Consider the following 57671-nt stretch of genomic DNA (forward strand, 5'->3'; position numbering starts at 1 on the left):
GCGGCTGGTCCGCTTGGTGGGTGCGGTCGTGCCGTTGACGGCCGGTGGAGATGCGGTGGGGGCGCAGCAGTCGCACCCGTGCTCATCCTGTGCCGGGGCTGGGGTGATCAGGGAAAGGCTGATGCTGGTGGCGGGGGTCTGCGCGGACTGTAGAGGGCTGCAGCAGGGGTCGTCGAGGACGGGTGCTGGGCCGATGTCGAGGGTGTGGGTTGTGGTTCGCGGGGTTGTCGCTGTGACGCCGGGAAGGGCGGTGATGCGGGCGGAGCGGATGGCGTTGAGGATGACGAATATTTCGGTGGTTTCGTGGATCAGGACCACGGTGGCCAGGCCCAGGACGCCGAAGGCGGCCAGCGGTATCAGGACGGCGATGATGGCCAGCGAGAACGCGATGTTCTGCACCATGATCCGGCGGGCGTGGCGCGAGTGGGCCAGCACCTGGGGTAGGTGCCGAAGGTCCTCGCCCATCAGGGCGACGTCGGCGGTTTCGATGGCGACGTCGGTGCCCATGGCGCCCATGGCGATGCCGATGTCGGCGGTGGCCAGCGCGGGGGCGTCGTTGATGCCGTCGCCGACCATGGCGATGGGTCGGCCCGTGGAGAGGGTCGGCAGCAGGGCTGCCTTGTCTTCGGGTAGCAGCTCGGAGTGCACGGTGGTGATGCCGGCGTCGGCGGCCACCGTGTCCGCGGTGCGGGTGTTGTCGCCGGTGAGCATGGCCACCGTGATGCCCATTCGCTTCAACAGACGGACGGCTTCGGCGGCTTCGGGGCGAAGTTCATCGCGCACGGCGATGGCGGCGACCGGCTGGTCGTCGCGGGCGAGCACCACCACGGTGGCGCCGGCGGCCTGCAACCGCTCCACGTCAGCGGCGAGTGGTCCGGGGGCGACCCAGGAGGGTTTCCCCAGGCGCAGCCGGTGGCCGTCGAGGTCACCGTGCAGGCCGTGGCCAGCCAGTGCGGTCACATCGCTGGCGGCCGGCGAGTCGCCGGCGGCGGTCAGGATCGCTTGAGCCAGTGGGTGTTCGCTGCGCATCTCCAGGGCCGCTGCCCACCGCAGGGCGTCGGCGTCGCTGAGGTCGTCGGTGGTGATCACCTCGACGACGCGGGGCTGGTTGCGGGTGAGCGTGCCGGTCTTGTCGAGGGCGACGACGGTGATGCGGCCAAGTTCTTCCACCGCCGCGCCACCCTTGATCAGGGCGCCGTGGCGGGTGGCGGCCCCGATGGCCGCGACCACGGTCAACGGGACCGCGATCGCCAGTGCGCACGGTGAGGCGGCCACGAGCACCACCAGTGCCCGTTCCAGCCACAGCATCGGATCACCCAACACCGCGCCCACCGCGGCGATCACCGCGGCCAACGCCATGATCGCCGGCACCAGCGGACGGGCGATCCGATCCGCCATTCGTTGCCCGGCGCCCTTGCGTTCCTGGGCTTGCTCGACGATGTGCACGATCCGCGCCAGGGAACTGTCGGCGGCCGGGGCGGTGACCTCGACCTCTATCGCTCCGCCGCCGTTGATGGCACCGGCGAACACGTCGCTGCCGGGCCCGGCTTCCACGGGCACCGATTCGCCGGTGATCGCCGACAGGTCCAGGCTCGTCTGACCGGCTCGGATGGTGCCATCGGTGGCGGCGCGTTCACCGGGACGGATCACCATGACGTCACCGATGACGAGATCCTGGGGGGCAACGGTCGTCTCGATGCCGTCCCGCAGCACCGAGGCCTTCGGCGGCACCAGCGACAACAGGGAGCGCAGCCCGCGACGGGTCCGGCTGACGGCGTAGTGCTCCAAGCCCTCGGCGATCGAGAACAGGATGCCCAGCAAGGCGGCCTCGGCGAACTGACCCAACGCGACTGCGCCGATCGCGGCGATCGTCATCAACGTGCCGACCCCGATACGGCCATGCCGCAGATTACGCACCGCATCGGGCACGAACGTGATCGCGCCGGCAGCGACTGCAGCCAGCTCGACGGCGTGTGCGATGCCCTCGTAGCCGACCCGCCCGGCAATCCAGCTCACAGCGAGCAGCACCGCGGCCAGCGCCGCGAACTGCAATTCCCGTATTTGCCAAAGCCTTTCGGGACCCGCGTCGGGTTCGACGTCGTTGCGTGGCCCGCAGCACGCATCAGACACGATTGGCTTCCTTAGCGCTAGTTGCGGCCACGCTCGGCAAAACAGCTGCGGTTAACTCGCGTCCGCGCTCGGTCAGCTGATACATGACCAACTTGCCCTGACGGCGCGACGACACCAGCGCCGCGTTCTTGAGCTGGCGCAGATGGTGGGACACCAAGCCTTGCGGCTGTCCGACCACCCAGGCCATATCGCACACGCACAATTCGTCGCCGGCCGCCAGGGCGGCCGCAATGGACAACCGGGTCGCATCGCTGAGGCCGCGCGCCGCCGCGGCGGCGGCCTGGACGGTGGCGCTGTCGGGCACCGTGGCGCGAATGGACTCCGCGTGGGGCAGGTTCAGGCAGAGCAGATCGCAGGTATCCACCGGTTCACTCATATCCATATACTAAAGTACGTCGATATGAACATGAAAGGTCTCGGAGCGATCCTGACCAACACCCGCGTTCTGCTGACCGTCTTCGTTATCGCGTTAGCAACGATCGGGACCGCGGTGTTCCTCTCGGTCCGAGGAACCGACTCGGCGCCTCCGATTCAACTTGATGGGGCAGCCGGACAGACGGTCCGAGACAACAGTCACCGGCTCAACTCGGTACCCGACAGCGACGCCTACTTCGTGGAATTCCTCGATTTCGAGTGCGAGGGCTGTCGCGCGGTGTATCCCGCCATTGAGCAGCTGCGCGCCGAGTACGGCGATCGGGTGAACTTCGTGCTGCGCTACTTCCCGCTGCGCTCGCACTTCAACGCCGAGCGCGCCGCACGCGCGGTCGAGGCCGCCGCCCAACAAGGCCAACTCGAACCCATGTACCGGAAAATGTATGAGACACAAGCAGAATGGGGCGAGCAGCAGACTCCCGCCGACGACGTATTCCGCGGCTTCGCCCAGCAACTCGGCCTGGACATGAGCGCATTCGACGACACCTACAACGACCCGGCCACCCTGGAACGCATCCAGCTCGACATCGCCGACGGCACCGCATTAGGCGTGCAAGGAACCCCGACCTTCTTCCTCAACGGCGAACGCATCCAGCCGCGCAGTTATGAAGACCTCTCCACAGCGCTTGACCAGGCTTTGGTGCGCGGATAGACGTCTGTCTCGTATCTACTGAACGGCATCGGTTGCCTCACGTGGCAAGGGCGTGGAAAGAAGACCCTTAAGAATATTCGGCCTGGTTTATCAGATCCCTGGCTCGCTTTCATCGCAACCTGGCAGACCTGCAGCGCGTGACCCATGGTTTCACCGTCTGGCCCGCCCGCCACACGGGTCGGCCGCCAGACAATGGCTGCTCGTCCCTACATCTTTCCCGCACAGCAGGGGCACGGTTCCTTCATGTTGGCGCAGCAAGGGCATGCGTCCATCGGCATCGCCATCATCGTCTCGCCGCAGCACCACATCAGTGGCCTGGCGCCACCGGCGGTGTACGTGACCGCCATGGGGTACTCGCTGGTGACGTCAAAGTAGATCTTGCCGGTGGCCGTCTGCCCTTGAGTCAAGGTGGCCGGGGAAATTCCCCGCGGGCTGGCCATCTGCCACAGCGCTGGGTAGCGGGCGCCTACAGAGGTTGCGGCGAAGTTGGGGATTACCGGTGTCGAAGTGCCCAAGATCGCCGTCACCGTCGCGGTCGCTTCCCACAGCTGGCCGGCCACCGGGAAGTCAGGCACATCACCGCTTTTCTTCAGATCCGCGACCGACCAACTCTGAATGCCACCACCGTCCGCTACCTGCTGATGCGCTCCAAAGCGGTGCAAACAGTGCTCCGCCGCCGACGCCGCCCCAGCCGAGCCCAGTCCCGCCATCGGCGCCATCACAGCCAATACCGCCATCAAACAGAACTTGAGCACATCTACTCCCTACCGTGGGGCCCGGCAAAGTAATCGCCTCGCGTCTACAACCTACGTACCGAGATAGTAGATGATGTCAGAAGCCGATCGACATGGCCTTGCCCTGGGCTCCTATGACGACGGTTGACACCCGCCGCTGAATCGGAAGAGGTCGCCACGCGGTCAAGCACCATCGCCACTTGCCGGTCAACCGTCTGCAACTCTTCCCGCCGCGCCCGAAATCAGGAGCACCTTCGCTATCTGTAATCAGCAAATGCTTCGCCGCCGACACCCAGCTCATCACTGGCGTCGTTAGTGGGCGGCGTCGCGTCGGGCCGGGTCGGTCCGGCGTCGAAGGCGGCCATTTCAACGTAAGGCCGGTTACTGTCAGCGCAACCGGAAACAAGTTTTTGACCGGAGGTATTGACGTGGCAGTGCGAGGGGAGCGAATCCTGGCTGCAGCGCTGGCAGCAGCGGGAAGTCGGCGATTCCGGAACCGGATCGCCGGGCAAGCCGCCCGCTACTGGTCGGCGCCCACAGGATCGGCCTGGGAAGCGAACTCGCACTGGCGCAACGGAATCGGCGATCAAGCCTGGCTGGAGGTTGGTGACGACCATTGGAAGATCTATGAGACCTTCGCCCGAGCCCTTAATTCGCCCAGCCCGAACACGGTGATGGAGTGGGGCGCCGGCGGCGGGGCCAACGCCGTGGCTTTCGCCCCCCATGCGCAGCGCTTCATCGCCGCCGACATCTCCGAAGAAAACCTCGACGAATGCGTCCGACAAGTCCGCGCAACTTGCACGACACCCGTCGAGACACGGCGCATCGACCTCACCTGCCCCGAACAAGCCACCGTCGGATTGGCGGGCAGCAGCGACGTCTTCCTGTGTCTATACGTGATCGAATTAACGACCGACACCGACGCGGTACGGGCCATCCTTGAAATCGCCCGCACCGTGTTGGCTCCCGAAGGCATGGCGTTGGTCCAGATCAAGTACCACACCAGCGATCGTCGGACCCGCGGCTTCGCCGGGACGGCCTACGACCGAAACCTCGCATCGACCACCACCTTCACCATTGAAGAGTTTTGGAACCTGGCGGCAGAGTGCGGACTCACCCCAAGGCTAATCACTTTGGTGCCGGAAAACCGTCTCGACAGCCGCTACGCCTACTACGCCCTCACAAATCCAGCCGCCGTGCAACCCGCGCCGCCTGACGAGCACCTGCTCGACGTCAAGTACACAGAGTTCGCCGCCACATTCAACGCTGACGTCGCCGACGCAGAGAGGCGCGCGGCGCGCGGCAACTACATAAGCCGCCGTGAGGGCGAACAACCGTCGACGACTGACGGTTAAACGGCTTGCCGCTGATTGGTGTAGTAACCGACTCTCCCTGCGTGGACGGCGCGGTGGCATCGTGGGCAGTTCGGATCATTCCGAGCAGCCAGCCCCTAGTTGCTCGCGAATTTGGCTGTGGTGGTGGACGATAGCGCGCGGCTCGTCCTACGTTTGCGTCTATGAGCGGAAGTGAGAAGTTACGGGCGCGCAAGCGTGCGGTGGAAGCGCAGCGCAGGGCGAACGAGAAACGCGCGAGCCTTGAACGTGCCAATGTAGACGATGCCGCCTCGGTTCGTGTGCTGCTCCAGCGGCTGGGCGCCGTTGACGCTTGGGAGAGTGCGCGCCTCGATCAAGTGAATGAAAACGTGCGCACGGACGCAGCCCGCAAGCGTGTGAGTCATTTCGTCAACCTGCAAACGGTTACTGGGCGGATGAGGGACCGCGGTCAGACGATCGCGTCGATCGCTACTCTCGCTGAGGTCGAGGTTCGCGACCTCCAAAATGTCCTTCGCAGAGCGCGTGCTGACGAGGGCGGCGCGCAGCGTGCAACGGAGTCTCGAAACGCCGCGGCCCTCCGCGCAAACGGCGCAAGTCTGGGGAGCCATAGCGCAGTTGGCGTTGACCATCATCAACCGATCGCAGCGGACAACTACCCGACATCAGATCCGAACCGGTGCGTCCGTTGCGACGCGGTCATGCTAGATCCCGAAGTCACTTCCCGGCGGGGGCGTCCGCGTCGCTATTGCTCTGACACGTGCCGCAGAGACGCCTCGGCCGCGCGTACAGCAGCACAGCGGCACGGAGAACCGATTCGCATCGTCGAGGTTCCTCGTGCTGCCGTCCGAAGTGCATCGGGTACACAGCAACACGGTGCCACCGCTCCGGTAATTCGTTCCGCATGCGACGCGGTAGAATTCGCGCTCCGAAACGCGGATGCCATGAAGATATTATTGTCGAGTGTGGCTGAGCGGGCACGGCGTAAAGAGTTGGACCGCAGCACATTTGAGGCCGCCCGAGAACTCGCCAAAGTGGTCTATCCAAATAGGAATTAACGCGTACCCTGGCTCGGCGCTACCCCGTCAGATGCGACGCATGTCGTGTTCCGCCTTCACTTGATGGGGCATTGCTGGCCATGCAAACAGGCGGCGGCATCAATTCCAGCGTGACTGATCCTGACATATGAGAGTTCGGCTGGAATCAAACGTTCTGGACATGACGCGGCTGCCAGTGTCCTGTTTGCTTGAAATTGCAGATCAGCCCACTGAACTGGGAGTATCCGCTAAACGAATGTGTGCTCAGCTGTGGCGAAGTGTCTGTGCGAAGCGGTACTTTATGGGTCATGGAGCGTCTAGATCTGCAGCCGGCCACCGCGTGGGGCGGAATTGCGGCAGCTGGCGTGGCCGGTTCAGACGCCGCGTCTGTTGAACCGGCCGGTCCAATCGCTAGCGGCAGTCTGTCCATCATCGACGCCGCAGCCGGCCTCGCAGACTTCACTTCTGTCGCTGCCCAGCAGGGTCACGCGGCGGGGCTCCTTCTGCGGGTTGAAGCATTAAGCACTGCAGCGGCCGCAGCAGTGAATTCCCTTGTTGTCGTTGATGAACTGAACGCGACACAGCTTCGTTCCGTGGTGGAGTGACTGTGAGCAAGCTGGCGTTCTACCTCGCGGTCGTTAGCACCGTCGTTGCCATCATGTCACTCGCTGTGAGTCTCAAGATCTTCCCAAGTGGGCAGTCTGAACACGCGATAAGGCCGTCGACCTCGTCCACGTCTGCTGCGGAGCCCTCAGAAAAGCGCGACGCAGCAATTGAGGCGTGTGTTGGCCTGAGGAACTTCAAGAGCGGTGTTGGGATTGCGCGTGGCGCCTTCATCGATCGCGTCGACCGGGCCAATGACTGGGAGTCATCACAAAGCCTGGGGGTGCAGGGCTACTACTTCAGCGCGGTGGGTGCGGAGTTGAACTATATGGCCACCCGGCTAGGTCCAGGCGTACCACGAGAAATTGTTGATGCGCTCGCTGATGTCCGGCGGTCGATCGTGGCTGTGGTCGACGCAGATTTGCGCCGTGAACCCGCATCCGTTTCCAACGACATGGTTGATCAGTACTCGAGTGCCCTGCGGGCCGCTGAAAGTGCCTGCGAAGAAACGGGGGCCGGCTAATGGCCGCTCCACCACCCGCTCGTAGCTATTCACGCTTCATCGTGGCGCCCGATGTATGGCCGGTCACCCGCGAGCAATCTGAAGGACGGGCTGCTGCTCAACGTCGTCTGGCGATGGCGACTGCGGCTGCAGTAGATGCTCACCGGGTCGCCTTGCACGGCTTGCAGGTTGTCGGTGTGGCGCAGTCAAATGGTTTCGAAGCAATGCACGCTGCCTACAGGCGTATTCAGGTTCGGGCCGACGATAAGGCCGACGCGGATAAGGCTGCCGCTGATCTGATGCAGAGTGTTGCGGCGATCCAGATGAGTGCTGAGCTGATGATTGACACGATTGATGCTGAGGCACATCAACAACTGGTACACGTGCCGAGCAGAAGTCCCACCGCTATCAACATCATCACCAGTGCTGCTGCGCGGGCGCGAGGAATCGCAGTAGGGGCAGCCGATGAGATCCGCGCTCTAACTGTGCAATTCGTCCAGGGATTTACGCCTCTGCCGGAGGGACCCCCGAATGGCGATCCGTTTAGTACCGGCGATGACGATCGGTCGACCGATAAGCGATCCGACGAATCGCCTGAGCGTCCACCCGAGGTGGCAGTGGAGACCGGTGATACGCAGCCTCGTCTTTCGGTGCCAGACCCGTCTGATGCCGAATCCAGGTCTGGTAACACTGCGCCGCGGGTCAGCACCGGGCCTACCCCTGGTCCTTCATCGCTGTCACCGCACCCCCCGGCGCAGAGCGCCAGTCCTGCGTCCGTAGCCGCGGTTGGTGACATCGGAAGCAGTGGGGTAGGCCTCGCCGGACCAGGACGTTCCTCATCCATCGGCTCGTTGGCCGCGTTCGGAAGTTCAGCATCTCCGCTATCGGGATCGGGCACTGGAGGAATGTCGCAGTCGGGTTTGGTACGGCCGGCAGTATCTGCATCGCCGTCTCCTGCTGTCGCGCTGCAAGGGGTCATGCCTGCAAGTGGTCCTGCGCCGCTGTCATCGGTCACCGGCGCTCAGACGACTAGCTTCCCTGCTGTCGTAGCCACTGCGACGCCGGCGCAGCCGGCGGCATCTCCGAGTGGAATCTGGCATCCGTTAATAGGAGCGACCACGGGTGCCGTGCCAGCGTCTATTGCCGGGCCGCAGGTAGTGTCGAGTACTAATCCCTATCCAGCGGTTTCAGCACCCTTGCTGCCCCCGGGGCCGCTGGGTCCGCCGCCTTCAGTTCCGGCCGCAATTCCACCGGCCGCCGGTGCTGTCCCATTGATTGGCGGCGCTCACACCTCAATGGCGCCTGCCGGCGCATCGGTCGCGACGGCAGCGTTGACAACTCCCGCCGCGACGCTGCCGTCCCGGGTAGCGGCCGCGGCGGCCCGGGACTTGGAACGGCGGCGCAACGAGTCGAGTGATCTACAGACGGTTAAATGGTTGGCGTGGGAACTGTTGTACGCCACCGAATCCTGCCGAACCTTCGCACTGTGGGCCGTCGGCCTGATGTATTCAGCGGCTGGCGATCGGCATGTTGTGGCGCTGACACATCACGGTGCGGGTTACGTCCCCGCGGGGATTGTGGTCCCTAAGGGCGTGCGGATGCTCTGGTCTGACCAAGCTATTGGAGAGGGCTTTCGTAGCCGATGGATCGGAAATCTCGATCCGGCTGCGACACTGATCGCCTTCGCAGAAGTCAAGGCCGCGGAGCCGGCTGGCTGGCGCTTAGCCGCTGCAGCGACCACCTGGTCGGACGTAACAGCGCTCATGACTGCCGCGCAACGCTGGGGCACTGAATGGGCCACCTGCTCCGGTATGTCCATGCCCGCCTCAATCGGAAAACGTGACGCTATCGCCAACGCGAATACTCCGCACCGATTGGAGCGGGAGTACCCCGACCTTTTCGAGCGTGTAGCGCAACTTCGTGCCAGAGGGCTTACCCAGCGAGCCGCCAAACTGGTCACGGAAGCAATCGTTTCCGACGCGCGCCTTGCGATCGTCGCCGACGGTGGCCCCCGAATTCCGCCGAACTTCGACTCGGTGTGGCCGGCTGCAGCTGACGGCAGAGTAGACGCTTCGGATCGCGCCCGTTTCGCCGAAGCGGTTCAGCAGCAATGGTTCAGCATCGGAATGGTGCAGCCGGGTTGGGAAGATGAACGCACTGACACCGTCTGTGCAGAGTACAGGGGGCAATGGCTTATTTGCCGGGCGCTTGAGGTGGTCCTGGGGTGGATAGCTGACGACAACTGCGGGGCAATGCAGGCGGACCTGCCGCTGGAAGACATGATCTACGCCGCAGCACATGCCTACCTCGACAGTCGGGGAACCGGCTGGATCACTGCAATTTTCGACGCTGCAGGCGGTTCATCCTGATAATGGATTCGCTCCCTCAGGAGGTAGATGGTGAAGCTTGGCGCGCCGAGCTCGCGCGGCAGCATACGTATCTGGCGAACGTCGTCGATCAAGCATGTGCCTGGACGCGCGAGTTCCACGTGCAAACTGGGGTTGAGCTGTGTGGCAACTACACCTCACTAAAGAGTTATCCCCTGCTGGACTACGCGAACAGGCTGAGACAGCTCAGCTCAGCACTAAAAAGAGTGTGCGCAATTGCTTCGCTACAGCCTCCGCCGCCGACCTGGGACCGCACGACCCTGCATGCGCCCCCGGCTATAGCGGTGCCCGGGCGAGACCCAGATTGGCGACGGGCCGATTACTCGGAAGGCGGTCGGTACCTGCTGATGCTTCAGCCCACTTCGCCACCCGGATACCCGGCTACCGCTCGTGAACAGTGGAGCGCTGCCCTTCGCCTTGCGAGCCCAAGCATCATCGAACGCGAAATCGGTGTGCCGCAACTAGTTGCCTACGGTTTGATGGCTCGATCGGAGTTCGACAAAGCATATCGAGTGGTGCACAGAGCGTTTCTCGACAGTGCGGCCGCCACGTTTGGTCGTGCGTGGGCTACCGGATCTTCCGAGGATGGAACTCGTTCAATGACCGTGCTGGTGAGTTGGATGAAGGCACTGACCGACCATGGGTGCTCCTTGGGTGATTGTGATTCCGTGCTTCGCGACATCGAGGTCGTAGACCCGCAAGCTGTCGCGGATTGCAGAGCAGTCCAGGAAGTTTGGTGCCCTCCCACGCCCTGACCTGCTCCGCCGGCTGATACAAGACCGACGCAAATGCCAGAGTGGCGCCTGCGGCAGTCTTTGGCCTCACGGTGCTTCACTGCTCTCGGGCATGTAACCGGTGACCTCATACTCTTGGACCAATCGTGAAGATCATTGCAATGCAGGACCTCCTAGAGAACTTCGACGAAGTGCTCTTGAGCGTCGAACGAGGGGATTCATTCGAAATCCGGGCGGAGGATGGTCACGCCATCGCCCTGCTGCTGCCGATTCAGGATGAGCTCTAGGACCCAGCCACCCCACCGAGGCGAGCTGCCACATGTCGACGCTTCGCCGGTGTTGACGCATCATCAGACCGGATGAAACGGTATGCGATCAACTATCTGGGCACCTGTTTCCCTGCACCACAGCGCACGGTCAAGACGCTGCCGCCGTGCGACCCTCGCCAGCCTTCGCGTCGGCATTCAAAACTTTCTGCTGACTCCGGTCGAAGTTCGCGTTCTCGCTGATCTGCGTAAGCGAGAGACGCGAGGGTTGCGAGGCTCGCTGAGCCACAACATCTTTGTACGGCGGATAGATTGTCCACAGCAGTACGTTCCTGCGGTTGCGCGCGCCATCATCTTCGATCACCCATCCGAGGTTGCGTAGAGCGGGTGCGTGCCTACGCAGCAGCCCAGAAACGTCGCGACCGTTCTTCGGCCAGTCCCTCGGTCGTTGCCAGTCGTCGTTGACCGGTGTGAGCAGCATCAGCAAATCACTGCCGGATTGACCAACAGCAGGTTCTAATGTCCGCGAGCGAAGCTGTTCGATAAACGGGTCGACGGACAAACTATCCTCAGACAACTGATTGGCGCGCGACATGTACCGGCGTACGCCATTAGTCGACAAGATCTCGTCCACGGCCGCCAGCGTGCGACAGAAGTCCGCCATCCTGGGCGAGTCCTCAACTGTGATGGTCTCCAACCGATGGTGAACGGAGGCAGCCAAGTCAAGTAGTCCGCCAAAAATACCTGGTAGAGCTGCTTCCCACCGCTGTCGCATCTCGGCCTCTGACTGTCGCATTCTGGGGTCGATGCGTCGCAGCTCGACGATCGCTAGCCGCTCTGCCAGATCGGGTCGGATGGCGCCGACGTCGATTCCGTTGATAATCACGCATCGACGAAACTTGATGACAGCCAGATCGGCATCGGTATATAGAGACCGTTTCACCATGGCGTCGCCTGTCGCAGCGCGGCATAACGAGTCCGACAGCCACGGCGGGATGGCCGACAGGTTGTCCAGAGCAACGACCCACGATCCAGAAGCGGCAACCGCCCATGAGTCCGCGTCCCGCGGCGCCTGACGAAAGGGGGCGGGCGAAGGATCGATGAGTTCGACCAAGCTCCGTGTCGATGTCGTTTTAGCGCTACCTTGCTCGCCAAACAGGGCTAGTACCGGATGCGGGACGTCGCACTGAACCAAAGCAGCTACTAGGAACGCGAGAAGAACTGGGCGGTCCTCAACGGCGACATTGACGAACTCCCAGAGCTTCGTCACATCCCCGCGGGGGCTTGGTGCCGGCATCGCCCCCGTCAGCTTCGTATTTCGGAGGAACCGCACCGGCGCAGTGGGAGCCATCGACCACCTTCCGTCGCAGACTTTGATTACTTGACCGTTTGGATCTCCAGTGTCGATGTAGATCGTCCCGTGGTGGTCGGCAACGCGTAGGTTCAACTTGTCGGGTGCCTGCGTGGCCGCCAGACCTTCCAAAATCAGTGTGGCGTCGGTAAGTGCTTGGCCCCCGGCGACCGCACCGGTCTCGGTGAAGTAGCGAGCGGCGAGATCTGCCCGTAGGCCAGCCCTCCCACCACGCAGGAGTATCGCGAGGTGGGGTCGACTGCGTTCGGCGCCAAATGGTTCGCCGTCCTTGGAGACTCCGAGAACATAGCGTTCCCGGGCCATATCGACTAAGCGTGCCGCGACTGACTTCTTGTCCCCCTCCCCCCTGCCGCTCAAGGGATTTCCTGCCCGTGGTGCTGTCGATTATGGGCATGCTGCGCTATTCTCATGAGGAACTTCCGTGTGGCGTGATCGGGTGGTTCGAACGAAGGCCTCGGCTAGTCCCCGAGGTCTTTTTCGTGCGCAGGCACTAAGCGGCGTCGCCGCCTCCGCGGCGGGTTGCGCTCTCTCGCTCCGATATCCAGCGCAATACCTCGGCCCTCCGATAAACGACTCGGCGTCCCAAGGTGAAACTCGCCGGCCCAATATTCGAATGCCGCCAGTACCTCAGCGTCCCCATCGGAACTCCAGTGATGTCCGAAACTTCCTTCGCTCCTAGCAAATCCATCAAATTACTCCTCAGCTATGGTCGGTTCGCCTGAGCCAACAGTGACTGGTGACTTGACGGTCTGTCCACGACCACAGCCACATTCACTTGAAGAAAAGCCTTTCAATGACTCGGGGGTCGTGACGTCTTCGGCGGGCTCATAGTCCGGCCTCCGGACAACGAAGCGGATGAGGGGAGCGGAATACTGCGGTACTTTCAGCGTATGACGACTCGGAACGAGCGAGCGGGAATTGACGACCGCTGGCACAAACGAGTCAAGGCGCCGGACGGCGCGATGCGTACGGAGCGGTCTGCGGTATACGGCAAGGTCTCGCGCTGGCGTGTCAGATGGGTCGACAGCACAGGCGCTGAACGGACCAAGAGTTTCCAACGCAAGCCGGATGCGCAGGCATACCTCAACGGCCTGACCGCCGACCTTCAGCGCGGTGAGTATGTCGATCCGAGGAAGAGTGCGGAGACGTTCGGGTCGGTGGCGGAGCAATGGTTCGCCACCAAACAGCACCGAAAGCCGAAAACCGTTGCAGGATATCGCTCGTTGCTCGACACCGTAGTCTTGCCGAAGTGGGATGGTGTTCCGCTGAAAAGGCTTGACTACGAGTCCTATTCGACGTGGCTGGGGTCGCTGTCGGTCGATGGTGGGCAACGTGGAGCCGGTTTGTCGGCAAGTCGGATCACCCAAGCGCATCAGCTGGTAGGTGCTGTCCTGAAATACGCCCAACGGACTGGCAAGGTGGCGAAGAACGTCGCGTTGGAGATCAAGCGGGACGAGGATCTTCCCGAGCAAGCCGAGCGTGAGCGGCGCTACCTGAGCCATGCCGAGTTGTTGGTGCTGGCCAAGGCTGCGGATCGGTTCGAGACGCTGACGCTGGTCCTGGGGTACTGCGGGCTGCGGTTCGGCGAAGCCGTTGCGTTGAGACGCAGGCATGTGGGGGATCGGGTGCTGACGGTGCGCTCGTCGGCAACCGCGGTCACTGGTAAGGGCATCGTGGAGTCGACGACCAAGACGAAGCGGGATCGCCACGTGCCCGTGCCCGAACCTGTCTGGAAGAAACTCAAGGCTGAGTTGCCTGCCGATCCGAACGCGCTGGTGTTTCCTAGTCGGAAGGGCGGGTTCCTGCCACTCGGTGAGTACCGCTGGGCATTCGACAACGCGTGTGAAGACGTCGGCATCGAAGGGCTGGTACCTCACGGCCTCAGGCACACCACGGCGTCACTGGCGATCAGTGCAGGCGCTAACGTCAAGGTCGTGCAGAGACTCCTGGGGCATGCAACGGCGGCCATGACGCTCGACCGTTATGGGCACCTACTCAACGACGATTTGAGCGGTGTGGCAGACGCGCTGGGTAAGGCTATAGACAGCACTGCGGTATCACTGCGGTATTCAGGACGTCAGAGGAAGGCTGATACGGCCTAAAGTACGCTCTGAGCTGCAAAGCCCCCATAGCCCAATTGGCAGAGGCAGCGGACTTAAAATCCGTTGAGACTGCGTCCACCGCGGCCGTCACTCGACATTGTCCGCAGTGGACGCAGTCTCAACGGGTTTCGGGGCGGGCGATGCCGGCGACGACATCGGCGATCGACGCGCGGACGGCGTCCTCACCCACCGGATCCAACGCCATGGCCCCCTGCAGGAACGGCCGGAACAGGTACCAGCCCAGCTGCAGTGCGCTGATGTTGGCGGCCGCCAGCCGCGCCTCGGCGTCGGTGTCGAAGTTGGGTCGGATCTCGTCGAGCAGTCGGGCCAGGGTGGGAAAGCTGGACTGCAACTCGCCCACCGGATAGCCGTCCAGGATCGCGCGTGCCACCACTTTCGCGTGGCGGATCAACGCCTCCTCGACCTCGGCGCCCGACGCCTGCGATTCGATCTGAGCGGTGATCCGCCCGGCGAGATGGTCCAGCACGGCACCGACAAGGTTGTCCTTGGCGCCGAAGTGGCGGAACACCAGACCGTGGTTGACCTTCGAGCGGGCCGCGACCTCGCGGATCGACGTCGCGGCCGGACCCTTCTCGGCGAACAGGTCGGAGGCGGCCTCCAGGACCGCCGCGGCGACCTCGTCGCGCCCGAACGGAGTTGAGGTGCGCTGCCCCGTCGACTTCGTAGCCACCCGACTACGGTAACCCGCGCGCCGTTAGATGTGTTGAGGCGATCGGCCGGCGATTAGTATCGCTGATGTGGCCGAGCAACTCGACGCCGGGCAGTTGCGCGCTCTGGCAGCGGTGGTCGAGTTCGGCAGCTTCGACGCCGCGGCCGAGTACCTGCACGTCACCCCGTCGGCGATCAGCCAGCGCATCAAAGCCCTCGAACAACGCGTCGGCCAGGTGCTGGTGCTGCGGGAAAAGCCCTGTGTGGCAACGACAGCCGGCGTTCCCTTGATCAGGCTGGCGGCCCAGACCGCATTGCTGGAAGCGGAAACCCTCGCCGAGATGCGAGGCGGATCGCCCGAGCGGCCCCGCGTCGCGGTGGCTGTCAACGCCGACTCGATGGCCACCTGGTTCACCGAAGTGTTCGCCCGCCTGCCCGACGTGCTGTTCGACGTGCGCATCGAAGATCAGGACCATTCCGCGCGGCTGCTGCGTGAAGGTGTGGTGATGGGTGCGGTGACCACCGAGCGGATCCCGGTCAGCGGGTGCCGGGTGCGACCGCTCGGGGTGATGCGCTACCTGCCGGTCGCGGCACCGCACTACCTGCAGCGCCACCTGCCCGACGGCCTGACCGCAGACGCGGCCACCGCGGCGCCGTCACTGTCCTGGAATCGCGCCGACGCTCTGCAAGATCAGCTGCTGCGCAGCGTCTTTCGCCGCTCCATTCGGCGGCCGATCCATTACATTCCCACTGCCGAGGGGTTCGGCGCCGCGGTGCGGGCCGGGTTGGGTTGGGGCATGTATCCCGAACAGCTCGTCGACGCGTCGTTCGTGCCGATCACCGATGCCCACCTCGACGTACCGCTGTACTGGCAGTCCTGGAAGCTCGACAGCGACACGGTCGCGCAGGTCACCGATGCCGTCACCGCCGCCGCGGCGGGGCTGCGTCGGCGCCGGTGAGCACGCCAGGCAGAATTGTGCGGGTGCACGCCAAGGTCAGGGTTCGGGTGCTCGGTGTGGGCATGGGACCGCAGCACGTCACCGGCGAAGTCGCCGAGGCGCTCGGCACCGTCGACTACGTGCTGGCCGCGGAGAAAACCGCCGACGACCAACTGCTCGCCCTGCGCCGCGCGATCGTTGCCGCGCACCCCGGTCCCACCGGTCCGGCGGAGGTGATCGCAGTGCCCGACCCCGAGCGCGACCGCTCCGCCGGGTTGTCCGCCGGCGGCTACGACGCCGCCGTGGCGGACTGGCACGACGCGCGCGCCGCCCAGTACGCCGCGGTGCTCACCGAGCGCGGCGGGACGGCGGCGTTCCTGGTGTGGGGCGACCCGTCGCTGTACGACTCGACGATCCGGATCCTGGACAAGATCCGCGCCCTGGGGGTCGACGCCGACTACGACGTCCTGCCAGGCATCAGCGCCCCCCAGCTGCTCGCCGCGCGGCACCGCATGGTGTTGCACGACGTGGGACGGCCGGTGCACATCACCACCGGCCGGCGGCTGCAGGACGCCGTGACCGAAGGCCAGGACAACATCCTGGCCATGCTCAACCCGCCGCCCGATCGGCTCGACTTCACCGGTCTCGAGGACTGGACGATGTGGTGGGGCGCCAACCTCGGGGCCCCCGGTGAGCAGCTGCTGACCGGTCGGCTCGCCGACGTGCTTCCGGCGCTCGCACCGGCGCGGGACGCGGCCCGCCGGGTCGACGGCTGGGTGATGGACGTGTTTCTCGTGCGGCGCACCTGATGGCGGGCCTGCTGGTCGCCGGCACCACCAGTGACGCGGGCAAGACCGCGGTCACCACCGGGTTGTGCCGCGCCCTGGCCCGTCGCGGCGTCAGCGTGGCGCCCTACAAGGCGCAGAACATGTCGAACAACTCCATGGTGTGCACGGGTCCCGACGGAGCCGGCGTGGAGATCGGCCGCGCCCAGTGGGTGCAGGCGCTGGCCGCGCAGGCCACACCCGAAGCCGCGATGAACCCCGTGCTGCTCAAACCCGGCAGCGACCAGCGCAGCCACGTGGTGCTGATGGGCCGGCCATGGGGTGAGGTGGCGTCGTCGGACTGGCTCGAGGGACGGCGGGCTCTGGCGGCGGCCGCGCACGCCGCGTTCGACGACCTGGCCGCCCGCTACGACGTCGTCATCGCCGAGGGTGCCGGCAGCCCGACCGAAATCAACCTGCGGGCAGGTGATTACGTCAACATGGGGCTGGCCCGCCACGCCGCGCTGCCCACCGTCGTGGTGGGCGACATCGATCGCGGCGGTGTGTTCGCCGCATTCCTGGGGACCGTGGCGCTTCTCTCGCCGCAGGATCAGGAGCTGATCGCCGGGTTCGTGGTGAACAAGTTCCGCGGTGACGTCGCGCTGCTGGCGCCCGGCCTGCGTGACCTCGAGCGGGTGACCGGACGGCGCGTGTACGGCACGCTGCCCTGGCACCCCGACGTCTGGTTGGACTCCGAGGATGCGCTCGACCTGCAGGGCCGGCGTGCGGCGCAGTCGGCGGCCCGCCGCGTGGCGGTCGTGCGGCTGCCGCGGATCAGCAATTTCACCGACGTCGACGCACTCGGGCTCGAGCCCGACCTCGACGTCGTGTTCGCCTCGCATCCCGCGGCGGTGGCCGACGCCGATCTCGTCGTCCTGCCCGGCACCCGATCCACGATCGCCGACCTCGCCTGGCTGCGTTCGCGTGGTCTGGACCGGGCGGTGACCGAACATGCGGCCGCAGGCAAACCGCTGCTGGGCATCTGCGGCGGGTTCCAGATGCTGGGTCGGGTCATCCGTGACCCCGAAGGCGTCGAAGGCGCGCCCGCCGAGGTCGACGGACTCGGTCTGCTCGATGTCGAGACGAACTTCGTCGCCGAGAAAGCTCTTCGGCTGCCCACCGGGCAGTGGTCGGGCGTCCCGGCCGCCGGATACGAGATCCACCACGGCCGTATCACCCGCGGCCCCGACGCCGACGAGTTCCTGGGTGGGGCGCGCACGGGCCGGGTGTTCGGCACGATGTGGCACGGCGCGTTCGAAGGTGACGCGCTGCGCGGGGCGTTCCTGCGCGAGACGCTCGGCGTCCAGGTCTCCGGGGCATCGTTCCCGCGGGCCCGCGAACACCGCCTCGAGCTGCTCGGCGATCTCGTCGAAACACACGTCGACGTCGAAGCCCTGCTCGGCGTCATGGAGCGGGGCGCCCCCGCGGGGATGCCGTTCCTGCCGCCGGGGGCGCCGTGAGAGTTCTGCTGCTCGGCGGCACCGCCGAGGCCCGGGCGCTGGCGGCGCAGCTGTGCGGCGCCGGGATCGAGGTCACGACGTCGCTGGCCGGCCGGGTCGCCGATCCGCGGCTTCCGGTGGGGGAGGTGCGGATCGGAGGCTTCGGCGGGATCGAGGGATTACGCACTGCGGCAGCCGAATTCGATGCCGTCATCGACGCCACCCATCCGTTCGCCAAGAACATCTCGGCGAATGCCGCGGCCGCCTGCACCGGCGGTGCGACCCGTCGGCCCCTGCTGCGCCTGGAACGCCCCGGCTGGGCCGACCGGTCCCGCGACAGCTGGCACTGGGTGGACACCCACGAGGACGCCGCCGCGGTCGCCGCGACACTCGGTCGCCGCCCGTTCCTGACCGTCGGACGTCAGGAGATGTTCCGCTTCTTCGCCGACCTCGGCGGGCACGCCGTGCTCGCGCGCGTCGTTCAGGCTCCCGACCAGCCGTTGCCCGAGCGCTGGAACCTGATCACCAGCCGGGGTCCCTACGCGCTGCCCGGCGAACTCGCGCTGATGGCCGGGCATCGCGCCGACGTGCTGATCACCAAAGACTCCGGCGGTGAATACACCTGGCCGAAGATGGCCGCCGCCGAACAACTCGGCGTGCCGGTCGTCCTGGTCCGGCGCCCCGCCCGCTCGCCCGACGTCCCCACCGTGCAGGACGTCGCCGCCGCGCTGGCCTGGGTACACACGATCTCTACGATGTCCGGGTGAAGATCCTGGTCACCGGCGGTGCCCGGTCGGGCAAGTCGCGCCACGCCGAAGGGCTGCTGAGCGGCGCCGATGCCGTCACCTACGTCGCCCCGGGCCGTCGGGCCGACGGCACCGACCCCGACTGGGACGCCCGGGTGGCCGAGCACCGGGCCCGGCGGCCGTCGCACTGGCGCACTGTGGAGACCAGCGACATCAGCGCTGCGGTGGCGGGGTCGACCGCACCCGTGCTGGTGGATTGCCTGAGCACGTGGCTGGTGGCGGTCCTGGACGAGGCCGGGCTCTGGGACGCCGCCGCGGCGTCGGTGCAGGCCGAGGTCGACGCCCGTCTGGACGTGCTGTGCAGCACCCTCGACAACGTCGCCGACGTGGTGCTGGTGACCAACGAGGTCGGCCTCGGCGTCGTCCCGGCGCACCGCTCCGGTGTGCTGTTCCGCGACCTGCTCGGCACCGTCAATCAGCGGGTGGCGGCGCGGTGCGACGAGGTGCATCTCGTCATCGCCGGTCGGGTTCTGACGTTGTGACCGGCGGGACGGCGACGTCGGCCTGCCAGCGGGCGCGCCGCTCCGCGTCGCTCTGCTCCCACCACGGCGGCGAGCCCCGTTCGCCGAGGGCGACTTTGGCCGCCTGCACACCCGCGCGTGCCACCGGCTCGGCGTCGGTGCCGCGGGTGCGGCGGACTTCCCGGCGCCATGCCATCAGGATCCGGGTGAGCTCGGCACGGCGCGGCTCCGGGATGGCCGGATCGGTCGCGCGCCAGCGGCGCCCGTCGATCACGACGTAGTGCCCGTCGGCGCTGTGCTCGGTCACGACCGGTAGCGCTCCTCGTGCAGCACCGCCGCCAGCGACGACCGGGACCGCCAGCCATAGCGCTCCAGGTCCGGGGTGTCGGGCAGCTCGGCGACCGTGCCGAGGCACAGCCACGCCACCGGCCGCACGTGGTCGGGCATGCCGACCAGCTCGCGCAGGAAGTCCTCCCGGTAGAACGACACCCACCCCACTCCCAGCCCCTCGGCGGTGGCCGCCAGCCACAGGTTCTGGATCGCACAGACCACCGAGTACAGCCCGGCGTCGGCAATGGCGTGCCGGCCCAGGACCTGCCGGCCGCCGCGGGTCGGGTCATAGCCGACGACGACGCCGAGGCCCGACTCACAGATGCCCTCGATCTTGATCCGGGCGAACACGTCGGCGCGTTCACCGGTCAGCCCGGCCGCGAACACCTCCCGCTCGTCGGCCACATGGTCCCGGAAAGCGTCGAGAGTCTGAGGTGAGCGGACGAGCACGAAATCCCACGGTTGCGACATCCCGACCGACGGTGCGGCGTGGGCGGCCAGCAGCACCCGCTCCAGCACCTCGGGGCGCACCGGCTCCCCGGTGAACTCCCGCCGGGTGTCGCGGCGGCGGTGGATGACGTCGTAGAGCGAATCCAAGGCGGTCATGAGCTTCGGCCCCTCACGCGGCACGTCGCGCTCATCGTCTGTCTGCTCTTCGCGCAAGCGCTCATCGTCGCCCACCCATTCGCTTGGCCGCGCGGTCCCGGGCCGGGTCGTAGAGGTGGCTCTCGCCGGCCTGCGGGTCGGGACGGTCCGCCAATGCGCGGCCGACCAGCACGACCGCTGCCTGGCGCAGATCAGCGGCCTCCACCGCGTCGGCGATGTCGGCGACGGTGCCGCGCAGCACCCGCTCGGCCGGCTGCGAGGCCCGGTACACCACGACGACCGGACAGTCCGCCCCGTAATGCGGTGCCAGTTCGGTCATCAACTCGCGAACACGGGTGATCGCCAGGTGTAGCACCAGCGTGGCCCGGGTCGCGGCGAACGCCGACAGCTGCTCGGTCTCCGGCATCGCCGTGGACCTCTGCTGTGTGCGGGTCAGCACCACCGACTGTGCGACCAGCGGCACCGTGAGCTCGCGTCCGACGCGGGCTGCGGCCGCCGCATAGGCCGGCACCCCGGGGGTGATCGCCCACGGCACGCCGGCGCCGTCCAAGCGGCGGGTCTGCTCGGAGACCGCCGAGTACACCGACGGATCACCGGACACCAGGCGCACGACGCGGTGGCCGGCCCGGTGCGCCTCGACCAGGCGAGCGACGATGGCGTCGAGGTCCATGTCCCCGGTGTCGACCAGCTCCGCGTCCGGTGAGCAGTGCGCCAGCACCTCGGCGTCGAGATAGCTCCCCGGGTACAGCACCACCTCGGCGTCGGCGAGCATGCGGGCTGCGCGCACGGTGAGCAGGTCGGCCGCGCCGGGTCCGGCGCCGACGAACTGCACCGCCCGGGGATCGTCGTTCATCGACCGAGAGTCTAGGGGTGCGCAGGTTGCACGCGCGTAGCGCTCAGGCGGTGCTCAGCGCCGGCGGACTGGCCGCGCTCGAATCGGGGTTGGCCAGAGGCAATCCCATGAATCGTCGGGCATTGTCGCCCATGAAGTCGTAGGTGCGGCGGACGTCCATGCCCTCGGCGTACTTCCAGAAGCCGCGCGGCTCGGCCAGCCCCTCGGGGTGAGGGTAGTCCGAACCGAACATCACCTTGTCCCAGCCGACGGTGTTGACGACGTCGGAGACGCAGCCCTCCCAGAACGGGCTGACCCAGATGTTGCGGCGGAACACGTCGAGGGGGTGCTCGGGGAAATTCTGCGGCATCTTCTTGACCAGTTCATCGAAGTCGTTGAACAGCGGGAAGATCCAGCTGCTGCCGTTCTCGACGCTGGCGATGCGCAGCTTCGGGAACCGCGTCAACGTGCCGTGACAGATCAGGCTGGTGATCATGTCGGCGATTTCACGGTGACCCAGGACCATCCAGCGGAACGCACTCATCGCCATGAAGTTCTGGGTGTGCGGCGGTTCCCACCGGCCGACGTACTCGTCGAGCGGAGGGTAGCTGGCGTGCAGCACGATCGGCAGCCCGGCTGCCTCGACATCACGCCAGAACGGGTCGAATTCGGGCAGCGCTGGCGACCGCCAGCCGTGCAACCCGTTGACCGGACCGGGCTTGACCAGCGCCACCTTGGCGCCGTGAGCCAGGATGAACTCCAGCTCACGCTGCGCGGCGTCGACCTCGGACAGGTTCAGGATCGGGGTGGAGAACAGCCGGCCCCGGTAGTTGTAGGTCCAGTGTTCGGCCATCCACTGGTTGAGCGCATGGATGATCGCCAGCGTCAACTCCGGGTCGTCCGCCGACGAATGCTCGACGAGGCTGGCCAGCGTGGGGTAGCTGATGGCCTCGCGCACGCCTTGGCGGTCGAGCTCGGCGATGCGGTCGGCCGGGCCGCGCGTTGCCGGGGGCGCCTCGATCGCCTGACCCTGCATCTCCCGCAGGGTCAGGCCGTCGGAGTTCTCCCCGGCGAAGAACTTCTCGTGTGCGCCGGGTGCAGCCACCCGTTCGAACGTCGGGTTGGGGATGAAGTCCGACACCCGGTTGTTGATGACGATGCGCGTGTGCTTGCCGAACTGCGCGAACTGCACCGCCCGTGAATACCGTTGTGGCAGAAACTTGGTCAACGCCTCCGGGGTTTCATACATGTGCTGGTCGGCGTCGAAGATCGGCGCGTCGCGAAACTGTGCCGGCGTGGAGGACATGCGACTACTGTAATGCCAACAGTAAGGATTGCGCCAGAGCGGCTCGGCTCAGCCGCTCAGGCTCTTGTCGAGTGTGTCGAGCGCCTGCAGGAATGCCGCGCCGGGCGTCGGTGCGTCATCGGACACGGCCATGTACACCCCGATGATCGCGCCGGCGGTCACCTGCAACTGTTCGTCGGGTTCAGGGCGGTTCAGCCGCTGGGCGATCGCCTGAGTGAGCAGCCGGATGGCTTTGACATGCTCGACCCACAATGCGCCCTTGGCCTCGGGCAGCGAGTACAGAAGTCGCTGGCGTGCGATCACGTAATCGAACTCGGGCCCGGCCATCGAGGTGAACACCTCGGCGGCCGCATGCCGGTAGGCGGCGACGGTCGACAGCTCCGCCGGCGCGGCCAGGAACGCCTCGATGATCGGCGCCAGCAGGTCGTCGGAGAACAGCACGGACTCCTTGGTGGGGAAGTAGCGGAAGAACGTCCGTGGCGAGACATCCGCAGCCTCCGCGATCTGGTCGACGGTGGTCTGCGCGTAACCGTTCGACTCGAAGAGCCGGAAAGCTTCGCGCCGGACCGTCTCCCGGGTGCGGAGCTTCTTGCGTTCGCGCAGCCCAGGCTCGTCGCCGGTGTTCACGTGCCGGCGACCTGGTTGCGGCCGAGGCTCTTCGCCAGGTACAGGGCTTTGTCGGCACGAGCCAGGGTGTCGGCCAGCGGCTCCGGACCGCGGTAGTCGGTGTAGCCGATGGAACAGGTCTGGCCCGCGGGCACACAACCGCGGATCCGGTCGAGGATCTCGCGGGACTGGTCGACGGTGGTCTGCGGGAGGGCGATGAGAAATTCCTCTCCGCCCCATCGGGCGAAGACGTCGGTGTGACGCAGCGACGACACGGCCACCGTGGTGAACGCCTGCAGCAGAGCATCACCGGCCTCGTGCCCGTGACTGTCGTTGTAGAGCTTGAAGTTGTCGAGGTCGACGACGGCGATGATCAACAGCGCACCGGCGTGCTGAGCGTCGTCGAGGATGGCGCGCATCCGGTCGTCCCACGCGCGCCTGTTCAGCACGCCCGTGAGTGGGTCGGTGTAGGCCGAATGCCTCAGCTCGTCATAAGTCTTGGCCAACGCCGTCATGTCGCGGAACTCGAACTGCACGATGCGCAGACCGCCCTGGTCGACAGCACGGGCGTTGAGCTCGATCGTGATGATCTCGCCGTCCAGCCGCCGCAGCGTCCCCCGATGCGCTCGGAGCTCGAGCTTGCCGGCCAAGATGTCGGTGACCATGATCTGCGCCGCGCCGCGATCCCCGGAGGGGATGAATTGATCCATGGGTCGGGACAGGACCTCGCTCACGTTCGGGGACCCGAACAGCAGCGCGGCCTCGGTGTTGGCGAACACGATGACGCCGTCGGCGTCGACCATGGTGACGGCGATCGGTGATTGCTCGATCAAGGCCCGCCAGTGGTGCTCAGCCTCGGCGTGCGCGGCCCTGGCGGCGGTCAACTCCGTGACGTCGGTGGACACCCCGCCCACCCCGAGGACCTCACCGGCTTCATCGATCAACGGGAACTTCGTCGATCGATAGGTGTGCACCGTCCCATCTGGATGGACGACCTCTTCGCTGAAGACCTGCGATTCCCGGGCGCCCATGATGCGGGCGTCGTTGCGGCGATAGTCATCAGCGGTCTGCTGGTCGAAAAGGTCGTGGTCGGTCAGGCCCAGCAACGACGAATGCGCGGGTGCGATCTGCTCCAGCGCCCGGTTGCTCATCACGAAGCGCCCCTCGATGTCTTTGGCGTAGATCAGTACGTCGGTGTGCTCGAGGACCCCGTTGAGCATCCGCTGTTGCTCCCGCAGCGCGGCGTCGGCCACCAGTCGGGCGCGGGCCTCGGCGGCGAACCGGCGGGCCTGCCGCCGCAGCTCGAGCTGGCTGACGACCTGACGCGCCAGCGCCGCCAGATGACGGCGCTGCCGCTCGGTCAGCGACAGCGGCTCGGGTCCGAATACGCACAGCGTGCCCAGCACGGTGCCGTCGGCGAGCACGAGGGGAGCCCCGGCGTAGAACCGGACATGGGGCGCGCCCACGACCATCGGGTGATCGGCGAACCGGGGATCGACGCGCGCGTCGTACACCTCGACCACCGAGGCGTCGCTGGGCTTGATGCGTTCGCAGAACGACAGCTCGCGAGACGTCTCGGTCAGGTCGAAGCCGTGGCGCGACTTGAACCATTGCCGGTCGGTGTCGACGAGGCTCACCGCCGACGCGGGCGCTCCGCACAGATCCGCGGCCAGCGCCGTCAGATCGTCGAATGCCGGTTCCGGCGGCGTGTCGAGGATCGTGAAGGACTCGAGCGTCAGCAAGCGCTCCGTCTCGTCGGCGACGGAGCGGTCATCAGCGGCCTGGGTGCTCAAGCCGAGTGCCTCTTCGGGCGAGCAACGTTGAATTCCGACAACCCCCGGCAGAAAATAGACTTACGCGCTGGTCAATGCTACACAGACCGGGTCCTCCATGACCCCGGCGCGCAGCAGTGGAGTGGTACCGCGGATCCGAGCGTGTTCTTCGCCGCAACCGACCCCGTGACGTCTCGCTATCGACCTCGAGGTCGTAGTGGCTGACGTCGGAAACACCGTTCACTGCCCAGGCTCGGACTGTGGCGGCGACCCGGGACGACTACAGTTGACAGCTGTCGAGACCAGACGGAAACCCAACGCCGAGCAGCGGCGGCGTCAACTGTGTGACGCCGCCATCGCCTTGCTGGCCGAAGAAGGTGGGCGCGGGCTGTCCCACCAGAAGGTGGACCGCCGCGCACAGGTACCCGACGGCACCACCTCGTTCTACTACCGCACCCGCTCAGCGTTGCTGCGCGGTGTCGCCGACCAGATCGTGTACTACGACATCGAATTCTTCACCGGCGCCTTCGCCGACGAGGCCGGCGCCGAAACCCTGTTGAGCATCCTCGCGGAGCAGATGTTGCTGCTGCGCGAGGAGCCGCATCTGGCGCGCACCCGTGCCCGGCTGGAGTTGACCATGCTGGCCCGACGCGACAGCGAGCTGGCGTCCGGCTTCCAGGATGTGTTCCAGAGCTACCGGGCGCTGGCCGAGCGGCTCGTCATCGGTCTGCAGTCCGGCGGGTCCCCGCCCGACCCGGAGCTGGTCGGCGAGCAGGCCGCCGTGCTGCTGACCTACCTGAGTGGGCTGGTGTTCGGCTTCGCCAACGGGGCGAGCGAACCGGCCACCCGCATCCACATCGAGTGTCAGCTCAGGTCGGTGATCACCGGGGTGGCCGTCGAGTGGGGAAACGCTCACGCGCCGATCAGCGACTCCACCGGTGTACGGGCGAAGTAGACGGCGAACCCGGCCGCGACGACCCACAGCAGCGGGCTGACGTCACGCGCGCGGCCCGTCGCCGTGCGCATCACGACCCAGGAGATGAACCCGACGCCGATGCCGTTGGCGATCGAGAAGCTGAACGGCATGACGGTGACGGTCAGCACCACCGGCAGCGCCACGGTGAACTCCGAGAGATCGATGTGGCGCAACTGCGCGGCCATCAGCACCCCGACGATCACCAGCGCCGCCGCCGCCACCTCGGTCGGGACGATCGACGCCAGCGGTGAGACGAACATCGCCGCCAGGAACAGCACGCCGGTCACCAGGTTGGCCAACCCGGTGCGGGCGCCCTCCTCTACGCCGGCACCGGACTCGATGAACACGGTGTTCGACGACGACGAGGTGGCGCCACCGACCACCGCCCCGGCACCCTCGACGAGCAGCGCGGAGCGCAGCCGCGGGAACGTGCCCCGCTCGTCGGCCAGCCCGGCCTCCCGGGACAGGCCGGTCAGGGTGCCCATCGCGTCGAAGAAGTTGGTGAACACCAGCGTGAACACCAGCATCACCGCCGACAGCACCCCGATGCGCGCGAAACTGTCCATGCTGAACGCCCCGACCAGTGACAGGTCGGGCAGCGCGAACGGCGACCCGGACAGCGTGGGCACCGACAGGCTCCACCCACCGGGCTTCTCGGTGGCCGGCCCCAGATGCCAGATCGCCTCGATGACGGCCGCCAGCACCGTGCCGCTTACCAGCCCGATGAGGATGCCGCCGCGCACTCTCCGCGCGACCAGGACAGCGGTGAACAGCAGCGTTACGACGAAGACCACCGTCGGGATCGTGCTGATGGAACCGAGCCCTTCGCTGCCGAGGCCGACCGGCGGCGACGGCAGCCCCGTCGAGCTGATGAAGCCGGCGTCGACGAGACCGATGAACAGGATGAACAGCCCGATGCCCGCGGTGATCGCCAGTTTGAGCTGCATCGGCACCGCGTCGAAGACCAAGCGCCGCAGACCCGTCACTGCCAGCAGCACGATGATCAGGCCGTTGATGACCACCAAGCCCATCGCTTCGGCCCACGTGACCGAGCCGACGACGGTGGTGGCCAGGAACGAGTTGATGCCCAGGCCGGCGGCGAACGCGAACGGCAACCGCGCGATGAGCCCGAACAGGATGGTCATCACACCCGCAGCCAGCGACGTCGTCGCCGACACCTGCGCGAAATCGAGTCGACTGCCGGTGACGTCGGCCGAGCCCGACAAGATGATCGGGTTCAGCACGATGATGTAGGCCATCGCGATGAACGTGACGACACCGCCGCGGACCTCGGTTCCGAGCGTGGATCCGCGCGCTGTGATCTCGAAGAAGCGATCCAGCGGTTTCACAGAGGCGGCCTAACCCCGCGGTGCGGGCGGTGGCGGGGGCACCGGCATGCACAGACCGGTGCTGGTGTCGAGGTATTTGCCCGGCACGCAGAACGGCGCGCAGCCGTAGATCACCCCGGTCTCACCGGGCGGGCACCCCGCGATCGACGTCGCCGGGGCGGCGTGAATCGCCAGCGGCACGGCGGCGGCCGCGACGGTGAGCGCAGTGGCTATCAGATAGCGCATGAGTTGTCCTCTCCTGCAGGTCATGTCGGAACGCCGGTGGCGACGCGGGGCGGGTTCTTCTCGGGCGGGCCGTCGAGCACGGAAGCCGCGATCCGGTCGCGGTGCTGCTCGGCACCGCCCAGCAGCACGGCGTCGGTGTAGGCACGCTTGTAGTAGAGGTGAGCCTGGTGCTCCCAGGTGAAGCCGATGCCGCCGTGCACCTGGATGGTGTCGGTGGCGATCCGGGTGAGTGCGTCCGAACAGGTGGCCGCGGCGATAACGACCGCGAGACCGGGATCGTCGCTGCCGTCGGTCAACGCCCAGATCGCATGGTAGGCGGTCGACTTGGCGTGTTCGAGAGCGATGAGGTCGTCCGCCAGGCGATGCTTGACCGTCTGGAACGAGCCGATCGGCCTGCCGAACTGCAAGCGGCTCTTCGCGTACTGGACAGTGAGGTCCAGCAGATGCGCGGCCGCGCCGACCTGCTCGACCGCCAGTAACGCCGAACCGACATGCAGGGCGTGGCCGATGACCCGCCCGGCCTCTTCGGGGCCGGCGACCAGTCGGGCGGGCGCGTCACGCAGCTCGACGTCGGCCTGCGGACGGGTGAGGTCCAGCGTGCTCCGCACGGTGCGCCGCACTCCGGCGGTGTCGGCATCCACCGCGAACAGACCGAGACCGTCGGGGCCGTTGGCCGCGACGAGCAGGATGTCCGCAGCACCGGCGTCGACGACACGCTCGACGGTGCCGGTCAGAGCCCACTCCTGGGGTGTGCGTGCGGCTTCGACCTGCACGGCCGCCGGATCGAACGCACCGGCGGTGTCGGTGACGGCGAACGCCGCGGTGCGCGAGCCGTCCGTCAGCGGCTCCAGCAGCGCGGTGTTCTCCGGGCTCTCCGACGCTGCGACCAGCGCCGGGATGGCGAGGTAGACCGTCCCGAACAGCGGGCCACAGGCGAGCGCCGCCCCCAACTGCTCGACAGCGACGGCCTGGTCGATCAACGAGCCGCCGACGCCGCCCCGCGATTCCGGCACCGACAGTCCCAGCACGCCCAGCTCAGAACCCAGCCGCGCCCACACCTTCGCGTCGAACGGCGGATCGGATTCCATCTGAGCGCGGACGGCGCTCTCGTCGATGTGTTCGGCGCAGAACGCGGCGACGGCGTCGCGCAGCTGCCCCTGCTCCTCGCTGAACGCGTACTCGGCGCTGCTCATGCCCGCAAGCTCCTCAGCTGTGCTTTTGGGCTGATCCGCAAGCTCCTCAGCTGTGCCTTTGGGCTGATCCGCAAGCTCCTCAGCTGTCTTGTCGGGCTGATCCGCAAGCTCCTCAGCTGTCTTGTCGGGCTGATCCGCAAGCTCCTCAGCTGTCTTGTCGGGCTGATCCGCAAGCTCCTCAGCCACGCGGCACCTCCTTCCACGGCATACCCGCGTCCGCCCGCAGGTCACCGGGCAGCCCCAGCACCCGCTCGGCGAGGATGTTGCGCATCACCTCGGACGTGCCTCCTTCGATGGTGTTGGCGCGGCTGCGCAGGAAGCGCTGCTGAATCGGGCCGCGCCAGTCCTCGGCGTCGGCGTCGCCGCTCGTCCCATAGCCGTCATAGAGGATGCCCTCGGGCCCGAGCAGATCCATGCAGAACTCGTAGATGTGCTGGTTCAACTCGGCGCCGACCAGCTTGCCGACCGACCCCTCGGGGCCGGGGCCGCCGACGCTGGCCGACACCCGGGAACGCTCCGAGGTCAGCCGTTGCGCCTCGGCGCGCAGCCACAGACTGGTCAGCCGGTCCCGCAGCACGGGTGTCTGCAGGTCCGGCCGGGAGGCCCACAACGCGACCGCGTCGCCGATCGTGCCGGCGCCGCGCCGGTTGCCGCTGCCGCCGAGCGCGCTGCGTTCGTTCATCAACGTCGTCATCGCCACCCGCCAGCCGTCCCCGACCCCGCCGAGGCGGAAGGTGTCGGGGATGCGGGCATCGGTGATGTAGACCTCGTTGAACTCGGCGTGGCCGGTCATCTGCCGCAACGGACGGGTCTGGACACCGGGACCGTGCATGTCGAGCACGAAGTACGTCAGTCCCTTGTGCTTGGGGACGTCCGGGTTGGTGCGGGCCAACAGCAGACCCCAGCGGGCGCGGTGCGCCAGGCTGGTCCACACCTTCTGGCCGTTGACCACCCACTCGTCGCCGTCCTGGACAGCCGAGGTGGCCAGGCCGGCCAGATCCGAGCCGGCACCGGGTTCGGAGAACAGCTGGCACCAGATGTCCTCGGTGGTGGCCAGCGGCCGCAGCAACTGATGCCGCACGTCGTCGGTCTGGGCGTGCTCGCGCACCGTGGGCGCGGCCATGCCGTAACCCATCGGATTCAGCGACAGCGGCACCGGGCCGCCGGCATTCTGCAGGATGCGGTCCGCCACCACTTGGAGGCCGCGCGATACACCCAGGCCGCCGAATCCGGCGGGAAAGTGCACCCACGACAGGCCGGCGTCGAAACAGGCGCCGAGAAACTCGGGGATCGAAACGGAACGGGGGTCGTGCTCGGCGACGACCCGCTCGGCGGCGTCGGCGACGAGATCAACGTCGGCTGCGGTGCCCATAGGAGCACCTTAGCCAGGTCGGAATGAAGTCGGCTGGGGTATCAGCCTGCGGTCAGCGCGAGGTGGTCCAGGTCGGCCCTGTGGCGACGCTGAAGCAGGAACCGGAGCCACCGAACATCGATTAACACAGCAGTCCTTTACGCGGTCTTGGTGAGGAGGGGGAGGAGTTGGCGCCGGGCAACCATCACGTCGGCGAAGTGGTTGAGCGCCTCGGGGACCGATCCGGAGGTGGTGAACTCGACATCGTGCTCACGTAGCACCTGCTCGACGGCGCGGCTGGCGACCAGTGACCACTCCAGGCCGGCGGCATCACACAGGTCGTCGATGCGGAACAGCAGTGAAACCGCTTCCCGGGTAAAGGAAGTGACGCCGCTGAGATCGAGGATGAACGGCTTCTCGGGAATGATGAAGCGTTCGGTGTGGTCGCCGGCGCATTCGACGTTGGTGTCGCGCAACTGGCCGGTGATCGTCACGACGGTGGCCAATTGGCGGCAGTGCGCCCGGATGCCGGCGCCGTCGCAGTCGAACGTCGGATTGCCGTACATTGCAGCCTCCCTCGATCCCGTGCTTGCTCGGCCGCTGTCGGCCCTTACACCAATGAAAGGTAGCCAGGCAATCTAAGGCCGCTGGGTGTAATGACTAAAACATCGCTAAGAACTGGGATCAGGCCCGGTCAGCAAACTCGCCGGTAACTTGACGCCGACGCTCAGTCCCGCCGCTGCTGTTGGGCACCGGTGTAATTGGCCCACGGGTTGTAGTCGGCCAGCAGCGGCTCTTGCGCGGGGCGCGCGTCCTCGTCGACATGCTGAAGATTGATCCGGATGCGGTACCAGATCGAGCTCGGCCCCCGCATCCCGTCGACGAGAACGTCTGCGGGCTCGAGCTTTTCGGCCACCTGAGGATATTTGTCCTGCCACTGGTGCAGCGCGGCCATCGCCTCGTCCTTGGTCTTGGTCCGGGCGATCTCGATCAGCGGCATGCTGGAAACGCGGGAACCCTTGGCTCCCTCGGTGGAGCGGCGCGCCCCCTTGGGCGCCTTCTCCGCCGGACCCAGCCGCTCGGCGAGTTCGAGCAGCGAATCGAGAGATCCGGCCGTGTCCGCCATGCCCTCCCACGGGTCACCGAGTTCGGCGACGCGCTCCGGCACGGTGGAGACCGTGAACGTCTCGGGCCGGCAGTCGGCGACCTCGTCCCAGAACAGCGGTGTGGACACCCGCGCGTCCGGGGTCGCCCGCACCGAGTAGGCCGAGGCCACCGTGCGGTCCTTGGCGTTCTGGTTGAAGTCGACGAAGACGCCGTGCCGCTCTTCCTTCCACCAGCGCGCCGTCGCCGATTCGGGCGCGCGGCGCTCGACCTCGCGGGCGACCGCTTCGGCGGCGGTTCGAACGATCTTGAACGGCCACCGGGGCTGGATGGCGGCATAGATGTGGAAGCCGCGTGAGCCGGAGGTCTTGGGCCAGGCCACCAGGCCGTGATCTTCGAGCACGTCGCGTGCGACGAACGCGACGTCGAGGATCTGCCGCCAGCCGACCCCGGGCATCGGGTCCAGGTCGACGCGCAACTCGTCGGGGTGGTCGAGGTCGTCGGCCCGCACCGGGTGCGGGTTGAGGTCCACGCAGCCCAGGTTCACCGCCCAGATCAACCCGGCGGCGTCGTGCAGCACCGCCTCCTTGGCCGACGTGCCCGACGCGTACTTGAGTTCGGCAACGGAGACGAAGTCGGGCCGGTTCGCCGGCGCGCGTTTCTGGAAGATGGCCTCCTGTCCGATGCCCTTGACGAATCGCTTGAGGATCATGGGTCGGTCCCGCACACCGCGCAGCGCCCCGTCGGCCACCGCCGCGTAGTACTGCATCAGGTCCAGCTTGGTCAGCCCGATCTCGTCGAAGACCACCTTGTCGGGGTGGGTGATGGGCACCTGCGCTCCACCGATCTCGAACGTCTCGCGAGCAGGCATTCCTTCATCGTATGTTCCAGACCGCGGTGCGACCGTCGTCACATAGGGTGGGCGCATGTCGAAGCTCAGCGATATCTCCGCGCAGGCCGCCGCCAAGGCCCAGCAAACGGTCGGCAAATACCTCGAGCGTGGTTCGGCCGAGTTGCACTACGCCCGCAAGATGTTCTCCGCCGGCGCGCTGAAACTGGAGCCCCCGCAAGACATCGCGGCCTTCGTCGCCGATATCCGCCGGTGGGGCGAGTTCGGGATGATCCCGGCCCTCAATGCACGACGGACACCCAACGCGGCCGCGGTGATCGACGACTTCGGTGAGATGACGTTCAAGGAACTCGACGACGCCGCCAACGCCGTGGCCAACGGCCTGCTCGCCAAGGGGATCAAGGGTGGTGACGGCGTGGCGATCCTGGCCCGCAACCACCGGTGGTTCCTGGTGTCGGTGTACGGCGCCGCCAAGACCGGCGCCCGCATCATCCTGCTCAACAGCGAGTTCTCCGGCCCGCAGATCAAGGAGGTGTCCGAGCGCGAGGGCGGCAAACTCATCATCTATGACGACGAGTACACCAAGGCGGTGCAGGCCGCCGAGCCCGAACTCGGCAAGCTGCGCGCGCTCGGCATCAACCCGGACAAGCCCGACGAACCGTCCGGTACCGACGAGACCCTCGAGGACCTGATCGCGCGCACCGGCAGTGCGCCGCCACCCAAGGCCTCCAAGCACTCGTCGATCATCATCTTGACCAGCGGCACGACCGGTACCCCCAAGGGCGCCAATCGCAGCGCGCCCCCGTCACTGGCGCCGATCGGCGGCGTGCTGTCGGCGGTGCCGTTCAAAGCCAACGAGGTGACCTCGCTGCCGGCGCCGATGTTCCACGCGCTGGGCTTCCTGCACGCCACCATCGCGATGATGCTCGGGTCGACGCTGGTGCTGCGCCGGCGGTTCAAGCCGGCCACGGTGCTGGCCGACATCGAGAAGCACCGGGCCACCGCGATCGTGGTCGTGCCGGTGATGCTCTCGCGCATGCTCGACGAACTCGACAAGACCAGCCCCAAGCCCGACCTGTCGTCGCTGCGCATCGTGTTCGTCTCCGGATCGCAGCTCGGCGCCGAACTGGCCACCAGGGCGCTCAAGGAGCTGGGCCCGGTCGTCTACAACCTGTACGGCTCGACCGAAGTGGCGTACGCGACGATCGCACGGCCACAGGATCTTTCGAAGAATCCCGCCACGGTCGGGCCCGTCGTCAAGGGGATGAAGGTCAAGATCCTCGACGACAACGGCAACGAGCTGCCGCAGGGTGAGGTGGGCCGGATCTTCGTCGGCAACTTCTTCCCGTTCCAGGGTTACACCGGTGGCGGCGGCAAGCAGATCATCGACGGCCTGCTGTCGTCCGGCGATGTGGGCTACTTCGACGAGGACGGCTTGCTCTACGTCAGTGGCCGTGACGACGAGATGATCGTCTCCGGCGGCGAGAACGTGTTCCCCGCCGAGATCGAGGATCTGGTCAGCGGTCACCCCGAGGTCGTCGAGGCGACCGCACTCGGCGTCGAGGACAAGGAGTGGGGCCATCGGCTGCGCTGTTTCGTGGTGAAGGTGGAGGGCTCCTCGATCGACGAGGACACCATCAAGACCTACGTCCGGGAGAACCTGGCGCGCTACAAGGTCCCACGTGAAGTGGTCTTCATCGAGGAGTTGCCCCGTAATCCGACCGGCAAGATCCTCAAGCGCGAGCTGCGCGAGATGGACATCGAACAGCCCGAGTAGCCAGCGCCGTGCACCGCGAGCGGGGTGTCTGCACCGAGACACCCCGCGCGCGGGCCGACCACGCGCGCTCGCCTTCGGTGAGGGTGCGCTGCCGCACGTGACCCGCCGCGCGCGGGCGTGCAGCCACCGGCGCTCCTCGGAGAGGTGGTGTTACTTGACGGCGTCGGCCATCATCGCCGCCCCCGGGATGGCCAGCGAGATGAGCATCACCAGCATCAGAAACCACCCGGAGCCTTGCCAGGCGGCCCAACCACCCCCGGCCTTCCACACGCGGTAGGTCTGGATGAAAGCGCCCACACCCCCGACGAACAGGAACACCGGCACCAGCGAAGCGGCGTACACCGAGTCGCGGGCCCCGAACGCGTGGAAGGCGAGCGCCAACCCGGCCACCGCAATGACCACCAGCGTGTACAGAGCCGCCGGCCGGAAGGACCCGGGCTTGTCCAAGCGCTTCTCAGCGAAGTCGCGGTCAGTACTCATACCGCACGGATACCCCCGATCGGGAGCTCGAATCTGCGGTCAGATCGCGATTCTTCAGGAAACCACGATCTGACCGCACGCTCGGCGCCCGAGGGCCCGCAGGCTCGGCGCCCGAGACCCCCGCTCTAGGGATCGCGCGGCAGCCCGAGCAGGCGTTCGGCGATGATGTTGAGCTGCACCTCGGAGGTGCCGCCGTAGATCGTCGTCGCGCGACCCGCGAGCAGGTATTCGGCCCACTTGCCCGACGGCTGGCTCTGGTCACCCACGGCGGCATCGGTGCCGAACGACGACACGCCGAACTCGGCGTAGCCCTGGCCGGTCTTCATCGACAACAGCTTGGAGATGGCGGCGGCGGGCATCGGGTCACCGCCGGCGAGCGTCAGCAGCGTCGAGCGCATGTTGAGCAGCTTGGCGGCGTGCCCCTCGGCGATCAGCCGGCCGGCCTCGTTCTGCTCGATCTGGTCGAAGTGGCCGTCGCGGACGAACTCGACGAACTGGTCGAGGCTGGCCAGGAACGGCGGCTCGCTGCTGCCGATCGACACGCGCTCGTTGGTCAGCGTGTTGCGGCTGACCTCCCACCCGCGGTCCACCTCGCCGAGCACCATGTCGTCGGGGACGAACACGTCGTCGATGAAGACGGTGTTGAACATCGCGTTGCCGGTGAGCTCCCGCAGCGGTTTGACCTCGACTCCCTCGGCCTTCATGTCGAGCAGGAAGTAGGTGATGCCCTGATGTTTGGGTGCGCTCGGGTCGGTGCGGGCCAGCAGCGCACCCCATTGCGAGAACTGCGCGCCGGTGGTCCAGATCTTCTGACCGGTGATGCGCCACCCGCCGTCGACCTTGGTGGCCTTGGTGGTCAGGCTGGCCAGGTCCGAGCCCGCGCCCGGCTCGGAAAACAGCTGACACCAGATCATCTCGCCACGGAACGTCGGCGGCAGGAACTGCTGCTGCTGAGCTTCGGTGCCGTAGGCGACGATCGACGGGATGATCCACGCCGCGATGCCCATCTGGGGTCGCTTGACCCGCCCGGTGGAGAACTCCTGGGCGATGATGATCTGCTCGATCGGGGTGGCGGCCCGTCCCCACGGTGCGGGCAGGTGCGGTTGCACCCAGCCCCCCTCGGCGATGGCAGCGTTGCGTTCTTCTCTCGGAATCTCTTTCAGTGCCGCCACCTCGGCGCGGATCTCCTCGCGCAGCTTGAGCGTGTCGGGGTCCAGGTCGATGTCGATGGAGCGCATGCCGGTCGCCGTGGCGGTGTCGACCACCTGCTGGGGGTAGTCGGCGGCGCGGCCGAACGCCGCCGCCAGCACGATGGCGCGCCGGTAGTACACGTTGGTGTCGTGCTCCCAGGTGAAACCGATGCCGCCGTGGACCTGGATGCAGTCCTGGGCGCAGTGCTGGGCGGCGACGGGGGCGAGGGTCGCGGCGACGGCGGCGGCGAACTCGAAGGCGCTGGCCTTCGCATCGTCGTCCTGACTGCCCGCGCGTTCCTCGTCGATGGCGCGGGCGGCGTCCCACACCGCGGCGGTGGCGCGCTCGGTTTCGGCGATCATGTTGGCGCACTTGTGCTTGATGGCCTGGAACTGGCCGATCGGGCGACCGAATTGTTCCCGGATCTTGGCGTAGGCCGCGGCGGTGTCGGTGGCCCACCGCGCGACGCCGATGCACTCGGCCGACAGCAACGTCGTGATCAGGGCCCGGGCCAGCGTCTGCGGCAGGTTGGCCAGCACGCGGTCGTCGGTGACTTCGACGCCGTTGGCGCGCACGTGCGCGACGGGGCGCAGCGGGTCGACGGAGGCGACCGGCTCGATCTCGAGCTGGTCGGCGTCGAGGACCACCCACTCCTCGCCCGATTCGATCGCGACCGGCAGAACCAGCACCGAGGCCTGCGCGGCGGCGGGCACCGAGCGGGCTTCGCCGCGGATCACCAGGCCTTCTCCGTGCCGCGTCGCGGTCAGCGCCGAGCTGATCGCGTAGGTGGCGATCGTCTCGCCGGAGGCCAGGCCGTTGAGTACGGCGGCGTCGGGATCGTCGGCTGCGATCAGTGCGCTGGCGATGGCCGACGGCACGAACGGACCGGGCACGGCGCCGTAGCCGAACTCGGCGGCGACGATGGCCAGTTCCAGGATGCCGAAGCCCTGCCCGCCGACCGATTCGGCGAGATGGACGCCCTGCAGGCCTTGTTCGGCCGCCGACTTCCAGTAGGGCGGCGGGTTGGGGATCGGGCTCTCGAGGGCTTCGTGCAGAACCTCCGAGGGTGCGACGCGTGCGACGTACGAGCGCACGGAGTCGGCCAGGTCGTTGTGCTCTTCCAGGATGGCGATGGGCATGCGTAACCCTCCGTTGGGCTGACTAACCGGTCGGTTGGGGCCGAGACTACCCCGCCACCTGGTTCACCACGTTGGCGAGGTCGCGACCGTCACGAAGCCGCACGCAGTTGTCGACGGCCAGCTCCAGGTAGCGGCGCATCGTGTCGGCGGTGTACCAGGTGACGTGCGGGGTGAGCACGACGTTGGGCAGGTTCAGCAGCGGATTGTTCTCGGGCACCGGTTCCACGGCGAACACGTCCAGGCCGGCGGCCGCCAACCGGCCCGACCGCAGGGCGTCGGTCAGGGCTTCCTCGTCGACGATCGGTCCGCGCGCGGTGTTCACCAGCACCGCGCCCGGCTTGAGCCGGCGCAACGCCTCACGTCCGAGCAACCCGGTGGTGGCCTCGGTCAGTGGCAGATGCAGCGACACGATGTCGCTCTCGGCGAGCAGGTCGGGCAGGCTGCGCCACCCCGGCGTGCCGTCGTCTCTGGTGCTGGTGTGCAGCACCCGGGCGCCCATGGCGACGACGATCCGCTCGACCCGTCGGGCGATGTTGCCGTAGCCGATCAGTCCGACGGTGCAGGAGCCGATGTCGCGGACGGTCTCACCGAGGGTGGGGTCCGACGGCCAGCCCGACCCGGTGCGGGTGGCGTGATCGAGGGCGGGCAGGCGGCGCAGTGCGGCGAGCATCAGCAACACCGTTCCCTCGGCGACCGACGGCGCGTTCGCGCCGGGCATGTTGGCCACCGCGATTCCGCGGGCGGAGGCGGCCGCGACGTCGATGGTGTTCACGCCCGCGCCGAGTTTGTGCACCAGCCGCAGGTGTGGCGCCCGGGCCAGGTCCGCACCCGACACCGGCCGCAGCACGTGCCACAGCACCTCGGCGTCGGACAGCTCGCGGTAGAACGTGTCGTCGTCGTCTTCGGCGCAGAAGCGCACGTCGAGCCAATCACGCTGGGCGGACAGGAAATCGGTGACCTTCTCGCCGGCCACGAAGTGGGCGAGCACCCTCACCATCGCGCGGTGATCCACTCGGCGATGGTGTCGGCCTGCTGGGTACGGGCGCCAGGTGTCGTGAAGTAGTGGTCGGTGTCGATGCTGCAGGCGGTCTTGTCGGTGCTGGCGAGCGCATCGTGGATGCGCTCGGCGTCGGAGGGGAACACGCCGGTGTCCTGCTCGGCGTTGATCACCAGTGCCGGGCAGGCGATGCGGCTGAGGTGGGGTTCGGCCCGGGTCTGAGCATGGCGCAGGCTCCACATGCCCAGCCAGTTACGCAACGTGCATGCCGATGCGATGCCGTAGGTGGACCGGTTCGCCCGTGCCGGGACCCCGGCGTAACACATGTTGGGTTGCCGGTTGGTCGGCTCCAGCGTGGCATCGACCATCCGCGGGTCGGCCCAGGTGCGCATCACCGTGAAGGGCCGGTCGGAGAAGCCGGCGGCGCGGATCCGGGCGAGCTCGGCCAGCGCCCAGTCGGTGATGGCTTCGTTGCGCGCGACCTGAGCGGCACGGTAGCGGGCGACGAAGTCGGCCGAGTACGGCGGTGCGTTGCGTTCGTCGAACAGATCCAGGTCGGGATCTGTTGCAACCGCGTCGTTCTCGTCGGTGACCGAGGCGTCCATCCACGCCGTGAGCACGTCGGGCCTGCCGGGATGCGCGGCCGTGGCGACATAGCCGTCCGCTGGCGGCAGGTCGTCGAGCCCGGCCGCGGGGCGCATACCTTCCAGCGGGGTGACGTGGTGTGCGACAGCGTGCGCCTGATAGGCGGCCATCAGCGATCCGCCGCCCGAATTGCCCAGCAGGACAATGGTGTCGACGCCCTGCTCTTCACGCAGCCAGCGCACCCCGACACCGATGTCGACCAGCGCGTGATCGAGCAGGAAGCTGCTTTCGAATCCGCGGAAACGGGTGTTCCACCCGAGGAAGCCGAACCCGCGGTCGGCCAGGTACTCGGCGAGATAGTGCTCGGAGAAGTCGATCTGGTAATGCGTCGCGATCATCGCCACGGTGGGACGGTGTCCCTCGGGGCGGTAGTAGAGCCCCTGGCAGGGATGTCCACCCGACCCGGCTCGGTGCGCCGTCGTCGAGTCCAGCCCGACGAATTCGCGGGTGACAGCCGTGGATGTGGTCATGGTCCTCCCGACTCCCGATGGTAGATCGTCCGGTAGAAGATTTCGGCGAGTGTCGTGATGCAGGCGTCGTCGTCGACGCTGGCCTCGTCACGGTTGCCGGACAGTTGGGAATAACAGAACTGGTTGAACATCGACACCAGTGCCACGGCGATCAACTGGGGGTCACTGCCCGTGCAGTAGCCCTGTCCCTGAACCTGTTTGACCAGTGACGCGATCAATTCGGTGGGAAATGCGCAGATCTCGCTCCAGTACTCGGCGAAGTCGGGGCTGATCATCGCCATCTGGGACACGCTGATGATCTCTGCGAGCCGGTTGCGGTAGGTGTGCCAGTGCGCCGCCGCGGCCTGGCGGGAGCGTTCCCGGTTGCTCAGCCCGGGTGCCGCCGCGGCCCGCGCGCGTTCGCGGGCTTCGTCGCGAAAGCGCAGTGCCCACTCGCGGACCATCGCTTCCTTGGAGTCGTAGTAGTTGTAGAACGACGCCGTGGAGCGGCCGGCCTCGCCGGCGATGTCGGCGACCGTGGCCGCCAGGATGCCCTTGCGGGCGATGACCCTGCGCGCAGCGTCGTCGATCGCCGCCTGGGTCTGGCGGCCGCGCGCTGTCGGCAACGGAGACCGCGCCACCGTGCCCATGTATCTAGCGCTCCTCGTTGATCGGCAACTGAATCTGATGTTAGATTCAGTTTTCCGCGGTGGCTACCCCGCGGGGACCCGGGACGGGGAGGCGACGGCGTGATCAAGCCGCACAACACCAACACCGAATTCGACCTCGGCGGCATCAACCACGTCGCGCTGGTGTGCTCGGACATGCAGAAGACGGTGGACTTCTACAGCAACGTGCTGGGCATGCCGCTGATCAAGTCCCTCGACCTGCCCGGCGGCATGGGGCAGCACTTCTTCTTCGACGCCGGCAACGGTGACTGCGTGGCGTTCTTCTGGTTCGCCGACGCCCCCGACCGCGTGCCCGGTATCTCCTCACCGGAGGCCATCCCCGGCATCGGCGACATCGTCAGCGCCGTGAGCACGATGAACCACCTGGCCTTCCATGTCCCGGCCGAGAAGTTCGACGAGTACCGGCAGCGGCTCAAGGCCAAGGGAGTCCGGGTCGGCCCGATCCTCAACCACGACGAAAGTCCCGCCCAGGTCTCACCGACCGTCCATCCGGGGGTGTACGTGCGGTCTTTCTACTTCCTGGACCCGGACGGCATCACCCTCGAGTTCGCGTGCTGGACCAAGCAGTTCGGCGACGCCGACACCACCACCGAGCCGAAGACCGCCGCCGATCGCCGGGCGCCGACGCGCGCCTAAGCGTCGCGGTAGAGTGCCGGGTCGCCGAGCCGGTCGATCAGCATGCCGAGTTGGTCGGCGAGCTGCTCGGGCGTGAAATCGAGGTCACCGGCCAACCACGCGCTCAGGGTCTGAGCCACGCCGCCGACGACGAAGTGACTGGCCGCCTTGATCCGCTCGTTGGCGGTCACGTGTAGCGCCGCCTCGGCATGCTGCCCGGACAGCAGCGCGAACAGCGCGCCGGACTCCGCACGCTTGCGCACCACCACCGGGTTGGCCAGGCGATCGCTGAACAGCAGCCGGCCCACCCGCGCGTCGTCGGAGATGGTGCGCACCAGGTTGGTCATGCCGGCCCGGCTCTGCTCGCGAGCCGGTGCCGCGGCCACCGCGGCCTGCGTGGTGGCCGCGATGTCAGCGACCACCCAGTCGAACACCGCGCTGACGAAGGCGTCCTTGTCGGTGAAGTTCTCGTAGAAGTAGCGCGCCGCCAGACCGGACTGCGCACAGATCGCGCGCACCGTGAGGTCGCCGGGGGTCGGCGCGGCGCCGAGCAGGTCCAGGCCCGCAGTCAACAACCGGCGTCTGCGCTCGGCGATGCGCTGGCCGGCCTCGATTCCCCGGTACGGACGAATCTGGGCCATCACCCCATATTGACACCCGCCGCGCGGGGGGAGCAATATCAGGAAACGCGTGTTCGCACATTTGGTGACGGCACCGCCGAGAGGAGTGTGTCCAGTGACGGTGAGCGAGCCTGTTCGACAGGTCGATTCCCCTGCCGGCAGCCCCGAGGCCGCCGCCCGCGGAGGACGGGGCGGAGCCGACGACGGCATGCTCGGGCTGGGCCTGCTGGCCGGACCGGCGAATGTGATCATGCAGCTGGCGCGTCCCGGGGTCGGTTACGGAGTGCTGGAGAGCCGCGTCGAAAGCGGCCGCATCGACCGGCATCCGATCAAGCGCGCCCGCACCACCTTCACCTATCTCGCGGTGTCCACCAGCGGAACGGCTGAGCAGAAGGCCGCCTTCCGGCGCGCGGTCAACGGGGCGCACGCGCAGGTGTTCTCCACCGACGAAAGCCCGGTGAAGTACCACGCCTTCGACAAGGACCTGCAGTTGTGGGTGGGCGCGTGCCTGTACAAGGGCGTCGTCGACGTGCACCGGATCTTCGGCGGAGAACCTGACGAGGACACCGCCGACCGGCTGTACCTGCAGGGGCGCGCGCTGGCCACGATGTTGCAGGTGCCCGAGTCGATGTGGCCCGCCGATCGCGCCGCGTTCGACCGCTACTGGCAGAAGTCCCTCGACGAGGTCCACATCGACGACACCGTCCGGGAGTTCCTCCATCCGATCGCACTCTCGCGTCTTCAGGGGCTCACCCTGCCCGGCCCGCTCCGGCGTCATACCGAAGGGCTGGCCCTGCTCATCACCACCGGATTCCTGCCGCAGCGTTTCCGCGACGAGATGCGGCTGAGCTGGGGGCCCGAGCAGCAACGCCGGTTCGACCGGCTGATGACGGTGCTGCGTACGGTGAACCGGATCTCGCCGCGAGTCGTGCGGGAATTCCCGTTCAACGTGCTGCTCAAGGACCTGGACTGGCGCATCCGCACGGGCCGTCCGCTGGTGTGACACCGCACCGCGCCGGTGATCTGGTTCACCGTGCGGTGCTACCCGGTGAGTCTCGACAGTGAGCTTATGCAATGCTAACTTCAGCAAAAGTTAGCTTAGCCATACATAAGTACGCGACGAGGGAGACTGCGGGCCCGGGGGACTGTCAGCCGGCACCGCGAATCACACACGCATGGACATTGGAAGTGACACCGTCGCGACGGTCGCCGGTCACCCGCACCGGATAGACCGCGACGTCATCAGCCGGTTCGCGACCTGCTGTCGCGCGCTCGGGTTGTCGGTGCACGACCGGCAGCGACCGGCGGATCTGGCCGCTGCCCGATCCGGGTTCGGCGCGCTGACCCGCGTCGCCGCCGACCAGTGCGACGCATGGACCGGCCTGGCCGCCGCCGGAGACGTGACACCGCAGGTGGTCGAGCAGATCTGGCAAACATCGGCCACCGCGGGCGCGCTGCAGCGTCAGATCGAGCTGGCGCCCGGCGCGCTCGGCTTCGGCTACGACACCGGTCTCTACCTGCGTTTCCGTGCCACCGCCCCGGCGGACTTCTCCCTTGCCTATGCGGTGTCCCTTTGCGAGGCAGCAGATTTCGGGACTGCTGAGCGCCTGGTCGGTGAGCTGCTGGAACACCGGCCCGGGTGGCTGCAGGCCCGCTGGGTGCGCGCGGCGATCCACTACCGGGCCGAGCGTTGGTCCGACGTGGTGCGGATGCTGACGCCGATGGTCGGTGACCGGTCCCTCGACGACGCGAGCGCTCACGCCGCCCGGGTGACCCTCGGCATCGCGCTGGCACGGCTGGGCATGTTCGCACCCGCGCTTTCGCACCTCGAACAACCCGACGGCCCACTGACCGTCGCCGCGACCGACGGTGCGCTGGCCAAGGCGCTGGCCCTGCGCGCCCAGGGCGAGGACGACGACGCACGCGAGCTGCTGCAGGAGCTCTACGCCGCGAATCCCGAGAACGCGCAGATCGAAGAGGCCCTGTCCGACGCCACATTCGGGTTCGCGACCACCACGGCGGCGCGCATCGAGGCGCGCACCGATCCGTGGGATCCCGGCACCGAGCCCGGGGAATCGGACTTCGTCGACCCCGGGGCCAAGGACCGCAAGGCGCACCTGCTGGTGGAGGCCGAGGCCGAGCTCGCCGAGTTCATCGGCCTCGAGGAGGTCAAATACCAGGTCGCCCGGCTGAAAAGCTCGGTGGCGATGGCGATCCGGCGCCAGGAGCGGGGGCTGGCCGTCGCCCAGCGCACCAATCACCTGGTGTTCGCCGGGCCGCCCGGAACGGGCAAGACCACCATCGCGCGGGTGGTCGCCAAGATCTATTGCGGACTGGGCCTGTTGAAGAAGGAGACCGTCCGCGAGGTGCACCGCGCCGATCTGATCGGCCAGCACATCGGTGAGACGGAGGCCAAGACCAACGCCATCATCGACAGCGCGCTCGACGGTGTGCTGTTCCTCGACGAGGCCTACGCGCTCGTGTCCACCGGGGCCAAGAACGACTTCGGACTCGTCGCCATCGACACGCTGCTCGCGCGGATGGAGAACGACCGTGACCGTCTGGTCGTCATCGTCGCCGGCTACCGCAAAGACCTCGACACCTTCCTCGACACCAACGAGGGTCTGCGCTCCCGCTTCACCCGCAGCATCGACTTCCCGTCCTACTCGTCTAAGGAGCTCGCCGAAATCGCCACTCGCATGGCCGAGAAGCGGGACTCGCGCTTCGACCAGGCCGCCCGCGCCGACATGGAACGGCTCTTCGCCCACCTCGCGGAGTCCTCCACCCCCGACGCCGCGGGCGTGCAGCGACGCAGCCTCGACATCGCCGGCAACGGGCGTTTCGTGCGTAACCTCGTCGAGCGTTCCGAGGAGGAGCGCGAGTATCGCCTCGACCACACGCCGCGCACCGACGACGCCGGGGACTTCACCGACGACGAGCTGATGACCATCACCGCCGCCGACGTCGCCAACTCGGCGGCACCGCTGCTGCGCGGGCTCGGTCTGTCGGTGCCCGACCAACAGCCGGGCCGGTCGTGACCGCGCCCGACGGGGACCGGCGTTCGTTCAGCTCGCGGACACCGGCCAACGAGAACCCCGACCGCGTCAGCTACCGCCGCGGGTTCGTGACCCGGCATCAGGTGACCGGGTGGCGATTCGTCATGCGCCGCATCGCCTCCGGTGTCGCGCTGCACGACACGAGAATGCTGGTCGACCCGCTCCGCACCCAGTCGCGGGCCGTGCTCGTCGGCGCGCTGGTTCTCGTCACCGGCATCGTCGGCTGCTTCCTGTTCTCGCTGATCCGGCCCTCGGGGTCGGCGGGCGACGACGCGATCCTCGCCGACCGGGACACCGCAGCGCTGTACGTGCGTCTCGGCGAACAGCTGCACCCGGTCCTGAACCTGGCCTCCGCGCGGCTCATCACCGGCCGGCCGGACAACCCGGCGCTGGTGAAGAGCAGCGAGCTCGACCAGTTCCCCCGCGGCAACATGCTCGGCATCCCCGGTGCCCCGGAACGCATGGTGGCCAACCAGACCCGCGACGCCTTCTGGACGGTCTGCGACGCGGCGACCGGATCCCAGGCCGGGGTCACGGTCATCGCCGGGCCGCCCGCCACCGACGGCGAGCGCGCCGGCGCCCTGCCCGCCGATCAGGCCGTGCTGGCCGAGAACGGCGACATCACGTGGCTGCTGTGGAACGGTCGCCGCAGCGCGGTCGACCTCGCCGACCGTGCCGTGGTCGACGGCCTCGGCATCGGCGCCGAGATCGCCGGGCGAGGGCCACAGCCGATCGCCGACGGCCTGTTCAACGCGATACCCGAAGGGCCGGCGCTGGTCTCACCGCTGATCCCGGGAGCCGGCACACCCGCACAGGTGCCGCTGCCGGTCGATGCGCCGGTCGGGACGGTCCTGGTGGCCTACGAGGCGGACAACACGTTGCGCCATTACGTGGTGCTGCCCGACGGTCTGCAGCCCATCCCGGTGGTGCTGGCCTCGATCCTGCGCAACACCAACTCTTACGGTTTCGCCGCGCCCCCGCGGATCGGTGCCGACGAGGTGGCGCGGGTCCCGGTCGCCGACGGCATCGACACCTCGGTGTATCCGGCGCAGCCGCTCGACCTCGTCGACCCCACCGCCGACCCCGTCACCTGCGTCGTCTGGGCGAAACCGGAGGGTGCGCAGGAGAACTCGTTGACCTTGCTGTCCGGCTCCACGCTTCCCGCCCCGGCCGGACTGCATACCGTCGATCTGGTGAGTTCGGGCGGCCCGGGTGGACCGGCCACCCGCGTAGCCCTGACCCCGGGCACCGGATACTTCGTCGACAGTCGCGGATCGCTGTTCTGGGTCAGCGACACCGGCGTGCGCTACGGCATCGACACCGGCCAGAGCGGCTCCGGTGAAGCCGGATTCGACTCCGTCGAGGCGCTCGGCTTGACCTCGGCTCCGCTGCCGATCCCGTGGTCGGTGCTGTCCCAGTTCGCCGCCGGTCCGACGCTGTCACGCGCCGACGCGCTCCTGGCGCACGACACGCTGGCTCCCGCCGCGGCGCCGGCCCGGTTGGAGAACCTCACGAGTATGGAAAACCCATGAGCAGGCTGATCTTCGAGCACCGCAAGCGGATCCAGCCGCCGGCGACCCGTCAAGGCACCATCACCATCGAGCCGCCGCCGGAGCTGCCCCGGGTGGTGCCGCCGTCACTGCTGCGCCGCGTCCTGCCGTACCTGATCGTCATCCTGATCGTCGGGATGATCGTCGCACTGGTCGCCACCGGTCTGAGGTTGATCTCGCCGACAACCCTGTTCTTCCCGTTCGTGCTGCTCCTGGCCGCGACCGCGCTGTACCGGGGCTCGGACAACAAGCTCCGCACCGAAGAGGTCGATGCCGAACGCGCCGACTACCTGCGCTACCTGTCGGTGATCCGCGACAACGTCCGCGCCCACGCCGACGAACAACGCGCCGGCCTGGAGTGGTCACATCCGGACCCGGTGGCACTGGCCGGTGTGCCGGGCACCCGCCGGCAGTGGGAGCGCGACCCCCGCGACCGCGACTTCCTGGTGCTGCGCGCCGGCCTGCACGACCAGGCCCTCGACGCGGCACTGCGGGTCAAGGACACCGCCGAGGAGATCGACCTGGAACCGGTGTCGCACACGACGTTGCGCGGCCTGCTCGACACCCAGCGGACCCTGCATGACGCTCCGGCCGGTATCGACCTGACCAAGGTCGCGCGGATCACCGTGGTGGGCGACGCCGACGAGGTCGATGGTGCTGTGCGCGCCTGGCTGGCCCAGGCGATGACCTGGCACGACCCCTCGGTGCTCGGAATCGGCTACGCAGGGCCGACATTGGACGACGACGACTGGTCGTGGCTGAAGTGGTTGCCCCATGTCGATGTGCCCGGCCAGGTCGACGGGGTCGGTCCCGCGCGTTATCTGACGGCCGACGCCACTGCGCTGCGCCGGCTGCTGGCCCCCGCCCTCGCCGATCGGGGACCGTTCACCGGTGACGGCAGCGAAAACGTCAAGCACCTGCTGCTCGTGCTCGACGACCCCGACGCCGACCCCGACGAGCTGACCGGGGGAGTCGATCCCGCCGGCGTCACGGTCATCCATCGGACCGTCGCCGAACCGCACCGCGAGCAGTACCCGGATCCCGAGCGGCCCATCCTGCGGATCTCCGACGGCCGGATCCAGCGGTGGCAGACCGGCGGCTGGGCCCCCTACATCGACACTGCCGACCGGCTCGACGCGGCCGACGCGGGGCACCTCGCCCGCCGGCTCTCGCGCTGGGATTCCAATCCCAGCCACGGCCGCTCGGCCGCCACCGGTGGAGCGGCCTTCACCACGTTGCTCGGCATCCCGGACGCCTCGGCGCTGGACGTGGCCGCGCTGTGGGCCCCCCGCAACCGCGACGACGAGCTGCGGGTGCCGATCGGCGTCACCGCCACCGGCGAACCGCTGTACTTCGACCTCAAGGACGAAGCCGAGGGCGGAATGGGTCCCCACGGGTTGATGATCGGGATGACCGGCTCGGGCAAGTCCCAGACCCTGATGGCGATCCTGCTGTCGTTGCTGACCACCCACCCGGCCGACCGGCTCATCGTCATCTACGCCGACTTCAAGGGTGAGGCCGGGGCGGACATCTTCCGCAACTTCCCGCAGGTCGTCGCCGTCATCTCCAACATGGCCGAGAAGCGTTCGCTGGCAGACCGGTTCGCCGACACCCTGCGCGGCGAGGTCGCCCGGCGCGAGCAGCTGCTCAAAGAGGCCGGCCGCCGGGTGCAGGGCAGCGCGTTCAACTCGGTCACCGAATACGAGAACGCCGTGGCCGAGGGACACGACCTGCCACCCATCCCGACGCTGTTCGTGGTGGCCGACGAGTTCACCCTCATGCTCGCCGATCATCCCGAGTACGCCGACCTGTTCGACTATGTCGCCCGCAAGGGCCGCTCGTTCCGCATCCACCTGCTCTTCGCGTCCCAGACGCTCGACGTGGGCCGGATCAAGGACATCGACAAGAACACGTCCTACCGGATCGGTCTGAAAGTGGCCAGCCCCAGCGTGTCCCGGCAGATCATCGGGGTGGAGGACGCGTACCACATCGAGTCGGGCCGGGAGCACAAAGGCGTGGGGTTCCTCGTCCCGGCGCCGGGCGCACTGCCGGTCAAGTTCCGCAGCACCTACGTCGACGGCATCTACGAGCCGCCACGCGTGGACCGGTCGATCGTCGTGCACGCCATCCCCAAGCCGCAGGCGTTCCCCGCCGGCTGGGTGGACCCGGAACCGGACACCGTCATCGTCGACGACGGCGCCGACGTCGAGGTGCTGCCGCCGCGCAAGCTGATCGCCACCATCGGCGACCAGCTGGCCCACTACGGACCGCGCGCACCGCAATTGTGGCTGCCGCCACTGGACGAGCCGATCGCGCTCGACGACGTACTGACCCGCTCGGGAATCGCGGCCGGGCAGTGGCGTTGGCCGCTCGGCGAGATCGACCGCCCCTTCGACATGCGGCGCGACACACTGGTTTTCGATGCCACCTCGGCCTCGTCGAACCTGGTGATCCACGGTGGCCCGAAGTCGGGCAAGTCCACCGCCCTGCAGACGTTCGTGCTCTCCGCGGCTGCCCTGCACGCGCCGGGTGACGTGACGTTCTACTGTCTGGACTACGGCGGCGGGCAGCTGCGGGCTCTGGACGGCCTCGCACACGTCGGTGGGGTGGCCTCCCCGCTGGAGTCGGAGAAGATCCGCCGCACCTTCGGCGAACTCGACCAGTTGCTGCGCGCCCGCCAGCAGGCCGGCGGGGCCAACGGCGGCGACTACCGCGACGGCTACGGCGAGGTGTTCCTGCTCATCGACAACCTGTACGCGTTCAGCCGGGACAACACCGACACGTTCAACACCCGTAACCCACTGCTGGCCAAGGTGACCGAGCTGGTGAACACCGGCATGGCCTACGGCATCCACGTCGTGATCACGACCCCGAACTGGCTCGAGGTGCCGCTGGGGATGCGCGACGGGCTCGGGCTGCGCCTGGAACTGCGGCTGCACGACCCCCGCGACAGCAACGTGCGGGTCACCGGAGCGCTGCGCCGCCCCGCCGAGGCGGTGCCGGTCGACCAGCCCGGCCGCGGCCTGACCATGGCGGCGGAGCATTTCCTGTTCGCCCGCCCCTCCCTGGAATCGATTCCCGCGCTCAACGCCCGGCACCCCGACCGCAGCGCGCCGCCGGTGCGGCTGCTGCCGACCAACCTGTCACCCGATCGGCTGGGCCCGCTGTACCCGGCAGCGGAGCGGGTGGTCATCGGGCAGCGCGAGACCGACCTGGCGCCGGTCGGCGTCGACTTCACCGACAACCCGCTGATGATGGTGTTCGGCGACGCCAAGACCGGTAAGACGACGCTGCTGCGGCACCTGATCCGGACCATCCGGGAGAACTCGCGCCCGGACCAGGTGGCGTTCACGGTGCTCGACCGCCGGCTGCACCTGGTCGACGAGCCGCTGTTCCCGGACAACGAGTACACCCCGAACATCGACCGGATCCTGCCGGCGATGCTGGGCCTGTCCGCGCTGATCGAGCAGCGCCGCCCACCCGCCGGCCTGAGCCCGCAGGAGCTCAGCCGCTGGGACTACCGCACCGTGGCCCGCGACAGCCACACCCACTACCTGATCATCGACGACGTCGACCAGATCCCCGACGGCCCCGCCACCAGCGGCCCGTTCGCGGGACAGCGTCCGTGGACCCCGCTGCTCGGATTGCTCTCGCAGGCTTCCGATCTGGGGTTGCGGGTGATCGTCACCGCCCGGGCGGCAGGCTCGGCGCATGCGGTGATGACGGCACCGCTGCTGCGTCGGCTCAACGACCTGCAGGCGACCCTGCTGATGCTGTCGGGTAACCCGCAGGACAGCGGCAAGATCCGCGGGCACCGGTTCAGCCGGCTGCCGGTCGGGCGGGGCATGCTGCTCGACGCCACCGACACCCCGAGCTTCGTTCAACTCGTCAACCCGTTGGCTGAAGCCGCCATCGCCCACCGCGGCGGAGAGGAGAACCACCGATGACCCTGCGTGTCGTCCCCGAAGGGCTCACCGCCGCCAGCGCGGCGGTGGAGGCACTCACCGCGCGCATGGCCGCCGCCCAGGCCGCCGCCGCGCCGGTCGTCGGCGCCGTCGTTCCGCCGGCGGTCGACCCGGTGTCCCTGCAGACCGCCGCGGCGTTCAGCGCCGCTGCGGCCGAACACCAGACGGTGGCGGCCCAGGGCGTCGAAGAACTCGGCCGCTCCGGTGTCGGGGTCGGCGAGTCCGCCGCCAGCTACGCCAGCGGTGACGCGATGGGCGCCACCGCCTACCTGATCGCCCGAGGCTGAGCGGTATGACGGCCCCCGTCTGGATGGCGTTGCCACCCGAGGTGCACTCGGCGTCGCTGAGCAGCGGCCCCGGTCCGGGGCCTCTGCTGGCAGCCGCAGGCACGTGGCACTCGCTGAGCGCCGAATATGCGACCGCAGCAGCCGAACTGACCGCCATCCTGGCCGACGTGCAGGCCGGAGCGTGGGAGGGGCCCAGCGCCGAACAGTACGTCGCGGCGCACGCCCCCTACCTGGCTTGGCTGACTCAGCAGAGCGCCGTCAGCACGGCGACCGCGGCGCAGCACGAGACCGCGGCCGCGGCCTACTCGAGCGCGCTGGCGGCGATGCCCACCCTGCCGGAGCTCGCCCTCAACCACACCACCCACGCGGTGCTGGTGGCCACCAACTTCCTTGGCATCAACACCATCCCGATCGCGCTCAACGAAGCCGACTACGTGCGGATGTGGATCCAGGCCGCCACCACCATGGGTACCTACCAGGCGGTCTCGGGCGCGGCCGTCGCCGCGACTCCGACGTCCACCCCGGCGCCGTTCATCCTGATGCCGGGGGTCGGCGAAGCCGGGCGCGCCGCCGCGGACACGATGGCCGCCGCCGCTCAGCTGCAGGCGGCCGAAGCAGGCAGCTCCTTCGATCTCGGCGACATCATCGCCGACCTGATCCGGTTCTACGGCGAGATCCTGCGGTTCCTGTTCGAGCCCATCATCGACTTCCTGCGCAACCCGATCGGCAACACGATCCAGCTGATCACCGACTTCCTCACCAACCCGGCGCAGGCACTGATCACGTGGGGGCCGTTCCTGTTCGCGGTGGCCTACCAGGCGGTTTCCTGGATCGGCGCCTCGATCCTGTACCCGTCGCTGCTGCTGGCCCCGCTGGTGGGCGCGGCGCTGGGCATCGTGCTGGGGATCGGCGCCTACCTGCTCGACCGGCTGCCCGAACAGCCTCCGGCCGAGGAACCCGTTGAGGAGACCGCGCCGGCCGCCCAAGGGCAGTCACCGACGCGCAGCGACCAGGGCCTGCCGGCCGCCCCGCTCTCGACGCCCGCGCCGGGAAGCGCTGCGCCCGCGGTCAACACCGTCTCCGCCGGATCGGCCCCCGGCGCGGCGGCACCGGCCTCGGCCGCAGCCCCCCTGGCGCCGTATGCGGTGGTGGGCCGCGACCCCGACGGCGGACTGTCACCCACCGTCCGTGACTCCACCGGGGCGAAGGCTCCTTCGGCGACGATCCCCGCAGCCGCATCGGGCATCGCCGCCTCGGCCGCCGAACGACGTCGACGGCGCCGCAGGCAGAAAGAAGACATCAAAGGGCGCGGCTACGCCGACGCCGTCATGGACTACGAGGACGAACCGGACGCCGACCCGACCGCGCCAGAGCCGGGTGTGAGCGCCTCGGCCCGCGGGGCCGGACCGATGGGGTTCTCCGGCACCGTCAGCACAGGCACCGAGCAGGCGGGCGGTTTGACCACGCTGGCCGGAGACTCGTTCGGCGGCGGGCCCAAGAGTCCGATGCTGCCGGGCAGCTGGGACCCCGACACCCCCACAGACGCAGACGACAACCACCACAGAGAGGAAAACCCATGAGCCTTCTCGATGCTCATATCCCGCAGCTGGTCGCCTCGGAGAGCGCGTTCGGCGCCAAGGCAGCCCTGATGCGCAGCACCATCGCCCAGGCGGAACAGGCCGCGCAGTCCGCGCAGGCGTTCCACATGGGCGAGTCGTCAGCGGCCTTCCAGGCCGCCCATGCGCGCTTCGTCGAGGTCTCGGCGAAGATCAACGCGCTGCTCGACCTCGCGCAGGCCAACGTCGGTGACGCTGCCGCCTCCTACGTCGCCGAGGACGCCGCCGCCGCCAGCACCTACACCGGCATCTGATCCGGTCCCAACCCGACCATCTACTAAGGACTTTCGATGTCACAGATCATGTACAACTACCCGGCGATGCTCTCGCACGCCGGTGAGATGTCCAGCTACGCGGGCGCGTTGCACGCTGTCGGCGCCGAGGTGGCCGCCGAGCAGGCCGCGCTGCGGGGTGCCTGGCAGGGTGACACCGGCATGACATATCAGGCCTGGCAGGCGCAATGGAACACCGCGCTCGAGGAGCTGGTCCGCGCCTACCGGGCGATGGCCGGCACCCACGAGATGAACACCACGTCGATGGCCGCCCGTGACCAGGCCGAAGGCGCCAAGTGGGGCTGATCGGCTTCCGTGCGAGCTAATGCTGTCGAGCTGACCGCGGAGTCGGCCTGGTTCCTCGCCGAGAAGCTCGGCGCCGGGACGTTTCCGTGGGTGCTGGCCATCACCCCGCCCTACGGCGACGAGGCGCAGCGGGCGCACTTCGAGCGCGACCGTATCTCGGAGCTCACCCGGCTGGGCGTGATGAACGCCGACGGGTACGTCGATCCTTCAGTCGCGCAATGGATCCGGTTGGTGTGCCGGCCCGCGCGGTGGCTCGAGCTCCGATTCGTCGCCGGCCGCGGCGAGATGTTGCGCGGCTTCGTGGCCCGCGGCGGGGCGGGCACGGTGGTCGCGTTGCGCAGCGCAGCACTGGTCACGTTCACGGCGATGGAGATCGACCACCCCGAGGCGCTGGTGCCGGTGCTGACGGTCGGACTGTCCGATCAGCGGCCCGCGCGTTTCGAGGAGTTCTCGTTGCCTGCGCACACCGGCGCCAAGGCCGACGAGCGGATCCGCAACGGCGCCTCGGTGCACGACATGCTCGACTACCTCGGTATACCCGCGTCCGCGCGTCCCGTGGTGGTGGCCGCGTTCGACGGGGACCGCAGCTACGTCGAGATCGTGGCCGGCCAGCACCGCGACGGTCACCGCGTCACCACCGACGTCGGCGTCAGCGTCGTCGACACCACGGTCGGCCGGGTGCTGGTCAGCCCGACCAGAGCATTCGACGGCCAGTGGGTGTCCACCTTCGCCGCCGGCCACCCCGCCGCGGTCGCCGCCGCCGTGGAACGCCTGAACGCCGAATTGCCCGACGGCCCCTGGTTTCCCCGCCGCGGTGGCACCCGAGACTTCGACGTCCCCATCCGTGAAAGAGAAGAGCAATGTCAAACCCGGTCGTAGACGGAACCAACGGCTCGACGCTGTCGACCGCGTCGCCCGAGAGCATGAGGATGCCGATCGTGCGGATCGCGGTGTTCGGCAGTGGCCGGATCACCGAGGTCGCTCTGCCCGCCGACCTGCCGCTGCGCGAGATCATCCCGGCGGTGCAGCGCCTCGTGTCGCCGAACGACGACACCACCGACACGGTGGCCCAGCAACTGAGCCTGGCCCCGATCGGCGGCGCCCCGTTCAGCCGCGACGCGACGCTGAACACGGTCGGTGTGGTCGACGGCGACCTCCTTGCGCTGCAGCCGGTTCCACCCGGCCCGTCCGCACCTCGGCTGGTCGAGGACATCGCCGACGCCGCGATGATCTTCTCGGCGGCGCGGGAACGGCCGTGGGGGGTGGACCACATCAGGCGTGCCGCGGCGCTGGCGGTCATCGCGCTGATCGTCGTCGCCACGGGTGTCTCGATCGTGCACCGGGTCGTCACCGGAACGGCCTACGGTGTGTTCGCCGTCAGCGCGGTCGCGGTGGTCGCGGTGCTCGGCACGTTGTTGAGCAGAACCGGCTCACCGCGGTTGGCGACCGCCCTGTCCGTGGCCGCGCTGCCCCCGATCGCCGCTGCGTTCGCGCTGGCGGTGCCGGGTGACTTCGGCGCCGCGCAGGTGTTGCTCGCCGCCGCCGGGGTGGCGGCGTGGTCGGTCATCAGCATCACCGTGGGACAACGCGCCATCGCCGTGTTCACCGCCGCCGCCGCGACGGCGCTGACGGTGGCCGCGGCGGCCGCGGCGGTATCGCTGTGGACGCTGTCGCCGGTGGCCGTGGGGTGCGGGCTGATCCTGATCGCGCTGGTGATCACCGTGCAGGCCGCGCAACTGTCCGCGATGTGCGCCCGGCTGCCGGTCCCCGTCATCCCCGCTCCCGGAGACCCCACGCCGTCGGCGCTGCCGCTGCGGGTGCTCGAAGACCTGCCCCGCCGCATCCGGGTCGGTGACTCCCACCAGACAGGGTTCATCGCCGCCGGCGTGCTGCTGGCCGTGACGGGTTCGCTGGCGGTGCTGTGGCCGGCCGTCACCGGAGAGGGCGCGGTGTCACCGTGGGCGTGGTACCTCGTGGTGGCCAGCGCCGGGGCCGCCGCACTGCGGGCCCGGGTATGGGACTCTGCGCCGTGCAAGGCGTGGCTGCTCGGCCACCCCTACCTGATCACCACCGCGCTGGTGGTGGGGTTCACCGCCGCCGGGGAGTACACCGCGATGTGGTGGTCGCTGGCGGTCCTGGTGGACCTGGCGGTGGCCTGGGTGGTGGTCGCGCTGAACCCCGGTATCGCCGAACCGGCAACCTATTCGCTGCCGATGCGCCGTCTGCTCGGTTTCCTCGCGTCCGCTCTCGACGCCTCGGTGATCCCGGTGATGGCCTACCTGGTGGGGCTGTTCACCTGGGCGCTCAACGGGTTCTGAGCGATGAACGCCCTCTCAGCACCCACCCGGGTAGGCGTGGTTGCGGCCGCCTTGGCGCTGCTCGCGGTCGGCGGCGTACCCGCCGGGGCGGTTGCGCCGCCGCAGGTCGACCCGCAGGCCACCCCGCCGGCGGGTAGCGCGGGCCCGGTCGAACCGATGGCCCAGCGCAGTGACTGCACAGCCACCGGCGTGCTGCCCGGTACCGACCCCGGTGCGGTCACCGCGAGTCAGGCGTCGTTGGGCCTGCCCGAGGCGTGGCAACACAGCCGCGGTGACGGACAGCTGGTCGCGGTCCTCGACACCGGCGTCACCCCCGGGCCGCGGCTGCCCGTCGTCGAGGCGGGTGGTGACTTCGTCGCCGACACCGACGGCCTGACCGACTGCGACGGGCACGGCACCCTCGTCGCGGGCCTGATCGCGGGCCGGCCCGGTCCCGACGGATTCGCGGGTGTCGCGCCCGGCGCGCGCCTGCTGTCCATCCGGCAGAGCTCGGCGCACTACGCGCCGCGGAGTCTCGGCGACGATCCCGCGCTCGCGCAGGCGGTGGTGGCGGTCGACACGCTGGCGCGCGCGGTGGTGCGCGCCGCGGACCAGGGGGCACGGGTCATCACCATCTCGGTCGCGACGTGTATCCCGGCCGGCGCCGACGTCGATCAGAGCGCGCTGGGTGCCGCGCTGCGCTACGCCGCCGTCGACAAGGACGCGGTGATCGTGGCAGCCGCCGGTGACACCTCACGCGGAATGTCCACTGGCGCAGCGTGTGACAGCAATCCGCTCGGCGACGCCGCGCGGCCGGGCGACCCCCGGAACTGGGACAGCGTCACGACGCTGTCGGTGCCGTCGTGGTGGCAGCCCTACGTGCTCTCGGTGGGCGCCGTGGGACCGGGCGGACAGGCCACGCCGTTCACGATGGCCGGACCCTGGGTTGGGGTCGCGGCACCCGGTGAGGGCATCACCTCGGTCAGCAACGCCGAAGGCGGCGGGCTGGCCAACGGTATGCCGGACAATCAGAAGGGGCTGGCGCCGATCAGCGGCACGGGCTACGCCGCCGCGTACGCCTCCGGTGTCGCGGCGTTGGTGCGCAGCCGATTTCCCGATCTGAGCGCCCGGCAGGTCATCGACCGGATCACGGCCACCGCGCACGGGGCCGCCCGCGCCCCGTCCAATCTGGTCGGAGCGGGCAGCATCGATCCTGTCGCAGCGCTGACCTGGAATGTGCCCGCCGCTGCGGACACCGATCCCGCGGCAGTCCGGGAGATCGCGGCGCCGCTACCACCGCCACCGCCCGACCCCACCCCACGAATCATCGCCTTCACCGGAGCGGGCGTGCTCGCGCTGCTGGTGATCGTCACCGTCGTGATGAACAGAAAACGGAAGGACACGACGCCATGATCGTCCGGCTCAGTCTTGCGCTGCTGGTGGGGATCCCCGCCGCGATGGCCTACCCGTGGGATTCGGTCGGTGACCGCTGGCTCCTCGGGATCGCGGTCGGAGTCGTCATCATCGTGTTCGCCTGGTGGCGAGGGAATTTCGCGACGACGCTGATCGCGCGCCGCGTCGCGATGTGGCGCCGCCGCGGTGGACGCGCCGAGGGCACCCATCATTCCTCGGAGTACACCACGGTGACCCTCGAGGTCGCCGAGCGCGAGCACCAGCATCTGCCGATCGACCTGATCGCCGGCTACCTCGATCGGTACGGCCTGCGCTTCGACAAGGTCCGCGTCACCGCGCGCGACCGCGACGGCGTGCGCATCACCTGGGTGGGGCTGACCCTCGGCGCCGCAGACAACGTCGCCGCGTTGTCGGCGCGCTCATCGCGAATCCCGCTGCAGGACACGGCCGAGGTCGCCGCGCGCAGACTCGCCGACCATCTACGGGAGTCGGGATTCGAGGTCAGCACCGCCGACACCGTCCAACCCGTCACCGCCGCACAGGCGAAAGAGACGTGGCGCGCCATCGCCGACGAGCGGGGACATTTAGCGGCCTATCGGATCACCGTCGACGAGGCGCTGACCGACACGCTGCAGGCCGTCTGGTCGCTCGGGGCGGCCGAGACGTGGACGGTCCTGGAGTTCAGCGGCAGCAGAGCCGATCCCGCGCTCGTGGCGGCGTGCGTCCTGCGCACCACCGATCAGCCGGCCGCACAAGCGCCGATGAGCGGACTGACCGCGGAGAACGGGCTGCACGGCGTCGTGATCGCAGCGTTGTCGCCGGCCTCCGATCGCAGTCTGCCCGGCCGCCCGGTCAGGGTCTCGGCGCACACCCTCTCGACGCTGGGCTGGCCGGCGGGCGCCCAGCTCAGTCGAACATGAACTCGGCGAGGAATCGCGTCATCCGGCGCAGGTAGTCCGGCTGGCTCACATGCAGCACGTGGTTGCCGGGGAACCAGTGGAACGCGCAGTGATCCCAGTGTTTCCAGAGCATCTCGGCCTGCTCGGGCGGTGCGAGCCGGTCACCCAGACCGGCGATGATCAGCCGCCGGTCCTTGGCGGGTATCGGGCGGTAGTTCAGCGGTGAGGAGTACATCGTCGCCGCGTCGACCAGCGCTGAGTCGGTGCCGGCGAGCCGGTCGCGCAACGCGACCACCTTGTCAACAGGTCGTGCTGGACCGGTTGCTGGACTGGATGATGGTATGCACGCTGCGCGAATGGTTCGACCGGCCCGGTGGTCACCCGCCGGCGTGGTGGGCCGCCCAGCGCGATTCTGTCGTCGGCCGCGCACTGCAGTTGCTGCACGCCGAGCCGGCGGCCCCGTGGACCGTCGCCACGCTGGCCGACCGCGTCGGGGTGTCGCGCGCGACGCTGGCCAAGCGGTTCACGACGCTGGTCGGTGAGCCGCCGCTGACCTATCTGACCCGCTGGCGGATGACGTTGGCGGCTGATCTGCTCGTCGAGCAGCCCAGTTCGACCGTCGCCGACGTCGCCGCAGCGGTCGGATACTCCGACCCGTTCGGGTTCAGCGCCGCGTTCAAACGGGTTCGCCGGGTCAACCCGAGCGAGTTCCGCCGGTCGTCGGCGGCGTCGGACGATCGTGGCCGGGACGCGGCGGCGTCGGACGGTCGCCGAGGGTGAACCCTCTGCGAAAAATCGGCTCGGGATTCGCAGAGGATTCACGTTCGTTGACGGATCGCTGCGGGTGACGGTGGGCGACCGGGCCGTTCGTCGACGGTGGCCGGGACTCGGTGGCGGCGGACCGTCGCCGAGGGTGAACCTTCTGCGAAAAATCGGCCTGGGATTCGCAGAGGATTCACGTTCGGCGGATGGTGACCGGGGGAGTATGGAGCGCGACGCTGCGCGACGGCGGTGGCCGGGCAACGGCGCGCCGGCAACGGTGGCTGCGCGCGCCGGCAACGGTGGCCGGGCGACGGCGCGACGGTGCGCGCGACGGCGACGGCCGGCCGCTAGGGGTGGTAGGCGACCCCCACGGCGCGGAACACGAATTCCGGTGGTGCGTCGAACGCCAGCGAGGTGCGGGGCAGTCGATCGATGACGTCGCTGGGGATGTCGGTCTTGTAGTGCATCGACAGCTCGCCGGACCAATGTTCGTCGATCTCGGCGACGTCCACGTCGAGCGTCAGGCCGGAGGTCGACAGCTCGGCCTTGACCGCGCCGGCCTGCGGCTCGTCCCAGCGCAGGTCGATGGTGCGGCCGGCCAGCTTCGGCACCGACGACAGCGTGCCCAGTACCCGTTCCTCGGTGAGCACGAGAGCGCCGGCGTAGCTGGCGATGCTGCCCGACGAGCGAAGGCCGGGCACCGCACCGTGAAAGCGGCGCGTGACCG

54 protein-coding genes and 1 pseudogene (2 of these 55 cut by a window edge) are annotated in these 57671 nt (G+C 68.0%); 28 read left to right on the top strand and 27 right to left on the bottom strand.

Features of this window, described 5'->3' with window-relative positions:
- On the bottom strand, window positions 1–2130 hold the 5' portion of the coding sequence (locus J3476_RS02385; protein WP_064280683.1) for a cation-translocating P-type ATPase. The gene continues 6 nt to the left of window position 1, outside the view; 2130 of the gene's 2136 nt are visible here — the first part of the coding sequence; the start codon lies at window positions 2128–2130; its stop codon lies beyond the left edge, outside the window.
- A complete protein-coding gene (locus J3476_RS02390; RefSeq protein ID WP_064280706.1) occupies window positions 2123–2506 on the bottom strand; it encodes a metalloregulator ArsR/SmtB family transcription factor in 384 nt (127 codons plus the stop codon). The genes J3476_RS02385 and J3476_RS02390 overlap by 8 nt, the downstream gene beginning before the upstream one ends.
- A gap of 24 nt (window positions 2507–2530) precedes the next feature.
- On the opposite strand from J3476_RS02390, the gene J3476_RS02395 reads away from it, so the two are divergent.
- A complete protein-coding gene (locus J3476_RS02395; RefSeq protein WP_064280682.1) occupies window positions 2531–3214 on the top strand; it encodes a thioredoxin domain-containing protein in 684 nt (227 codons plus the stop codon).
- A 206-nt stretch (window positions 3215–3420) separates the two neighbouring features.
- Here J3476_RS02395 and J3476_RS02400 read toward each other — a convergent pair whose 3' ends face one another.
- Complete coding sequence (locus tag J3476_RS02400; RefSeq protein WP_064280705.1) at window positions 3421–3951, bottom strand: DUF1942 domain-containing protein; 531 nt, start codon at window positions 3949–3951, stop codon at window positions 3421–3423.
- A gap of 197 nt (window positions 3952–4148) precedes the next feature.
- Here J3476_RS02400 and J3476_RS02405 point away from each other — a divergent pair, with 197 nt between their 5' ends.
- The 3 genes from J3476_RS02405 to J3476_RS02415 all read left to right on the top strand — a co-directional run bounded on the left by J3476_RS02405 (window position 4149) and on the right by J3476_RS02415 (window position 7442).
- Window positions 4149–5303: a methyltransferase domain-containing protein gene (locus J3476_RS02405; protein WP_235716664.1), complete on the top strand. Its 1155-nt coding sequence runs from the start codon at window positions 4149–4151 to the stop codon at window positions 5301–5303.
- Between the two features lie 1222 nt (window positions 5304–6525).
- Window positions 6526–6921 carry a hypothetical protein gene (locus J3476_RS02410; protein ID WP_234788708.1) on the top strand — a complete coding sequence of 132 codons (396 nt, stop codon included), beginning with the start codon at window positions 6526–6528 and terminating at the stop codon, window positions 6919–6921.
- A gap of 2 nt (window positions 6922–6923) precedes the next feature.
- Window positions 6924–7442, top strand: coding sequence for a hypothetical protein (locus J3476_RS02415; RefSeq protein WP_234788707.1), 519 nt, complete (start codon window positions 6924–6926; stop codon window positions 7440–7442).
- A gap of 185 nt (window positions 7443–7627) precedes the next feature.
- Here the strand turns inward: J3476_RS02415 and J3476_RS27795 are convergent, their stop codons facing one another.
- Entirely contained in the window at window positions 7628–7804 is a 177-nt protein-coding gene (locus J3476_RS27795) for a hypothetical protein (protein ID WP_185292653.1), read from the bottom strand.
- A gap of 1053 nt (window positions 7805–8857) precedes the next feature.
- On the opposite strand from J3476_RS27795, the gene J3476_RS27800 reads away from it, so the two are divergent.
- Window positions 8858–9790, top strand: coding sequence for a hypothetical protein (locus tag J3476_RS27800; RefSeq protein WP_234788706.1), 933 nt, complete (start codon window positions 8858–8860; stop codon window positions 9788–9790).
- A gap of 898 nt (window positions 9791–10688) precedes the next feature.
- Window positions 10689–10829, top strand: coding sequence for a hypothetical protein (locus J3476_RS02425; RefSeq protein WP_156448508.1), 141 nt, complete (start codon window positions 10689–10691; stop codon window positions 10827–10829).
- A gap of 130 nt (window positions 10830–10959) precedes the next feature.
- On the opposite strand, the gene J3476_RS02430 is transcribed toward J3476_RS02425, so the two are convergent.
- Both J3476_RS02430 and J3476_RS02435 read right to left on the bottom strand, forming a co-directional pair.
- Window positions 10960–12483 (bottom strand): ATP-binding protein, encoded by a 1524-nt coding sequence (locus J3476_RS02430; protein ID WP_234788705.1) that lies wholly within the window; start codon window positions 12481–12483, stop codon window positions 10960–10962.
- Window positions 12484–12670: 187 nt separating this feature from the next.
- Window positions 12671–12868: an AlpA family transcriptional regulator gene (locus tag J3476_RS02435; protein WP_011856752.1), complete on the bottom strand. Its 198-nt coding sequence runs from the start codon at window positions 12866–12868 to the stop codon at window positions 12671–12673.
- Between the two features lie 202 nt (window positions 12869–13070).
- Between J3476_RS02435 and J3476_RS02440 the strand changes: the two genes are divergently transcribed.
- Window positions 13071–14282: a site-specific integrase gene (locus J3476_RS02440; RefSeq protein ID WP_064280677.1), complete on the top strand. Its 1212-nt coding sequence runs from the start codon at window positions 13071–13073 to the stop codon at window positions 14280–14282.
- Window positions 14283–14400: 118 nt separating this feature from the next.
- On the opposite strand, the gene J3476_RS02445 is transcribed toward J3476_RS02440, so the two are convergent.
- Window positions 14401–14973 carry a TetR/AcrR family transcriptional regulator gene (locus tag J3476_RS02445; RefSeq protein WP_207064969.1) on the bottom strand — a complete coding sequence of 191 codons (573 nt, stop codon included), beginning with the start codon at window positions 14971–14973 and terminating at the stop codon, window positions 14401–14403.
- A gap of 67 nt (window positions 14974–15040) precedes the next feature.
- On the opposite strand from J3476_RS02445, the gene J3476_RS02450 reads away from it, so the two are divergent.
- The 5 genes from J3476_RS02450 to J3476_RS02470 are packed head-to-tail and all read left to right on the top strand — an operon-like array spanning window position 15041 to window position 19440.
- Window positions 15041–15910: a LysR family transcriptional regulator ArgP gene (locus J3476_RS02450; RefSeq protein WP_207064970.1), complete on the top strand. Its 870-nt coding sequence runs from the start codon at window positions 15041–15043 to the stop codon at window positions 15908–15910.
- A gap of 23 nt (window positions 15911–15933) precedes the next feature.
- Complete coding sequence (gene cobF, locus J3476_RS02455) at window positions 15934–16698, top strand: precorrin-6A synthase (deacetylating) (RefSeq protein WP_207064971.1); 765 nt, start codon at window positions 15934–15936, stop codon at window positions 16696–16698.
- Complete coding sequence (locus J3476_RS02460) at window positions 16698–18173, top strand: cobyric acid synthase (protein WP_207064972.1); 1476 nt, start codon at window positions 16698–16700, stop codon at window positions 18171–18173. Before cobF ends, J3476_RS02460 begins: the two co-directional genes overlap by 1 nt.
- Window positions 18170–18919 carry a cobalt-precorrin-6A reductase gene (locus tag J3476_RS02465; RefSeq protein WP_207064973.1) on the top strand — a complete coding sequence of 250 codons (750 nt, stop codon included), beginning with the start codon at window positions 18170–18172 and terminating at the stop codon, window positions 18917–18919. Before J3476_RS02460 ends, J3476_RS02465 begins: the two co-directional genes overlap by 4 nt.
- Window positions 18916–19440 carry a bifunctional adenosylcobinamide kinase/adenosylcobinamide-phosphate guanylyltransferase gene (locus J3476_RS02470; RefSeq protein WP_207064974.1) on the top strand — a complete coding sequence of 175 codons (525 nt, stop codon included), beginning with the start codon at window positions 18916–18918 and terminating at the stop codon, window positions 19438–19440. Before J3476_RS02465 ends, J3476_RS02470 begins: the two co-directional genes overlap by 4 nt.
- On the opposite strand, the gene J3476_RS02475 is transcribed toward J3476_RS02470, so the two are convergent.
- The 6 genes from J3476_RS02475 to J3476_RS02500 all read right to left on the bottom strand — a co-directional run bounded on the left by J3476_RS02475 (window position 19412) and on the right by J3476_RS02500 (window position 24892).
- Window positions 19412–19726, bottom strand: a complete 315-nt coding sequence (locus J3476_RS02475) for a hypothetical protein (protein WP_207064975.1) — start codon at window positions 19724–19726, stop codon at window positions 19412–19414. The two genes, J3476_RS02470 and J3476_RS02475, sit on opposite strands and share 29 nt — an antisense overlap.
- A complete protein-coding gene (gene bluB / locus J3476_RS02480) occupies window positions 19723–20355 on the bottom strand; it encodes a 5,6-dimethylbenzimidazole synthase (RefSeq protein ID WP_207064976.1) in 633 nt (210 codons plus the stop codon). The genes J3476_RS02475 and bluB overlap by 4 nt, the downstream gene beginning before the upstream one ends.
- 61 nt (window positions 20356–20416) lie before the next feature.
- A complete protein-coding gene (gene cobM / locus J3476_RS02485; RefSeq protein ID WP_207064977.1) occupies window positions 20417–21208 on the bottom strand; it encodes a precorrin-4 C(11)-methyltransferase in 792 nt (263 codons plus the stop codon).
- 43 nt (window positions 21209–21251) lie between these two features.
- Window positions 21252–22493 carry an amidohydrolase family protein gene (locus tag J3476_RS02490; protein ID WP_207064978.1) on the bottom strand — a complete coding sequence of 414 codons (1242 nt, stop codon included), beginning with the start codon at window positions 22491–22493 and terminating at the stop codon, window positions 21252–21254.
- Between the two features lie 48 nt (window positions 22494–22541).
- On the bottom strand, window positions 22542–23120 hold the full coding sequence (locus J3476_RS02495) for a TetR family transcriptional regulator (protein WP_163672716.1): 579 nt from the start codon (window positions 23118–23120) through the stop codon (window positions 22542–22544).
- Window positions 23117–24892: a diguanylate cyclase domain-containing protein gene (locus J3476_RS02500; RefSeq protein WP_170311189.1), complete on the bottom strand. Its 1776-nt coding sequence runs from the start codon at window positions 24890–24892 to the stop codon at window positions 23117–23119. The genes J3476_RS02495 and J3476_RS02500 overlap by 4 nt, the downstream gene beginning before the upstream one ends.
- A 265-nt stretch (window positions 24893–25157) precedes the next feature.
- Between J3476_RS02500 and J3476_RS02505 the strand changes: the two genes are divergently transcribed.
- Window positions 25158–25826, top strand: a complete 669-nt coding sequence (locus J3476_RS02505; protein ID WP_286182521.1) for a TetR/AcrR family transcriptional regulator — start codon at window positions 25158–25160, stop codon at window positions 25824–25826.
- Here J3476_RS02505 and J3476_RS02510 read toward each other — a convergent pair.
- The 6 genes from J3476_RS02510 to ligD all read right to left on the bottom strand — a co-directional run bounded on the left by J3476_RS02510 (window position 25784) and on the right by ligD (window position 31940).
- Window positions 25784–27196 carry an NCS2 family permease gene (locus tag J3476_RS02510; protein WP_207064979.1) on the bottom strand — a complete coding sequence of 471 codons (1413 nt, stop codon included), beginning with the start codon at window positions 27194–27196 and terminating at the stop codon, window positions 25784–25786. The genes J3476_RS02505 and J3476_RS02510 overlap by 43 nt on opposite strands.
- A gap of 9 nt (window positions 27197–27205) precedes the next feature.
- Entirely contained in the window at window positions 27206–27421 is a 216-nt protein-coding gene (locus J3476_RS02515; RefSeq protein WP_239341995.1) for a hypothetical protein, read from the bottom strand.
- Between the two features lie 20 nt (window positions 27422–27441).
- Window positions 27442–28800, bottom strand: a complete 1359-nt coding sequence (locus tag J3476_RS02520) for an acyl-CoA dehydrogenase family protein (RefSeq protein ID WP_373889012.1) — start codon at window positions 28798–28800, stop codon at window positions 27442–27444.
- Entirely contained in the window at window positions 28793–29986 is a 1194-nt protein-coding gene (locus J3476_RS02525; protein WP_207064980.1) for an acyl-CoA dehydrogenase family protein, read from the bottom strand. The genes J3476_RS02520 and J3476_RS02525 overlap by 8 nt, the downstream gene beginning before the upstream one ends.
- Window positions 29987–30123: 137 nt before the next feature.
- Entirely contained in the window at window positions 30124–30531 is a 408-nt protein-coding gene (locus tag J3476_RS02530; protein ID WP_207064981.1) for an STAS domain-containing protein, read from the bottom strand.
- Window positions 30532–30692: 161 nt separating this feature from the next.
- The gene (gene ligD, locus J3476_RS02535) at window positions 30693–31940 is read right to left on the bottom strand and encodes a non-homologous end-joining DNA ligase (protein ID WP_207064982.1); all 1248 of its coding nucleotides are present in this window, start codon (window positions 31938–31940) and stop codon (window positions 30693–30695) included.
- Between the two features lie 55 nt (window positions 31941–31995).
- Between ligD and fadD2 the strand changes: the two genes are divergently transcribed.
- The gene (gene fadD2 / locus J3476_RS02540; RefSeq protein WP_207064983.1) at window positions 31996–33696 is read left to right on the top strand and encodes a long-chain-fatty-acid--CoA ligase FadD2; all 1701 of its coding nucleotides are present in this window, start codon (window positions 31996–31998) and stop codon (window positions 33694–33696) included.
- A gap of 150 nt (window positions 33697–33846) precedes the next feature.
- On the opposite strand, the gene J3476_RS02545 is transcribed toward fadD2, so the two are convergent.
- The 5 genes from J3476_RS02545 to J3476_RS02565 all read right to left on the bottom strand — a co-directional run bounded on the left by J3476_RS02545 (window position 33847) and on the right by J3476_RS02565 (window position 39247).
- Window positions 33847–34176 (bottom strand): hypothetical protein, encoded by a 330-nt coding sequence (locus J3476_RS02545; RefSeq protein ID WP_207064984.1) that lies wholly within the window; start codon window positions 34174–34176, stop codon window positions 33847–33849.
- 125 nt (window positions 34177–34301) lie between these two features.
- Window positions 34302–36506: an acyl-CoA dehydrogenase gene (locus tag J3476_RS02550; protein WP_207064985.1), complete on the bottom strand. Its 2205-nt coding sequence runs from the start codon at window positions 36504–36506 to the stop codon at window positions 34302–34304.
- Window positions 36507–36552: 46 nt separating this feature from the next.
- The gene (locus tag J3476_RS02555) at window positions 36553–37503 is read right to left on the bottom strand and encodes a 2-hydroxyacid dehydrogenase (RefSeq protein ID WP_207065024.1); all 951 of its coding nucleotides are present in this window, start codon (window positions 37501–37503) and stop codon (window positions 36553–36555) included.
- Window positions 37497–38618 carry an alpha/beta hydrolase gene (locus J3476_RS02560; protein WP_207064986.1) on the bottom strand — a complete coding sequence of 374 codons (1122 nt, stop codon included), beginning with the start codon at window positions 38616–38618 and terminating at the stop codon, window positions 37497–37499. Before J3476_RS02560 ends, J3476_RS02555 begins: the two co-directional genes overlap by 7 nt.
- On the bottom strand, window positions 38615–39247 hold the full coding sequence (locus J3476_RS02565) for a TetR/AcrR family transcriptional regulator (RefSeq protein ID WP_207064987.1): 633 nt from the start codon (window positions 39245–39247) through the stop codon (window positions 38615–38617). The genes J3476_RS02560 and J3476_RS02565 overlap by 4 nt, the downstream gene beginning before the upstream one ends.
- A 99-nt stretch (window positions 39248–39346) precedes the next feature.
- Between J3476_RS02565 and J3476_RS02570 the strand changes: the two genes are divergently transcribed.
- Window positions 39347–39922 (top strand): VOC family protein, encoded by a 576-nt coding sequence (locus J3476_RS02570; protein WP_207064988.1) that lies wholly within the window; start codon window positions 39347–39349, stop codon window positions 39920–39922.
- On the opposite strand, the gene J3476_RS02575 is transcribed toward J3476_RS02570, so the two are convergent.
- Window positions 39919–40542 carry a TetR/AcrR family transcriptional regulator gene (locus tag J3476_RS02575; protein ID WP_207064989.1) on the bottom strand — a complete coding sequence of 208 codons (624 nt, stop codon included), beginning with the start codon at window positions 40540–40542 and terminating at the stop codon, window positions 39919–39921. The genes J3476_RS02570 and J3476_RS02575 overlap by 4 nt on opposite strands.
- A 94-nt stretch (window positions 40543–40636) precedes the next feature.
- Here J3476_RS02575 and J3476_RS02580 point away from each other — a divergent pair, with 94 nt between their 5' ends.
- The 12 genes from J3476_RS02580 (at window position 40637) to eccE (ending at window position 56203) form a co-directional block, all read left to right on the top strand.
- A complete protein-coding gene (locus J3476_RS02580; RefSeq protein ID WP_373889013.1) occupies window positions 40637–41524 on the top strand; it encodes an oxygenase MpaB family protein in 888 nt (295 codons plus the stop codon).
- Window positions 41525–41696: 172 nt separating this feature from the next.
- Window positions 41697–43559: a type VII secretion AAA-ATPase EccA gene (gene eccA, locus J3476_RS02585; RefSeq protein ID WP_207064990.1), complete on the top strand. Its 1863-nt coding sequence runs from the start codon at window positions 41697–41699 to the stop codon at window positions 43557–43559.
- Complete coding sequence (eccB, locus tag J3476_RS02590; protein WP_207064991.1) at window positions 43556–45109, top strand: type VII secretion protein EccB; 1554 nt, start codon at window positions 43556–43558, stop codon at window positions 45107–45109. Before eccA ends, eccB begins: the two co-directional genes overlap by 4 nt.
- On the top strand, window positions 45106–49074 hold the full coding sequence (gene eccCa, locus J3476_RS02595) for a type VII secretion protein EccCa (protein ID WP_207064992.1): 3969 nt from the start codon (window positions 45106–45108) through the stop codon (window positions 49072–49074). Before eccB ends, eccCa begins: the two co-directional genes overlap by 4 nt.
- A complete protein-coding gene (locus J3476_RS02600; RefSeq protein WP_207064993.1) occupies window positions 49071–49379 on the top strand; it encodes a PE family protein in 309 nt (102 codons plus the stop codon). The genes eccCa and J3476_RS02600 overlap by 4 nt, the downstream gene beginning before the upstream one ends.
- Before the next feature lie 5 nt (window positions 49380–49384).
- The gene (locus J3476_RS02605) at window positions 49385–50959 is read left to right on the top strand and encodes a PPE family protein (protein ID WP_207064994.1); all 1575 of its coding nucleotides are present in this window, start codon (window positions 49385–49387) and stop codon (window positions 50957–50959) included.
- Window positions 50956–51249, top strand: a complete 294-nt coding sequence (gene esxG / locus J3476_RS02610) for a type VII secretion system protein EsxG (protein WP_163672732.1) — start codon at window positions 50956–50958, stop codon at window positions 51247–51249. Before J3476_RS02605 ends, esxG begins: the two co-directional genes overlap by 4 nt.
- A 36-nt stretch (window positions 51250–51285) precedes the next feature.
- Window positions 51286–51573 carry a WXG100 family type VII secretion target gene (locus tag J3476_RS02615; protein ID WP_207064995.1) on the top strand — a complete coding sequence of 96 codons (288 nt, stop codon included), beginning with the start codon at window positions 51286–51288 and terminating at the stop codon, window positions 51571–51573.
- A 9-nt stretch (window positions 51574–51582) separates the two neighbouring features.
- Entirely contained in the window at window positions 51583–52452 is an 870-nt protein-coding gene (locus J3476_RS02620) for an ESX secretion-associated protein EspG (protein WP_207064996.1), read from the top strand.
- Window positions 52453–52502: 50 nt separating this feature from the next.
- Window positions 52503–53891 carry a type VII secretion integral membrane protein EccD gene (gene eccD / locus J3476_RS02625; protein ID WP_207065026.1) on the top strand — a complete coding sequence of 463 codons (1389 nt, stop codon included), beginning with the start codon at window positions 52503–52505 and terminating at the stop codon, window positions 53889–53891.
- A 3-nt stretch (window positions 53892–53894) separates the two neighbouring features.
- On the top strand, window positions 53895–55283 hold the full coding sequence (gene mycP, locus J3476_RS02630; protein ID WP_207064997.1) for a type VII secretion-associated serine protease mycosin: 1389 nt from the start codon (window positions 53895–53897) through the stop codon (window positions 55281–55283).
- Complete coding sequence (gene eccE, locus J3476_RS02635) at window positions 55280–56203, top strand: type VII secretion protein EccE (protein ID WP_207064998.1); 924 nt, start codon at window positions 55280–55282, stop codon at window positions 56201–56203. The genes mycP and eccE overlap by 4 nt, the downstream gene beginning before the upstream one ends.
- Here the strand turns inward: eccE and J3476_RS02640 are convergent.
- Window positions 56190–56489 (bottom strand): annotated as a pseudogene (locus J3476_RS02640) (alpha/beta fold hydrolase); the annotation flags it as partial. The gene eccE and the pseudogene J3476_RS02640 sit on opposite strands and share 14 nt — an antisense overlap.
- Before the next feature lie 2 nt (window positions 56490–56491).
- Between J3476_RS02640 and J3476_RS02645 the strand changes: the two are divergent.
- Window positions 56492–56962 carry a helix-turn-helix transcriptional regulator gene (locus J3476_RS02645; protein WP_286182525.1) on the top strand — a complete coding sequence of 157 codons (471 nt, stop codon included), beginning with the start codon at window positions 56492–56494 and terminating at the stop codon, window positions 56960–56962.
- Window positions 56963–57291: 329 nt separating this feature from the next.
- Here J3476_RS02645 and J3476_RS02650 read toward each other — a convergent pair whose 3' ends face one another.
- A protein-coding gene (locus J3476_RS02650; protein WP_207064999.1) for a hypothetical protein crosses the window boundary here: on the bottom strand, window positions 57292–57671 show its 3' portion. It continues 103 nt past the right edge of the window; only the last 380 of its 483 coding nucleotides appear in the window; its start codon lies beyond the right edge, outside the window; the stop codon is at window positions 57292–57294.

Origin of the sequence: Mycobacterium sp. PO1, from assembly GCF_017312405.1 — a bacterium.
Taxonomy (GTDB): domain Bacteria; phylum Actinomycetota; class Actinomycetes; order Mycobacteriales; family Mycobacteriaceae; genus Mycobacterium.

Bases quoted from the DNA above. Each gene is read 5' to 3' on its own strand.
- J3476_RS02390 (WP_064280706.1), bottom strand. From the start codon at position 2,506: ATGAGTGAACCGGTGGATACCTGCGATCTGCTCTGCCTGAACCTGCCC.
- J3476_RS02395 (WP_064280682.1), top strand. From the start codon at position 2,531: ATGAACATGAAAGGTCTCGGAGCGATCCTGACCAACACCCGCGTTCTG.
- J3476_RS02400 (WP_064280705.1), bottom strand. From the start codon at position 3,951: ATGGCGGTATTGGCTGTGATGGCGCCGATGGCGGGACTGGGCTCGGCT.
- J3476_RS02430 (WP_234788705.1), bottom strand. From the start codon at position 12,483: ATGGCCCGGGAACGCTATGTTCTCGGAGTCTCCAAGGACGGCGAACCA.
- J3476_RS02435 (WP_011856752.1), bottom strand. From the start codon at position 12,868: ATGGATTTGCTAGGAGCGAAGGAAGTTTCGGACATCACTGGAGTTCCG.
- J3476_RS02440 (WP_064280677.1), top strand. From the start codon at position 13,071: ATGACGACTCGGAACGAGCGAGCGGGAATTGACGACCGCTGGCACAAA.
- J3476_RS02460 (WP_207064972.1), top strand. From the start codon at position 16,698: ATGGCGGGCCTGCTGGTCGCCGGCACCACCAGTGACGCGGGCAAGACC.
- bluB (WP_207064976.1), bottom strand. From the start codon at position 20,355: ATGACCGCCTTGGATTCGCTCTACGACGTCATCCACCGCCGCCGCGAC.
- cobM (WP_207064977.1), bottom strand. From the start codon at position 21,208: ATGAACGACGATCCCCGGGCGGTGCAGTTCGTCGGCGCCGGACCCGGC.
- J3476_RS02490 (WP_207064978.1), bottom strand. From the start codon at position 22,493: ATGTCCTCCACGCCGGCACAGTTTCGCGACGCGCCGATCTTCGACGCC.
- J3476_RS02515 (WP_239341995.1), bottom strand. From the start codon at position 27,421: ATGCGCTATCTGATAGCCACTGCGCTCACCGTCGCGGCCGCCGCCGTG.
- J3476_RS02525 (WP_207064980.1), bottom strand. From the start codon at position 29,986: ATGGGCACCGCAGCCGACGTTGATCTCGTCGCCGACGCCGCCGAGCGG.
- J3476_RS02530 (WP_207064981.1), bottom strand. From the start codon at position 30,531: ATGTACGGCAATCCGACGTTCGACTGCGACGGCGCCGGCATCCGGGCG.
- ligD (WP_207064982.1), bottom strand. From the start codon at position 31,940: ATGCCTGCTCGCGAGACGTTCGAGATCGGTGGAGCGCAGGTGCCCATC.
- fadD2 (WP_207064983.1), top strand. From the start codon at position 31,996: ATGTCGAAGCTCAGCGATATCTCCGCGCAGGCCGCCGCCAAGGCCCAG.
- J3476_RS02545 (WP_207064984.1), bottom strand. From the start codon at position 34,176: ATGAGTACTGACCGCGACTTCGCTGAGAAGCGCTTGGACAAGCCCGGG.
- J3476_RS02550 (WP_207064985.1), bottom strand. From the start codon at position 36,506: ATGCCCATCGCCATCCTGGAAGAGCACAACGACCTGGCCGACTCCGTG.
- J3476_RS02555 (WP_207065024.1), bottom strand. From the start codon at position 37,503: ATGGTGAGGGTGCTCGCCCACTTCGTGGCCGGCGAGAAGGTCACCGAT.
- J3476_RS02560 (WP_207064986.1), bottom strand. From the start codon at position 38,618: ATGACCACATCCACGGCTGTCACCCGCGAATTCGTCGGGCTGGACTCG.
- J3476_RS02565 (WP_207064987.1), bottom strand. From the start codon at position 39,247: ATGGGCACGGTGGCGCGGTCTCCGTTGCCGACAGCGCGCGGCCGCCAG.
- J3476_RS02575 (WP_207064989.1), bottom strand. From the start codon at position 40,542: ATGGCCCAGATTCGTCCGTACCGGGGAATCGAGGCCGGCCAGCGCATC.
- eccA (WP_207064990.1), top strand. From the start codon at position 41,697: ATGGACATTGGAAGTGACACCGTCGCGACGGTCGCCGGTCACCCGCAC.
- eccCa (WP_207064992.1), top strand. From the start codon at position 45,106: ATGAGCAGGCTGATCTTCGAGCACCGCAAGCGGATCCAGCCGCCGGCG.
- J3476_RS02600 (WP_207064993.1), top strand. From the start codon at position 49,071: ATGACCCTGCGTGTCGTCCCCGAAGGGCTCACCGCCGCCAGCGCGGCG.
- J3476_RS02605 (WP_207064994.1), top strand. From the start codon at position 49,385: ATGACGGCCCCCGTCTGGATGGCGTTGCCACCCGAGGTGCACTCGGCG.
- esxG (WP_163672732.1), top strand. From the start codon at position 50,956: ATGAGCCTTCTCGATGCTCATATCCCGCAGCTGGTCGCCTCGGAGAGC.
- J3476_RS02615 (WP_207064995.1), top strand. From the start codon at position 51,286: ATGTCACAGATCATGTACAACTACCCGGCGATGCTCTCGCACGCCGGT.
- eccD (WP_207065026.1), top strand. From the start codon at position 52,503: ATGCCGATCGTGCGGATCGCGGTGTTCGGCAGTGGCCGGATCACCGAG.
- mycP (WP_207064997.1), top strand. From the start codon at position 53,895: ATGAACGCCCTCTCAGCACCCACCCGGGTAGGCGTGGTTGCGGCCGCC.
- eccE (WP_207064998.1), top strand. From the start codon at position 55,280: ATGATCGTCCGGCTCAGTCTTGCGCTGCTGGTGGGGATCCCCGCCGCG.